Source organism: Parafrankia sp. EUN1f (assembly GCF_000177675.1).
Taxonomy (GTDB): domain Bacteria; phylum Actinomycetota; class Actinomycetes; order Frankiales; family Frankiaceae; genus Parafrankia.
Map to the genome: position 1 here is coordinate 1 of NZ_ADGX01000028.1, position 57,671 is coordinate 57,671.

Consider the following 57,671-nt stretch of genomic DNA (forward strand, 5'->3'; position numbering starts at 1 on the left):
CGTCCGGGAGAGCTACCGGCTCTCCCCCCCAGGTCGTGCTCTTCGACGGCGTCCGTGACCTGCTCACCGGCCTGCTCGACCGCGGGACACGCCTCGCCGTCGCGACGGGTAAAAGCGGCCCACGGGCCCGTGACCTGCTGACCCAGCTCGGTATCGGTGACTGCTTCGTACGGGTCATCGGTTCCGACGAGGTCACCCACCCCAAACCGGCACCCGACATCGTCCACCGCGCCCTCGACGCACTCGACGCCGCACCGGACCAGGCCGTGATGGTCGGCGACGCGGTCACCGACATCCGCAGCGCCCGATCAGCCGGGGTCCGTGCCATCGCCGCGATGTGGGGAGAGACCGACCAGGACGAGCTCCTGGCAGCGGCCCCGGACTGGGTGACCCACACCCCGGCACAGCTACTCGGCCTACTCACAACACGCCCCTACCAGCCCGCCTGAAGCCCACGATCCCCGCCCGCAATCCGCGGCGTGGCCGTTGCTTCCGGGACCGAGCTTCGGGCTGCCGCTGCGGCTGCCGCTGCGGCTGCGGCTGCGGCTGCGGCTGCGGCCAATGCTGCCCAGCAAGAAGTGAGGATTTTGGCTGCTCAAGCAACCGGGATCCTCATTTCTTGCGGACTGTCAGGTGCCGTTTGCCTTATTGGGGGGTGAAGTGCTGGCGCTGCGTGGCAGGGCGGGATCCCGCGATGGGGCCGCCGCACGGCAGGTGTGCACGGACCGCCAGTCCACTGTCGGTGGCCCCGGATCCGTCCGCCGGGTCGGGGCTTTCACACCCGGGCGGGACATCGTCCGGCGTGGCCGACCTGTCAGCCGGACGTCGGGTCCAGGGTGCGGGCCAGCAGCAGCGCGCCCGCCAGCGACGACAGGCCGCCGAGCTGGGCGGCCTGGACCGGTACCGGGGGATGACCGGGCCGGGACAAGGCCCGGGTCCGCGCGGCGACCTCGTCGGCGAATCCCGCCAGCCCGTCGGCGAAGCCGCCGCCGATGACCGCGAGGTCGGGCCGCACCAGCTCGGTCAGACTGGCCACCGCGGCTGCCAGCGCCGCCGCGGTCATCCCGACCGCGGTACGGGCCCAGTCCGAACCCGCTTCCCAGGCCTCCCGCAGCTCCGGATAGTCCACATCGGAGGCTGCGGTGTCGGCGTCTGTGGTGCCCGAGGCTGCGGTGCCGGTGCCGGTGCCGGTGTCGGTGTCGGTGTCGTCGGTCGGGTGCCGGTTGTCCGCGCGCAGGTCACCGGCACGGCGCAGCGTGGCGGGTCCGGAGGCGAGGGCCTGCAGGCAGCCGCGGCGTCCGCATCGGCACAGCGGTCCGTCCAGGGCGATGATCAGATGCCCGATCTCGCAGGAACCGCGGGCCGGCCCGGGGCACAGGCGCCCGTCCAGCACGAGACCGCCGCCGATGCCCGTGCCGACCCCGAGGTAGACCAGGTTCGCTGCGCCCGCGTGCTCCGCCTCGGCCAGCGCGGCGAGATCGCCGTCGTCGGCGAGGGCCACCGCCGCGCCGGGAACGAGGTTCCGCAGAGCCGGCCCGAGGTCCAGGCCGGTCCAGGACGGCCGGCTCGGCCAGGCCGTGACCCGTCCCTCGTGATCGACTGTTGCCGGCATCGCCACGCCGATCGCGCCGACTGGCTCGCCCCGTCCGGAGCACAGCCCGGTGACCGCCTCGCCCAGGGCACGCAGGTCCGCTTCGGCGGTGGCCCCGGCCGCCCAGCGCAACACCGTCTCGCGCGGTGGCTGCCCGGCGACCTCGAGCCGCAGGGCCACCTTGGTGCCACCGACGTCGATGCCAAGCCGGCCGGTCACCGGGCACCGGGCAGGTCGAAGAAGGTCCGGTAGAGGTCGACCTGCTCCGCCAGCATGTGGATGCCCGGATGGGTCGGCAGGCCGCGTTCGTCCGCCGCCTGCAGCAGTCGGGTCCGGGCCGGCTTCATGATGATGTCCGCCACGACACAGCCCGCTGGCAGCGTCGCCGGGTCGAACGGGAGCGGGTCCTGCGGGCGCAGGCCCAGCGGTGTGGCGTTCACGATCAGATCGATCGTGCTCGCGGCGCCAGGCGCGCCCGGCCCTTCGGGTCGTGCCGCGGTGACCTGACCGGGCCAGTGCGGCTCGAGCCGGCCCAGCAGCTCGGCGACCCGGGCCTGGTCGGGGTCGACGACGGCCAGGCCGGCGCAGCCGGCTCCGAGCAGCGCGACGGCGATGGCGCTTCCGGCCCCGCCCGCACCGATCAGGCGCACGTTCGCGCCCGCGACGCGGTGCCCCGCCCGCCGCAGGCCCCGGACGAATCCGGAGCCGTCGAAGTTGTCGGCGAGCCACCGCCCGTCGGGCTCGCGCCGCAGCACGTTGGCGCTGCCGCTGATCTCGGCCGCGGGGGAGCGCAGGTCCGCCAGTGCCGCCGCGGCCACCTTGTGCGGAATCGTGATCAGGATGCCGTCCAGGTTGGCCATCGCACGCAGCCCGGCCAGCACGACGGGAAACTCCTCCGGTCGGGCGTGCACCGGGACGAGGACGGCGTCCAGACCCACCTCGGCGAAGACGGGGTTCATCAGCATCGGCGCCTGGACCTGGGCGACCGGGTGACCGACGACGACGAACAGCCGGGTCGCCCCGGTGATCGTCCGCGGGAGCCGGTCGACCGCAGGTGTGTGGGCGGGCTGGGCCACCTGGGCGGGCTGGGCCACGTGGGTGGGCTGGGTCGTCACGCCGTGCATCGTTCGCTCTCCCCGTCGCGGTCCCCGCCCCTGTCCTCGTGCCTGTCTCTGTCCTCGTGCCTGTCTCTGTCCCCGTCGCGGTCCATCGCCTCCAGGGTGCTGACCACCACGTCCGGCGGGACGTCGGGAACCAGCCGGGGCCCGTCCGGCGAGTCCAGGACGAAGGTCAGGCCCGTGTTGGTCGACTTCTTGTCGCGCCGCATGACCGTGACGAGATCGGCGATGTCGACATCCGCTGGCAGCGTGGTCGGGAGCCCGTAGTGCGCGACCACGTCCAGGTGCTCGGCGGCGCGCGCCTCGTCGATCAGGCCGAGTGCGGCGGCCAGCCGGCCGGCGAAGACCGTCCCGACGGCGACGCCCTCGCCGTGCCGCATCTCGAAGCCGGTGACGATCTCCAGCGCGTGTCCGAGCGTGTGCCCGTAGTTGAGGATGTGGCGCAGCCCGCCGTCGCGTTCGTCGCGGGCGACGATCGAGGCCTTGAGCGCCACGCTGCGGGCGATCTGCTCCGCGACCGGGAGTCCGCGCAGGTCGCCCGCGCCGATGAAGTGGGCCCGCGCGATCTCGCCGTAGCCGTTGGTCCATTCCCGGGCGGGCAGCGTGCGCAGGTGGTCGGTGTCGCACAGCACCGCGCTGGGCTGCCAGTAGGCACCCACCAGGTTCTTGCCGGCGGGCAGGTTCACCGCCGTCTTGCCGCCGACACTCGCGTCGACCTGCGCCAGCAACGACGTCGGCAGGTGGATCACCGCGATCCCGCGGTGGTAAAGGGCAGCCGCGAGGCCCACGACATCAGTGGTCGTGCCGCCGCCGCAGGAGACCACGGCATCTGAGCGGGTAAGGCCGAAGGAGGCGAATCCTTCGCAGAGCTCCTGGACATTGGCGAGAGTCTTTCCGTGTTCGCCGTCCCGTGCGGTGATCCGCAATGTCGGTACCCCGGGATCGGGAACCGCGTCCTGGTCGGGGCGGGCCGACACGACCGCGACCCGAGCCGCTCCGATCCGACTCACGGCGTCCGGCAGGAGCCGCCGGACGCCGGGGCCGATCTCGACCGGATATCCGCGCTCACCCAGGTCGACCCAGACCCGATGGGTCATGGGCGGTTCCGTCATGGTCGTCCTCCCGATGCTCGATCGTCCAGGCGCGGACTGTCCTGGATCTGACAGGTCCCGGCCGGCCACCGCGAAGATTCACGAATGGGCCGCGCAGGTGCGTCGATGGTGGCACCAGTGGGTGAACGCGGATGTATCCGGGCCGTACGATCGGCGATGCTTCGAATAGCCGTGAACAGAGCAGATGGGCGGGGAAGCTGAGAAATGGTGGGCACCCAGCCCTTGGTCATCCCGGCAGCCGGTCTCGAGGCGCCCTACCCGTCGATTGTGGCCCGATTCTCGCGAATCGTCGCGGCCCGTGCGGATGTGCTCGCGATATGTGATGACGAGACTGCGTTGACCTATGCCGACCTGGACTGGCGCTCGTCCGCGTTGGCCCGGCTGCTGGTCGGCCCCGGTGGTGTCGCGGCTGGCGCGGCTGGCGTGGATGGCGTCGCGAGCCCGGTCGGCATCCTGCTGGAACAGGGTGTTCCCGCGACGGTCGCGATGCTCGGTGTGCTGAAGGCCGGCCGGCCGTTCGTCCCGCTGGACCCGGTGCTGCCGCCGGCGCGGCTCGGGCAGATCCTCGAGCTCGCCGGCGTCACCACCTGTCTGACGGACACCCGGCACCAGGGTCTTCTCGCCGCGGCCGGACCGGTCCAGGCCGTGCTCCTCGACGCCGCCGGAGCCGTCTGCGAGTGGGGAGCGGCGTCCGGCCCGGAGCCCGCCGCGGGCGACTCGGCGGCGGATTCGGTGGCGGATCCCGAGGCGAATTCGGGGGCGGTGTCGGAGGATCCGCTGCCGGGGTGGTTCGCACTGCCCGCGGATCCGGCCTTCGTCGTTTTCAGCTCCGGGTCCACCGGTGTCCCCAAAGGGGTCGTCTGGCGGAACCAGACTGTGCTGCACGAGCTGCGCGCCGGGATCGACGTGGTCGGCATGAACGCCACGGACCAGATCGCCCTGGTCCTGCCGGTCGCGTTCGCGGCCGGCATCACCGTCATGTTCTGGGGGCTGCTGGTCGGCGCCACCCTGCACGCGCTCGACCCGCGCACCCGTGGGATCGCGGCGGTGCCCGGATGGCTGCTCGACCGCGGAATCACCACACTGCATCTCACCCCGTCACTCATCCGGGCCCTGACCGGCGCCGCGGAGCCCCGGTGCGTCCTGGGCAGCCTGCGCGCGGTGACCAGCTCCGGCGAGGCCGTCTACGGCCGCGAGGTGGCCGCGCTGCGCGCGCATCTGCCCGCAACGTGCACGTTCTACAACTGGTCCGGCTCGACGGAGACCGCGTCCCTGGCATTCTTTCCGGTGCGGTCCGTTGACGAGATTCCCACCGGGCCGCTGCCGGCGGGATGGGCCGTCGACGGCAAGGACATCGACATCGTCGACGAGGCCGGTGAATCGCTGCCGGACGGCGCCGCCGGGCAGATGTCGGTCACCTCCCGCTACCTTTCCGGCGGGTACTGGAACGCGGCCGGGATGACCGCCGACCGTTTCCGTCCCGCCCGTGGCGACCTCGATTCCGGCGCGGCCGGGCCGATGGTCACCTACCGGGCCGGCGATCTCGCGCGGCGACGTTCCGACGGGTGCATCGAGCTGCTGGGCCGCGCCGACACCGCGGTGAAGATCCGCGGCTACCTGGTCGAGCCGGCCGAGATCGAAGCCGCGCTGCTGACCTCGCCGGACATCGTGGAGGCCGTGGTCGTGGCCCAGCGCCCGGCGGACCAGCCCCCGCGGCTGGTCGCCTACGTGGTGTGCGCCGGCACGGTCAAGGCGGCCGCGGTCATGGTCCGCGGCCTGCTGCGGGAGAAGCTGCCCGCATACATGGTGCCCGCCTCGGTGGTGCTGCTCAACGAGCTGCCCCGCAACGAGCGAGGCAAGATCGACCGGACGTCGCTGCCTGAGCCGCCGCCGCGGGCGCCGGGCCGCGCGCCGAACGACCGCAGCCATTGGGAGACCGCCGTGCGCGACCTGTTCGCGCAGACCCTCAAGGTTGACGATGTCGGCCTCGACGACGATTTCGTCGAGCTCGGTGGTGACTCGCTGCTGGCCCAGCAGCTGCTGAGCGAGATCTCGGCCCGGCTGGGAGTGCGCCTGCCGACCTCCGCCCTGGCGCAGGCACCCACCGTCGAGGCCCTGGCCGCGCGGGTCGCGGCGGCCCACCGGGCGCTGCCCACCCATCCGACCTGCGTCCCACTGAGCACCGAGGGGTCCGGGCCGCCGTTGTTCTGTGTCGCTGGTGCCGGGGGCCTCGCCATCAACTTCGTCACGCTCGCCCGCCGTCTCGGCACCGGCCGGCGCGTCTACGGCTTTCAGGCCCAGGGCCTGGAGAACCGGGCGTTCCCGGACTGGAGCGTCGAGCGTCATGCCCGCCGCCACATCGAGGTGCTCCGGCTGGTCCAGCCCGAGGGGCCCTACCACATCGTCGGATTCTCCTTCGGTGGCCTCGTCGCGCTGGAGATGGCCCACCTGCTCACGGACGCCGGGGCCGAGGTCGCCCTGCTGGCGCTGCTCGACAGCCGGCTGCCCCCGGCAGCACGCGGGGCCGGCGCCGATGCTGCCGCCACAGCCGACGCGAACGCGCTCGCGGCCGGTGCCCGCTCCCTGGCCGGCGCCGCGGTCGGCACCGTGGCCGGCACCGGCAGTCCCGAGGGCTCCCCGGCGCCGTGGAAGCGGCTGGTGCCCAGCGTGTCGAAGGTGCGCAAGGCAGCCCGCCTGCCGCTCACCGGTCTCGTCCGCTTCCCCGGCCTCTCCCAGTTCGACGCGTTCTTCGACCATGCCCGGGTCGTCAGTCGCTCCTACCAGGTGCGCCCCTACGCCGGGCGCACCCTGCTCTACCTCGCCGAGGACAACAACGACACGGCACGGGACGGATGGAGCCGCCACCTGACCGGTGACACCACCGTCGTCACGGTCCCCGGTGAGCACCACACGATGCTCAACGAGCCACACGCGGCGGCCCTCGCCGCGGACCTGCGCGCCCGCCTCGCGCCGATGCCGACCTGACCTGATCGCCACCTCCGCCCGGGCTGAGTCGGGGAGCCCGTGGACCGGGCCCGGGGGAGGCGGCGATGGGACGGCGTGGGCGGCATAGTGTCTGGCGTCGTGCTTCCTTCGCAACGGTCCGTTCTGCCCACCCGGGTGACCAGGCTGCACGCCCAGGTGGTCGCGCGGCTGACCGGCGCCGGGGAAGCCGCGCGGAGCCTGGCGTTCTTCGCCGACCAGGGCCGTGTCGTCACCGCCCTGGTCGGTCTGTCGGTCATCGGCTCGGTGGCGGTCGCGGCGGGCCCGTTCCTGCTGCGTCATCTGATCGACCGGTCCCTGCCCACCGGCCGGATCGAGGACCTGGTCGCCCCGGTGCTGCTGCTGTGCCTGCTACTGGTGTTCGAATCGGCGGTACTGGCGACCCGGATGGCGCTGATCGCCAGGCTCGGCGCGGTGATCACGGTGCGGATGCGGCAGGCTGTCAACGCACGCCTGCAGCACCTTCCGTTCGGCTTCTTCCCGCGCAGCCAGCAGGGCGAGGTCATGACGGTGATGTCCACCGATGTGGTCTCCGCGCAGTACGCGATCTCGGCGATCGTGCAGGCGGTCGTCTGCCGGGTGGCGGACATCGCCGTCGGCCTGACCGTCGTGTTCGTGCTCGACTGGCGTCTCAGCCTCGCGGTGATGGTGTTCGCCCCGGCCACGCTGCTGATCATGAAGGCGGGCCGGCGGCGTCTCGCGGTGCTGTCCCAGCGCCAGCGTGAGCTCGACGGCCAGCTGATGGCCCAGGTGGCGGACACCTCGTCCGTCTCGGGTGCCCTGCACGTCCGGCTGTTCGACCGGGCCGACTACGAGTGCGCCCGGTTCGAGGAGGCTGGCGAGGCCCTGCTGGCGGCGGCACGGGAACAGGCCCGGCTGACCTCCCGGGTACGGCTCGTGGTCAACCTCGGCATCGTCGCGACGATGATCGTCGTCGTCGCCCTGGGTGCCTGGCTGGTGTCGACCGGACGCACCACGCTCGGCACCGTCGCGGCGCTCGGTGGTGCCCTGCTGGTCTCCTTCGGGCCGCTGGCGTCGGCGGTCGAGCTGAAGTCGGAGCTGTCGTCGGCCGGAGCCTCCTTCCGGCGGATCTTCGCCCTGCTCGACCTCCCCACCGACGGCGAGCCCGCCGGCATCGATCACAACGGCAGCAATCACAACAGCAGCAAACACAACGGCAGCCTTCACCCTGGCAGTCTTCCCGCCGGCAGCCTTCCCGCGGGCGGAGCGCCCACCGCCCGTGCGGTGCCGCGGGCGGGAACGGTGGCCCGGGTCGTCGCCCGTGGGCCTGAGCCGGCGCGGCCGCAGACGAGGGCCCAGGCCCTTGACCTCAGCCTGGACGACGTCTGGTTCTCCTACGACCGGGCGACGCCGGACCCCGACGGCGCTGCCTCCGGCCGCGCTGTGCCCGGTCAGGCGTCCGAGTATGAAGAGTGGAACCTGCGGGGTGTCACGTTGCGGGCGGCGGCCGGCACGACCACGGCCGTCGTCGGCGCGAGCGGTGCCGGCAAGACGACCATCACCTATCTCGCGAGCGGCATCCACCGGTCCCAGCGCGGAAACGTCCGGCTCGGCGGGCGGGATCTGGCCGAGATGCCCGCCGCCGAGCTGCACGCGCTGGTCGGCGTCGTCCCGCAGGACCCGCACCTGTTCCATGACACCATCGCCGCCAACCTGCGCTACGGCAGGCTCGACGCCACCGATGACGAGCTGCGCGAGGCACTGGACGCGGCGCATCTCTCGGCACTGCTCGACCGCCTTCCCGACGGCCTGGCGACCCGGGTCGGTGCCCGCGGCTACCGGCTTTCCGGAGGGGAGCGGCAACGGCTCGCCATCGCCCGGGTGCTGCTTCAGGCACCGCGGGTGCTGGTGCTCGACGAGGCCACCTCCGCGCTGGACACGGTCTCCGAGGCGGCCGTGCGGGCCGCGCTCGACCGGCTTGCCATCGGCCGGACCTGCCTGGTGATCGCGCACCGCCTCTCCACGGTCCGCGACGCCGACCGCATCTACGTCATGGACCACGGCCGGGTCGTCGAGGAAGGCACCCACGGTGGGCTGCTCGCCGACGGCGGCGCCTACTCGCGGCTATACGGAGCGGTCGGCGCCGGCTGACTCGCCATGTGCTGGCCTGTCTGACCTGTCCGGGTCTGGCGCACCGTGGGCCGGCGCACCGTGGGCCGGCTCGCCGCGGGCTGGCTCGCCGTGGGCCGAGGACGCCCTCGCCGGCCGGGCCCGGACGTGCAGGCGCTCGCCCTGCGGCCCGAAGATGCTGATCGCCTCCACCGGGCCGGGCCCCGGATTGCTGAAAGCGTGCGGGAGGTGGGTGTCGAACTCCGCCACCTCACCGGCCGTCAGCACGACGGTCTGGCTGCCCAGAGTCAGCCGCAGCCGCCCGGCGAGCACGTAGACCCACTCGTATCCCTCGTGGCTCTGCGGCTCCTCCGCGCAGACGGGCCACCCCGCCGGAATGATCATTTTGAATGCCTGCAGCCCGCCGGGGCGCCTGGTCAGCGGGACGAAGGCGAGCCCGGCCCGCTCGACCGGCCGGGGCAGCACCCGGGGGTCCGCGCCGGGACGAAATCCGATCAGTTCGTCCAGAGGGGTCTGGTAGGCACGGGCAAGCGGAAGCAGCAGTTCCAGTGTGAGCCGGCGCTGGCCGGACTCCAGACGGGACAGCGTGCTGACCGAGATGCCGGTGCTGCGCGACACCTCGGGGAGTGTCCGGCCGCGCTGCCTGCGCAGCGCGCGCAGGCGTGGCCCCACGGCGGCGAGGACCAGGTTCACATCCTGTTCCTGTTCCGGTTCCGGGCTCTCGGGGGGCACACCCCATTCTGACCGCGGACGAGGTGCGTGAAGCGGCCGCGATCCCGGCGCGGTCGGCCCGGTGTTCCTCGGCCGCCGCCGTGGCGCGGATCACGATGCCTGGTGGCGCCCAGGTGCCCCGGCCGGCGCGGCGCGGGCCGGTGGGAGCCAAGGGTGTGCGACAGGTAGCGGATAGTGTTCTCCGGTGGCGCCGGTGGTGGCCCTGCGGCGGCTGGGGGAATGGTTCCGCCCCCGGTTGGATGCGGCGGTCCCGGCGGTCAAGTGGGGCCGCCGAACACGGCGCCGCGCTGCGTCGTTCTTCCTTGCGGCGGCGTGTTCGGCCGGCGCCGCAATGGGTGCGTCCAGGCTTGTTTCGAATACGGAGCGGAGAATTTCCAGGGAAGCCCTCCGGACCTTCTACAAGCGAGTAGATGTACCCGTCCCTAACGTCAGGGTATTGACGTGGGATTGGTGGTGGGTGCCGATCGATAGCCCAGGCATCGGTACTACCATGAGCCTCCCGGAGATACATGGCCTGACGGTCGCCTGGAGTTGTGCATGCGGATTGCTTTTTTGTGCGAGCAGTACCCACCAGTCATCTGGGATGGTGCCGGTGTGTATACGCACGACATCGCGCACGCGTTGGCGCGGCGGGGGCACGAGGTTCATGTGCTGTGCACGCAGGGGCGCGCTGTTCGTGATGATGTCTTCGACGGCGTGCACGTTCATCGCCGTCCGTTGCTGCGGGCGCCGGTAACGCGCTACCTCGGGCCCGCCGCAAAACTGATCACCGGTCGGGACCACCCGCGGGATTCGTTGTCGCTGCGGGCCTCACTGGCCGTGTCGTACGGGTTCTGGCTGCGCCAGAGCGGGATCAGGCCCGACGTCATCGAGACCCAGGACGGCGAGACACGCGGTCTGTTCACCGCGCTGGGCCGGCGTACCCCGCTGGTGATCCACCTCCACACGCCCACGATGATGGACGTCCGGATGCGTGATCCGGAGCTGACCCGCAAGGGTGAGATCGCGGACAGGGTCGACCGGTTCTCGGCGCTGCGCGCCGACGCGCGGACCTCGCCGTCGCAGCTTCTCGTCGACACACTGCGCGACCTCGACTGGCTGCGGCCGGACACCGACGTCGACGTGATTCCGTACCCGTTCGAGAACGCGTCGTTCGCCGAGGTTCCGACGGCGGAGCACACCGGGCCCAACCTCGTGGTCGTGGGGCGCCTGGAATGGCGCAAGGGCCTCGACGTGCTGCTCGACGCGGCGTCCCGCCTGCAGAAGCGGGGAATCGACGCCAAGGTCATCTTCGTCGGGAAGTCGTCCGGCCGGGTCGACGGCGTCGAGACCGGGACCTGGCTGGAGCGCAGGGCTGCTGAGCTGGGCGTTCCGGTCCGCTTCGACGGCCACGTGGCGCGCACCGATCTCCCCGGCCTCTACGGGGAGGCGCGCGTGGTCGTGGTGCCGAGCCGGTTCGAGAGCTTCTCCATCGCGGGGCTGGAGGGTATGGCCTCCGCGCGCCCGGTGGTCGCCACCGCGACGACCGGCGTCTCGACCTGGGTGGCCCGCTGGAACGGCGGCGCCGTCGTGCCGCCGGAGAATCCGGACGCGATGGCCGATGCGTTGGAGCCGTTCCTGACAGACGCAGCTCACGCGGCCACGGTCGGTCTGCGCGGGCGGGCGGGCACCGCCGAACTCAACCCCGACGTCATCGCGGCACGCCGCGAGGAGGTATACCTCAAGGCAATCGCTCGTCACCAGGTTCACGGTCCGACCCGAGGCCGCGGCTAGAGCGTCTCGTGGTTCGGGCCCACCGGACGCCCCGCTGCTGTGGCTGACTGGTGACTGGCAGTAGGTGCCAGGCAGTCCGTCGGAATTTGTTTGAGTAGACAGTACTGGGGGTTTTCGGTTATGCGTGTCGTCGTCGCGGGAGGCGCGGGCTTTCTTGGAAGTCATCTGTGTGATCGGCTGCTTGACGACGGTGAGGAAGTCGTCTGCGTCGACAACTACCTGACCGGCAGGAAGAACAACATCGAGCACCTGCTCGGCCGGCCCGGCTTCGAGCTGCTTGAGCAGGATGTCTCCGAGCAGATGACCGTGCCGGGTACGGTCGACGCAATCCTGGAGTTCGCGTCGCCGGCGTCGCCGCTCGACTACGCGAGATATCCCATCGAGACGCTGAAGGCGGGTTCGCACGGCACCCTCCACGCCCTGGACCTCGCTCGCAGCAAGGGCGCGCGTTTCCTGCTCGCCTCCACCTCGGAGGTCTACGGCGACCCGTTGGTGCACCCGCAGGAGGAGTCCTACTGGGGGCACGTCAACCCGATCGGGCCGCGCAGCATGTACGACGAGGCGAAGCGTTTCGCCGAGGCCCTGACCACCGCGTACCGCAATCGGCACGGGATCGACACGGCGATCATCCGGATTTTCAACACCTACGGCCCGCGGATGCGGACCGATGACGGCCGGGCCATTCCCGCGTTCGTCTCGCAGGCCCTGCGCGGTGAGCCCGTCACGGTGGCCGGGGACGGTATGCAGACTCGTTCGGTCTGTTACGTCGACGACCTCGTCGAAGGCATCGTGCGGATGCTGCGCAGCGGTCTGCCCGGTCCCGTGAACCTCGGTAACCCGCATGAGATGTCCATCATCGACACCGCTCGGCTCGTGGTCGAGCTCATCGGCGCCGACGTGCCCATCAAGTTCATTCCCCGGCCCGGTGACGACCCCATGGTGCGTCGGCCGGACATCACCCTCGCGCGGCGGCAGCTCGACTGGGAGCCGGTGATCGACGTGCGTGACGGTCTGCTGCGGACCATCGAATGGTTCGCGAGCGAGCTCGGCGCCGGCCCCGTGCCGGGGGCCGCTGCCGGTGCCGCTGTGGCGCCCGTGGCCTGAGACGAGGCCTTCGAACGGCGGGCTTGGCGGGGTCGCCGGGGTCGGGCGGGCCGGGGTCGGGCCCGCCGGTGGCGGTTGCCAGCCAGTGACCGTTGCCACCCGGTCCTGGCGCTGGGGTCGCCTGACCGTGGGGCGGCTGAACGGGTAGGCAGCCGGCCGGTGTCGTCAGCGCGGGCCTGCTGCCTACCCGGACCCATCACCCGGCCACCCACCGGGCATCCCGCACCGCCGCGAAGCGCCAGCAATCGTTGCAAGCGGCGCAAAAGGGATGCAGAGCCGCTTGGCAATCCGCAAGAGTGAAGGATTCTGGTTGTCGGAACGACCAAGATCCTTCACTCTTCGGCTCGCCCATTCGGGCCGCCGCGTTCGTGGGCCGAGCCGCGTTCGTGGAGTGCGAGCCGTGTGAACCTCACCCGCACGAACGGCTAACGATCTTTATCGGTGCTGTTCTGCGCTGTTCTGCGACTGTGAGACCGGCCGCTTCGGCCACGCGCGGCGACGGAGAAAATCGTGGTTGGCCGGTCGGACGAACGTCGGACCCAGCCTCCGGCCCCAGCACGGAAGCAGTCTGACCCACCCCACGTAGCCCCGCGGGTCACCATGCCGCCAGGTGACAAGCTCCACGCCGTCGGCCGCCACCGCCGCTCCGAGAGCGCCTCGCCCACGTTACCGCCACCGCCCGCGCTCAGTCTCCAGGGCCCGCGCGACAGCCCCGCCACGCGGCCCAGCCGGCCGGCCGGCCATCCAGACCAATCCGACGACCTCCGGGCAAAACGCGATCATGTAAGGGCCCTGGGCACTCCAGGTGGCGGGTTTTCCACGGTTCTCTTTGCCAAATGTTTTCTACGTCTTCAGCTTCCGGACCCACCGGGTCGATTGTTGTTTCCGAAAGCCACTCGTTCGAGGCCCTCGAGGTCCAGGACGATGACCCGTCGGTAGCCGACGTCCACGACCTGCATGTTCCGTAGCTCGGCGAGCGCACGGTTGACCGATCGCTCGTCGGCGGCGACCAGTGCCGCGAGCTCGGGCTGGCTCAGACCGACGGCGAGCTGTACCCCGCGGGCGGCGGGCCGACCCCAGAGGGTGGCCAGCTCGATGAGCACCCGGGCGAGGCGGCCACGGACGGAGCCGTCGACATGCTCCACCCTGCGCCGGATCGAGTTGCGCAGCTTGTTCGCGACCAGCTCGGCGACCGCGAAAGCGGCGGGCGGATTCTGTTCGAGGAACGATCGAAAGGCTGCGGCGCTCATCGCCCGACCCACCACGGGGCCGGCTGCCGTGGCGGTTCCGGTGTGAGTGTCCTGCTCCATCGCGCTGATCTCGCCCAGGATGTCACCCCGTGACCTGATGACCAGGAAGGCGAGCCTGTTCTCCTCGCCGTTGGCGGTGATCTTCACGAAGCCGTCCAGAATCAGGATGACCTCGCCGTATGGCTCGGCCTCCCGCATCAGCATCTCACCGTGTGGGTAGTGGCGTATCCCACCGAGGGCGAGAAGCTGCTGGCGCAGCGCCGGGTTCAGCCGGGCGGGCAGGGTGCCCGGCGGAAAGGGTCGAGAATCCTCAGGCAAAGGAATGCCCTCCTTTGACCCCGGGCCTCCGTGCCCGGAACGTCGGAGGTTCCTATTGTCGTTCGCCGGGGGCCCGGGCGTCCTGTGTTAGTACCGAGCGGGACAGTGCGTTGTCCTTTCCCTGCCGGCCGGAACCTGCCGCGATGCCGCTTCCGGCGCAGCCCGGCCGCCCGGCGGGCACGGCGGCCGGAGCGCCCGAGGCGCCGTCCGAAGGTGTGAGAGTGCCGCCACCGATCCGCGCGTATCGTTGACCTATACCCCCTGGGGGTATGTACCGTACGGACGAGTAGTTCGCTAACCCGCGCGAAGGGACGCACGATGAACGCTATGACCCGGATCGGCGGGTTCGGCCTCGCGTTGGCTGTGCTCTTCGGTGTCTCCTATGTGGTCGGGACGACGATCGGACCGTCGCAGGACTCGGCGGGGCCAGCCGGCGGCGCCGGTCAGGGGATCTCCGCCGGGGCGGGGGGCGCCGCGGGCGGCACCGGCGACGGTGCGGCCGCCGCGGATGGCCTGGCCATCTCCGCCGGCGGCTACACGCTCGATCCCGATGAGCTCACCTGGCCCGCCGGGCGCTCGAGTGCCTACAAGTTCCGCATCCTCGGTGCCGACGGCCGACCCGTGACGGCCTTCACCCGCGCCCACGACGCCGACCTCCACCTGATCGTCGTCCGGCGGGATCTCACCGGCTACCAGCACCTGCACCCGACCCGTGACGCCGCCGGAACGTGGAGCGTCCCGCTCCGGCTGGCCGCGGCGGGCGTCTACCGGGTGTTCGTGGACTTCGTCCCGGCGTCGACGGGAACCGGGAGCCACACCGGAGCGACGAACGGGATCACGCTGGGTGCCGACCTCACTGTGGCCGGCGACCTTCGTCCCGCTGTACTCCCCGAGCTGACACGTAATGTGACGCTGGCGGGCGGTTACAGCGTGACGATGCAGGGGCGGGTGGAGTCGGGTGAATCGAGCACCCTCGCCTTCACGGTCGCGCACAACGGGCGGCCGGTCACCGATCTTGAAACGTACCTCGGCGCGCTCGGTCATCTGGTGGTGATCCGCCAGGGTGATCTCGCCTACCTGCACGTACATCCGGGCGACGGAGGCAGCGAAAACGACGGCGACGGCCATGTCCACGCCGACGGTGCGACGGCCGCGGCGGACGAAAGCCCGGAGCTGTCCTTCGCGACGCGGTTTCCGTCGGCCGGCTCCTACCGGCTCTACCTCGACTTCAAGCATGGCGGGCAGGTACGTACCGCCGAGATCACGATGGACGTCGCGGCGGGCCGGACCACCAGCCCGACCCGGCCCGCGGGAACAGCCACGCCAGCGCACGTGCACTGACCCTGACCCTGCCCCCCACTCCATGTCCCTTTGGGAGATCCGATGAGCCCACTGGCCACCGAACGACGTGAGGTCGACCTGGTGATCGGCGGGATGACCTGTGCATCCTGCGCGGCCCGTGTCGAGCGGAGGCTGAACAAGATCGAGGGCGTCACGGCGACGGTCAACTACGCGACGGAGATCGCGAAGGTCAGCTTCCCGGCCGAGTTGCCCGCCGAGCGTCTGGTCGCCCAGGTCGAGGCGGCCGGGTACGCGGCCGCGTTGCCGCCGGCGCCCGTCCAGCCCCCACCCCCACCCCCGGTGCCACCGCAGGCTGACACCGGATCCACGCCCGGATCGGTCCCGTCGGGGCTCGGAGCAGGATCGGGCCCGGCCGAAGGCGCGGCGGACGCCGGCGCCGCGCCGGACGCGGGCGGCACGGCGGACACCGGCGGTACTCCTGTCGTCGGTGGGAACGGTGCCCCGCCGGCTCCGAGCGCCGTCCAGCTGCGGGACAGTGCCGCCGAGGCGCGGGTGCGTGCGCTGCGCGAGCGGCTGATCGTCGTCGCCGCGCTGACCGTGCCGGTGGTGGCGCTCGCCATGATCCCGGCCCTGCAGTTCGACTACTGGCAGTGGCTGTCGCTGACGCTGGCCGCGCCTGTCGTGGTGTGGGGCGCGTGGCCCTTCCACCGCGCCGCCTGGACCAACCTGCGCCATGGCACGACGACGATGGACACGCTCGTGTCGATGGGCACGCTGGCCGCGTTCGGATGGTCGTTGTACGCGCTGTTCGTCGGAGACGCCGGCGAGCCCGGAATGACCCACGGATTCAGTGTCACCGTGACCCACGGGGGCGGTGGGAGCAACATCTACCTGGAGGTGGCGTCCGGCGTCACCGCCTTCATCCTCACCGGCCGGTACCTGGAGGCCAGGGCGAAGCGTGCCGCCGGTTCGGCCCTGCGCGCCCTGCTCACGCTCGGGGCCCGTGACGTGGCCGTTCTCCGCGACGGCCGGGAGTCACGGGTGGGTATCGACCAGCTCCGGGTGGGTGATCTGTTCGTTGTCCGTCCCGGCGAGAAGATCGCGACCGACGGGAATGTGGTCGAAGGCACGTCCGCGGTGGACGCGTCGATGCTCACCGGGGAGTCGGTGCCGGTGGAGGTCGGCCCCGGGGACGCCGTGACCGGCGCCACGGTGAACGCAGGCGGTCGGCTCGTCGTGCGGGCCACCAGGGTCGGAGCCGACACGCAGCTCGCGCGGATCGGTCGGCTCGTGGAGCAGGCGCAGAACGGCAAGGCACCGGTCCAGCGCCTCGCCGACCGGGTCGCGGGTGTGTTCGTCCCCGTGGTGATCGCCCTGGCCATCGCGACCTTCGGCTACTGGGCCGGCCGGGACAGCGGGCTCACCTACGCCTTCACCGCCGCCGTGGCGGTGCTCATCATCGCCTGCCCCTGCGCGCTGGGGCTCGCGACGCCGACCGCTCTCATGGTCGGAACGGGCCGCGGCGCGCAGCTCGGCATCCTCATCCGCGGGCCGGAGGTGCTGGAGTCGACCCTGCGGGCCGACACGATCGTCCTGGACAAGACGGGCACGGTCACCACCGGCGAGATGACTCTGCAGGATGTCGTGACCGTCCCGGGGGAGGACCGCGACGAGGTGCTCCGGCTCGCAGGTGCGCTGGAACAGGCCTCCGAGCATCCGGTGGCACGTGCGATCGCCAGGGCCGCGGCGGGTGCGGCCGCCCGGCGTGACGAGGAGCTGCCCGCCGTCGACCAGTTCGCCAACCGGGCGGGCCTCGGGGTCCGGGGCATGGTGGACGGACATGCCGTGCTGGTCGGCCGGCCCAGGCTGCTCAACGGGTGCTCACAGCCGTTGCCGGCCGAGCTGCTCCAGGTCGCCCGGGACGCCGAGGCCGCCGGGCGTACCGCTGTCGCGGTGTCCTGGGACGGGCGGGCCCGCGGCGTGCTCACGGTCGCCGACGCGGTTCGACCGACGTCCGCCGCTGCCGTCCGCGAGCTGCGTGGCCTGGGGCTGCGTCCGATCCTGCTGACGGGTGACAACGCCACGGTGGCGGCGACCGTCGCGGCCCAGGTCGGGATCGCGCCCGATGACGTGATCGCCGAGGTCCTGCCCGAGGACAAGATCGAGGTCGTGCGACGCCTGCAGGAGAGCAAGCGGGTTGTCGCCATGGTGGGGGACGGCGTCAACGACGCCGCCGCGCTCGCGCAGGCGGATCTGGGGCTCGCGATGGGCACCGGCACCGATGTCGCCATCGAGGCGAGCGACCTGACGCTGGTCAGCGGGGACCTGCTGGCCGCGGCCGACGCGATCCGGCTCGCGCGGCGGACGCTCGCCACCATCCAGGGCAACCTGTTCTGGGCCTTCGCCTACAACGTCGCAGCACTTCCGCTGGCGGCGGCGGGCCTGCTGAACCCGATGCTGGCCGGTGCGGCGATGGCGGCGAGCTCCCTGTTCGTCGTCGGCAACAGCCTGCGCCTGCGGCGGTTCACCGTCGACCGGGAGATCTGACCGGGCGCTCAGGAGCGGACGAGCTCCTGGGCGGTCTGGCTGGTGTGGTCGCCCTGGCCGGTGTGGTCGATGCCGCCCGGGTGGCCGGCTGCCTCCGGGACGTCCGAACCTTCGTCGAAGGCGTGGTTCCCTTCGGTCTCCCCGGCTGGCGTCGCCGCCGGAACCGCCGGAACCGCCGGAACCGCCGAAACTGCTCGCGGAGAATCCGAGGAAGCCGGAGAACCCGGCAGGCCGGGCAGGCGCGGATGCCACCAGGCGCTGCGCTCGAGCAGGGCAAGCGCGGCCGGAACGGTCACCAGGCGCACCACCAGCGCGTTGACCAGGAGCCCGAAGGCCAGGACGAGACCGGTCGTCCGGATGATCGGATCGGCCGACCGGGCGAGCCCGGCGAAGACGACGACGGCGACCGCGGCGACGACCAGGGCGGCCCGGCCTTCCTCCCGGTACCCGGCGGCGACCGCGTCGTGGGGACGTCCCGACCGTGGGTGCCCTGATCGTGGGTGTCCCGATCGTGGGTGCTCCGCCCGGAGGCGGCACAGCCCGAGCAGCAGGTGGCCGGTCGCGAGGCCGCTCAGCGGCCCGGCCACGAGGAGCGGCAGGACCGCGGTGAGGGATCCGGCTGGCCTCAGCCCGAGTGGCTCGGCGAGCGGACCCCACCGGAGCACCGCGACCACGGCACCGTAGGCCGCGGCCGCGGTCGCCAGCGAACCCGCCGCCACCAGCAGCGCCACCGCGACACCGCGCAGCGCCAGCATCAGCAGGGCGACCGTCAGCCCACCGAGCAGCGCGAGGCACAGCGGGACAGCGGCGGTGAGCCGCTGGGAGACGTCAAGGTCGATCGCGGTCGGGCCGGTGACGGTGATCGCCGCCCCGGTCGTGACGGCGAGGGCCGCCGCGTGTTCGCGAACGGCGCGCAGCAGGTCCGCGGTGGCCGGGGCGTCCGGGCCGGTCACCGGGATCACGGTCATCGTCGCGAGGTCGGTTCCGGGCAGCTCCTGCGGCTCGTCGACCAGGGCGACCGCCGTCAGCGCGGCGATCGTCGGGCGGATCCGGCCGGCCGCCGCGACGGGGTCGGCCCCGCCCGTCGCCTCGATCACCATGAGCAGCGGGCCGTTGAACCCGGGCCCGAAGGCCGTGCTGATCCGGTCGTGGGCGCGGCGCTGCGTGCTCGCCGGCCCGGCGGAACCGTCATCGGCCGGGCCCAGCCGCAGTCCGGGCACCGCGAGCGCGAGGGCGGCGAGCACGACCAGGCTGCCCAGAAGCGCTGGTAGCGGCCGGTGAACGATCACCCGAGCCCTGGCCCGGCCGTGATCGCGGTGGGTGTCGTGGGCCGCCTGGGCGCTCCCGGCGCGGCCTGCCCTGCCGGCTCCGTGCAGGGCCGTCGGCAGGGTGAGCGCGATGCAGACGGACAGGGCCACCGCGCCGGCCGTCGACAGTGCCAGGGCTGTCAGGACCGGTACCCGGGGCAGGATGAGCGTGCTCGAGGTGAGCATCGCGAACAGGCCCACGAGGATCACGTCCGACCCGGCGGTCCGTAGGGTCCGTCCGGCCGCCTCGGCGCCCGGGTGCCCGGCGGCGAGCTCCTGCCGGAGCCTGGTGTGGACGTACGACGAGCAGCCGACCGAGGTGGCCAGACCGACTGCCAACGCCGGCATGGCGGCCGTCGGGCCGAGGCCGGCCAGGTCGACTGCCAGCCCGATCCCGCCGAGGCTGACGACGAGGCCGAGCAGGCCCGCGGCCAGCGGAAGCCCGGTGGCCAGCGCCGCGCCGGTCCGGGCGAATGCGAGGAGAACGCCGGTGAGGAGCAGGAGCACGACCGCCGCTCCGATCAGCCCGGAGGGCCTGGTGTCCAGCAGCGGATGGTGCCCTGCCACGGCGGTGCCCGCGACATCGACCGTGATGCCGGCCGCCCGCGCGGGTTCGGCCGCGGCCTGCAGCGCGTCGCGTGCCTGCGCCGTCAGCTCCGGGCTGGTGACGCGGTAGGTGACGAGGGCGTAGGCGGTCCGGTCATCACCGGAGAGGCCGGCCTGCGCGGCCTCGGCGCTGGTGGCGGCGAACGGGTCGCCGACGTGTGCCACCAGCGGAGCCCGGTCCAGCGCGGCGACGACCCTGCTGATCGCCGCTCGATAGGGGGAGTCGGTCAGCGCGGCGGCTGCGCCAGCCTCCGCGCCTGCGCCTGCCCCAGCGGCTGCGTCTGCGTCGGCTCGCTCGTCCAGGCTGAAGACGATCCGGGCGGTCGCGGCGTCGGCCCGGGTCGGGGCCCGGCGTTGCAGCAGCAGGTCCGCCCCGCGCCGGGAGTCTGTCCCGGGCAGCGCCGCCGCCCCGGTCAGCGCGGCCTGTGTCGCCTGCTCCGTACGCAGTGGAAAGGACTGGTCGAGCGAGCCGCCGGACACCGCGGTGCCAGCGCCGGCCAGCGCGAGCAGTGCGAGCCACAGCCCCAGAGCGGTCCGGCCATGCCGGTGGCAGGACCGGCCGAGGCGGTAGAGAACGGTGCCCACAATTCATCTCCTCGCGGCGGATCGCCCGCGTTCGTCGCGGATTTCACGCGGTCGGCCGGCCGGACCCTCGGATAGGCACCCGCTGATGACCCTCTGGCGGTGCCTGATGGTGGCTTCGGGTGTCCCCGTAATCGGTTCAGGCGCTCGCCAGAACGGGCCGGAACCGACCTGAAGCGCGTTGAACCAGCCGACCGGTCGGTCAGGTCGATCGGACTGGCCGGCGGGCGCCGCGCATTGTCGATCGATCGGCCCGGATCACGGCCGGCCGTCCCACGCGGTGCCTGGTCCGGCAATGGGCTCTATCTGCGGGTGTGGCCCCAGAAAGGCAGGTGGTACGCCACAATGGGCCCCGCCGATCTCGCCCGGACAGGTCCGTGAACTGCGGGATCGGTCTCGGTGCCGGCGGGAGTGGGCCGGGCCGGGCACATTTCCGGATCGGTGGGGAGAGGAAGATCATGGCGGTCGAGCTGGTGGATCACAGGGACGGAGTGAGCGCCGGTCGGGAGAAGCTGCGCGCCACCGCGTTGGATCTGTTTGCCGACAGAGGCGTCAGCGGAACCTCGCTCCAGATGATCGCGGACGCGATGGGTGTTACCAAAGCCGCCGTCTACCACCATTTCAGAAGCAAGGACGAGATCGTGCTCGCGGTGGTCCGGCCGGCGCTCGATCAGCTGGCGGAGGTGGCCGCCGTCGCGGAGAGCAAGCGGTCACGATCCGCACAGGTCGAGGCGGTGATCCTCGGCCTCGCCGATCTGGTCATCGAAAACCGGCCGTTGTACGGCCTGATACAGGGTGATCCGACCTGCGCGGCAATTCTGCGTGACCGCTCCGATTATCCCGCACTGGCGGAGCGCCTCATGACATTACTGACCGGCCCGCGTCCGGACGTCGGCGCGTTGATGGCGGCGGGGATGCTGCTGGCCGGCTTACGCGGCGCGGGGCTCGACCCACGAGTCACCGCGCTGGACGACGAACAGTTTCATCGCCATCTGGTGGACTGCTCCCACCGCCTCCTCCGGCCTCGGCGCCGGCCCGCGGGCGCCGCACCCTCGCCCGCACAGCCCGCACAGCCCGCACAGCCCGCACAGCCCGTCTAGACCGTCCGGCCGTCCCCGCCGACTCGGCGCGTGCTGTCCCGTTGGACGAGTGAGACGGGCAGCATGAGCTCGCGGGCGTGGGCGTCCTCGCCGACCATCTCGATCAGCAACCGCGCGGCCTCGGCTCCCAGCTGGTGCGGGTGGCGGCTCACCGAGGTGATGGACGGCTCGGTGAGCTCGGCCCAGGAGATCCCGTCGATGCCGATCACCAGCACGTCCTCGGGTACCCCGCGGCCCGCGTGGCGCATCGCCTGCGCGGCGCCGACGGCCTGGAGGTCGTTGGCGCAGAAGATCGCGTCGACCCGCGGATCCGAGGCGAGGATCTGGTCGGCGGCCCAGCGCCCCCCATCGATCGTGTAGTCGCTCGCGAGGGATCTCCAGGGGGGCAGGGAACGCCCCGCGACCTCCAGCTCGGCCCGGAAGCCGGACCGGCGTGCGCGGGCGGTCTCGAGGTGCTCCGGGCCGCGGATCATCGCGATGCGGCGCGCTCCCCGGTCGAGGATGTGCCTGGCCGCCGTCCGGCCGGCCTCCTCGTCGTCGGAGAAGACCCCGCCAGCGCCCGTCACCGCCAGGCGCTCGTCGCACACCACCACCGCGACACCGCTGTCCACCAGGTGCTGGACCTGATCGGTCTGGCCGGATGTCGAACAGACCAGGACACCGTCGGCGGCGCCCGCCAGGCGGTCGAGGTAGTCGGCCTCCCGCGCGGAGTCGAGATCGGCGCTGGCGAGGAACACCGCCCAGCCGAAGGTCTGCGCGACCGTCTCGACTCCGTGCGCGACCTGTGCGAAGAAGGGGTTCCGGGCGTCGGGGACGATGAGGCCGATCGCCTGTCGGGTCTGGGTCCGGGCCGCGCCGGTGGCTGTGCCCGGCCGATAGCCGAGCCGATGTGCGGCCGCCCGGATCCGTGCGCTGGATTCGCCGCTCACCGACCGGCGGCCCGCCAGGGCGTTGCTGACCGTGGCGACGCTGACGCCGGCCAGCGCCGCGACCTCCCGGATCGTGGCGGGCCGCTTCACCGTCGCCTCCCGGGACGTAACGCGCTCGATGTAGCGGTCGGTAGACATCGACTCCATTAAAGGTCGATGTCGCCCACGCGGAGGGTCGCGTCGGTCACGCTGCTCATCGGCAAGGCCAACAGTGCGTGATGTCCCGCTCGGTCCAAGGCTCTTTTGACTTGCTCTTAAGGCTCGCTTAGGGCGGCGGTGATGTCCTCGGGGAGTCGGTCCGAGCGGCATCCCCGGCCCACCCGGCGGAGGTATCCCCCCACCCTCCGGCGGGTTCCCGGCCCGGGTCGTGGTCCGTCCCAACCACGACCCGGGCCACGACCGAGCCACAACCGGGCCACGACCGGTGGCGGTGACCAGGCGGCTTCTCCAGCCCGTACGTGGTCGCGGAAAGCACCGATCTCCTGCGCTCTCGGTGACCGATGGCATCGAGACCACAGGAGATCCGGACCAAGGGCACGGAACGCCCCGGAGGGCTCGTAAAATTTGATGACGTGACAGCGCCTACGCGGCTTGCTGGTCGCGACCGCGATCCGGGTCGTGGCCGGCGCTCCGCTGTCCGAGGGCCCCATCTTCAGCTGGCGAGCGAGAGTCTGGTGCACGTACCACCGGCCGAGCTCGTCGATCTGCCCCGCGTGCAGGCCGGAGCGCAGCCGCAGCATCTGCTGACAACCCTGCTCGGGGACTACTGGGTCGACCGTCTCGAGCACATCCCGTCCGTCGTGCTCGTCAGCCTGCTCGCGGATTTCGAGGTCAGCACGGTCGGGGCGAGAGCCGCGCTGAGCCGGCTGTCCCGGCGCGGTCTCCTCGAATCCTCCAGGATCGGGCGGAACACCTACTACGGTCTGGCTCCGGACGCCTGCGCGGCCATCCGGGTGTCGATGAACCGGATCCTCACGTTCGGCCTTCGCCACGATCCGTGGGATGGGCGTTGGACGGTGGCGTCCTTCTCGATCCCCGAGGGGCAGCGGGACGTCCGGCACGCGGTGCGAGCGAGGCTGCGCTGGCTCGGCTTCGCCCCGCTCTATGACGGCATGTGGGTGACACCGCGTCTTGTCGGCGAGGCGGCGCGCCGGGTGTTCGCGGAGCTGGGCGTCACAGCCTCGACCGTTCTGATCACAACATCGGAGGCCCGCCGCACGGACCCGCGCCCACCCATGGCCGCCTGGGACCTCAGTGAGCTGGCCCGCGCCTACGAGGATTTCATCAGCGCCTACGAGCCGCTGCTGGAACGAGTCCGCAGTGGGGACGTCCACGGTGCCGAGGCGTTGGCCGCCCGTACCGCGGTGATGGAGTCCTGGGCTCGTTTCCCCACCCTCGATCCGGACCTGCCGATCGAGCTCCTTCCCGGCGGCTGGCCGCGGCGCGAGGCTCGGACTGTCTTCGCCGAGGTCTACGACGGCCTGGCGGCCCCGGCCGCGAGCCGCGTCCGCGAGCTGCTCGCCGCCGTCTCGCCGGACCTCGCTGATCTGGTGCGCGTGCACCGGGCCGTCGGCTGACCGCCTGGCGCATACGCACTGATCACACCACGGCCGGAACTCGAAGGGCTGAGGCCTTTCGTCGTTCTGCCCCGTCCCGACCCGCGGTTTGCCGTCGGGCAGGACCTGGGGATTCTGGTCGCTGGAACGACCAGAATCCTCGGCTCTTCGGACTCATGGTCCCGCCCCGTCCCGACCCACGGTTTGCCGTCGGGCAGGACCTGGGGATTCTGGTCGCTGGAACGACCGAAATCCTCGGCTCTTCGGACTCGTAGCCGCGCCGCCCCGCCCCGCCCCGCCTTGCGATGGCAACCCTGACCATGGGCCCGTGAGATGGAAAAGGCGCACTGCTCGTGAATGCACCGTGGATGCCCGGCAGCCGGTACCGCCGCCGGGTGACACTGCTGGTCGGAAGAAATAGTCGTCCGAAGGTGTGGCTGTTCGCCGCGACGGCCGCTTCACCGCGGCCAGCACGCCGCCCGGCCACCGATGTCGTCGGTGATTGCGACATCGGTGGCGCGTCACGACACACGTGACGCCGAACCAGCCTCCGTGGCGTGAACTACTCGTCGCGGGCCGGGGCTTCGTTGCGCACCATGGCCGGCTGTGCCACCCGTCGTGGTCTGCATTGCCGGCCACGACGGGTGGCACGCCTCAGTGCCATCGGAAGACAACTGCTTTCGGCGTCCGCAAAAACGCCTGTCCGGGAGCGGACCGGTGGCGTGGCCACCGGAACCTGACATCGATGTCAGTGCCTATGGGCTGTTGCTTCTTCGACATGTCGCCGGATGCACGATCGGGCGAGGTGCTCGGCGAGAGCGCCCTCCCCGCGGGTGATCGCGTCGACGATCTCGGCGTGAAGCGGGTGCTGCCACCACTGCCCGAGCCGCTCGGTCTCGTCATGCGGGTGTGCGAGGTCGGCAAGCACCCGGATGAACAACTCCGCTGCCGGATTGCCGGCGAGCCGGGCGATTTCCAGGTGCAGCAGTACGGACGCCTCGCCGGGCGTTCCCGCGGTGACCGGACCGGAACGCGCGCCGACCGATCGGGAGCGGGCCCGTGGGCTGGCGGCCCTGGCGCCGGGTGCCGTGGGCTCCAGCGCGCCACGCAGCCGGGTGAGGCCCGCGGTGTCGATCTGCTCGGAGAGCCGGCGGACGGCGACCGCCTCGAGGGCCGACCAGGTCTCACAGAGGTGCTCAGGCCGGGCCCGGGCGAAGTCCAGGTAGACCCGGGCGACGTCACGGACACCGTCATGGTCGGGCGCGGTCACGACGAGACCACCACCCGGGCCCGGACGGGGCCGCGCGACCCAGCGGCTTTCCAGTAGCCGCACCGCTTCCCGCAGCACGGACCGGCCCACCTGGTAGCGCTCCATGAGCTGGGCCTCCGAGCCGAGGCCCTCCCCGACCGGCCAGCCGCGTCGGATGATCTCCAGCTCGATGGTGCGGGCCAGCCTGGACGCGAGCGTGCGCTGGCCCAGTCTGGAGGTGAACTCCCCGGGCCCGCCGACCGCGAGACTGACGGCACTGTCATCGAGGTGGTGGCCGTTGTCCAGGTGCCCGCCGTTGTGATGGCCGCCGGGGCGATGCCCGGGCATGGGACGACGGTTCGTGGTGGGCCGACCACCGGTGGCGTGCCCACCGATGCCCGTCGCGGATACTGGTGCCCCCCCGCGTGGAGCGCTTCGTACCGGACCGTGGGGGGCGCCGGGCACAGCATTCCGGCTGATCGGCGATAGACCGTCAGACACTGCTCTTCCTCCGGATGTACTCGTTAGCCCGCGTGGACATTCCGACGCGGCCATGACTGCTCCGACGGCGGGCTGTCATCCTCGCCGCTGACGCGCTGTCGCGGTCGGGGCCAGGTGACACCCACAGTGTGATGAGTTTCCTTTCCGGCTGTGTTCCACGCCGCCCCCGGAGAGTTCCCGGTTCCCGGCGCTGGCCTTTGCCCCCCGGCCTCGGCAGCGTGTTCCAGATAAGGGCCTCCAGTCAACCGATTGCAGCTACCCGTGTGGGCGCAGCAGGCGACTCATTGGCATCTGCGCAGGTCCTGCGGTCGGTGCCATGGTGGCCCAGAAGCGTCATCGGACGATGCACGCGCAGCAGGGAATGCATCTACCTCTGCGGTTTCCACTGGCGATGCTGGCTTCTACCAGCACCCGGTGGCCGGCTTGGGGAGCCGAGGCAGGTCGGCCGGTTCGGTGCGACGTCCTTCTGGACGTGTGTCCCATCCCATCGGCGAACGCGGACGCGGCTGGCACCTCTGGGCCAGGCGCATCCCCCATGTCGCTTCATGTCGCAAATCCCGACGGCTCCGCGACGGCCAATACGCGCGACCGGGGGCGCACCCCCACCGCCTGTCGCAGCCAGTCGCGGCGCATTTCACGCCCGGATTCGGTGGTTGTCGACGGAACGTCGCCCACGGCGCCTCGGGCGGCGCTGAACAATCCTGCTACGAATACCCTGCCCGCGTGCATGTGAATAACATTCGACGGCCCCTGGCGGCAGGCGGAATTCAGACCGCATGATGGTCGCGAAGAGTAGTTGATAACTACTTAGGGTGATTGAATTTCCGGGATCTTGCCACGGACGATCTCTCCGCAAGGGCCGTCTGGGGTGTCACCGGCAGGACTGAAGTCCCTAATTTGATCATCAGTGTCACGGAAAGTAGTCAGGTGCACCACTTAGGCATAATCAGATGACTCATTGCCGCTATCTGAGAACTTGTGTTAGGAATGGGCGTCTTTTCGCTTGCCCTATGGGGGGAACAATTGATCACGGCGCAGGTCGCCCATCAACACGCGAGCCAGGACCCGCTCTTTGTGGCGGTCTCCGTGCTGCTCGCCGCGATCGGCTCGTTCGCCGCGCTGGTCTGCTCGATGCGTGTGCCCTATGCGGTCGGCCGAGCCCGGCTTACCTGGACCGCGCTGGCGGCGGTGTCGCTCGGCGGCGGCGCGGTGTGGTCCATGCACTTCATCGGGATGATCGGTTACCAGGTCGCGGACCGCGACCCACGCTACGACATGCCGCTCACAGGCCTGTCGCTGTTGATCGCGATAGTTTTCTCCGCGGTGGGCCTTTCCGTGGTCGCCCGGCATCCGGACAGCGTGCTGCGCCTGGTGGCCGGGGGAGTGATCGCGGGTCTCGGCGTTGCCGCCATGCACTACACCGGTATGGCGGCCATGCACGTCGGCAGCGAGGTCACCTATCGACCCACGCTGGTGGCACTGTCCATCGCCATCGCGATCGTTGCCGCGCTCGCGGCGCTGTGGATCGCGTTCCAGGTGGTGACCGCCTGGCATGTGGTGGTCGCTTCAGCGATCATGGCCGTGGCGGTGTGCGGAATGCACTACACGGCCATGGCTGCGACGCGGGTTTCGGCGACAGCCCTTCCCGAACCGGTATCGGGTGCGGACCCGATCACGCTCGCCCTTCTGGTCTGTGTGATCGCTTTTTCGGTGCTCGCGGTCGTAATCTTCGCGGCGCTCGGCGGGGTGACGTATGCCGACCCCTTCACGCGGGCGCGGGCGGGCCGGGAGAGCCAGCCGTACCGGGAGAGCCAGCATCGCCGTGGTCGGACCGCTGCCCCGGCGGCACCCGACGCGGCGCCGTCCTGGGCGGGTACCGGCGCACCGCGGTCCGGTCCGGCGGCGTGGTCCGGCTCGGCTGGGCAGCCTGATCGAGCGGGGCAGCCTGGTCGAACCGAGCCAGCTGGTCGAACCGAGCCAGCTGGTCGAACCGAGCCAGCTGGTCGAACCGAGACGGCTGCCTGGGCTGAGCGGCCCGGCCCGCCGCAGGTCGCGGTGCCGCCGAGTGCGCCGGTGCCGCCGAGTGCACCGGTACAGCCAAGTGCACCGGTACAGCCGAGTGCACAGGGGCAGCCGGCCTGGCCGGATTGGCCCGACTGGTCGCAAGGAGTCGATCCGGCCGGTGTGAGGCCGTCGACCGAATGGACCGGCACGGCCGGCGCCTACCCCTCCGGTTCCTGATCGCCGAACCGGCGGCGGGCTGGCGGGCCGTACGGTACGTGAGTGAGCCTCTTCGACGCCGACGTGACGGACACGCTGGCCGCGTCGGGCCCGCTCGCCGCCCGGCTGCGTCCGCGCAGTCTCGACGAGGTCGTCGGGCAGCGCCACCTGCTCGCCGAGGGCAGCCCGCTGCGTCGTCTGGTCGAGGGTGGTGGCACGACCTCGGTCGTGCTGTGGGGGCCGCCTGGGACGGGCAAGACCACGTTGGCGCACATCGTCTCCCGGGCCACCCGCCGCCGGTTCCGGGAGCTGTCCGCCGTCACCGCGGGCGTCAAGGATGTCCGGGCCGTGATCGACGAGGCCCGGGACACGTTGTTCATGTCGGGTGTGCGGACCGTCCTGTTCATCGACGAGGTGCACCGCTTCACCCGGACCCAGCAGGACGCCCTCCTCCCGTCGGTGGAGAAGGGCTGGGTGACCCTGGTCGCCGCGACAACGGAGAATCCGTTCTTCAGCGTCGTCGCGCCGCTGCTTTCCCGGTCGCTGCTGCTCACGCTCGAACCGTTGTCCGACGCGGACATCGCGGATCTGGTCGAGCGTGCCGTCGCTGATCCGCGCGGGTACGGCGGCCGCCTCACGCTCACCGAGGAAGCCCGTGACCACCTGGTGCGGCTGTCGGGCGGTGACGGCCGGCGCGCGCTCACCGCGCTGGAGGCGGGAGCGGAGGCTGCTCTGGCCGCGGCCCGCGGCGTCGACACCGGCGGTCCTGACGCCGACGCCGACGCGGGCATCGACACAGCCGATGGTGGTGACAGCGTTGGTGAAGCGGTCCCGCTCCGGTTGGAGCTGTTGGAGCGGGCGGTCGACCGGTCGGCGGTCCGGTACGACCGGGAGGGCGATCAGCACTACGACGTGGTGAGTGCGTTCATCAAGTCGATGCGCGGCGGCGACGTCGACGCGGCACTGCACTATCTGGCCAGGATGCTCGAAGCGGGTGAGGATCCGCGGTTCGTGGCCCGCCGTATGATCATCCTGGCCAGCGAGGACGTCGGTATGGCCGACCCGGGTGCCCTGGGTGTCGCGGTCTCGGCCGCCCAGGCCCTGGAGCTGGTCGGGCTGCCGGAGGCCCGTCTCGCGCTGGCCCAGGCGGTGATCCACCTGACGCTCGCGCCGAAGTCGAACACGGTCATCACCGCGATCGACGCCGCCACGGCTGACGTGCGGGCGGGTCGGCTCGGTCCCGTCCCGTCGCATCTGCGTGACGCCCACTACCGCGGTGCCGCCCGGCTGGGCCACGGCGCGGGCTACCGGTATCCGCACGATTACCCGGACGGGGTGGTCCGTCAGCAGTACGCACCGGACGTCCTCGCCGGGTCGGACTACTACCGCCCGACCGGGCACGGTTTCGAGCGGCGGGCCACCGAGCGGGTCGAGTTCCTGCGCGGCGTCCTGCGCGGACGCCCTCCCGAGCCTCCGGCGGACCCGGCGGGCTGAATCGGGGCGTGGCCCCCGCCCGGACCCCGCACGGTCCGGGACGGACACGGACGGCCCGGGGGTTACCGGAGGTCTGCGCGTCCTGGTCGGTAAGGTCACTGACGAGCAGCATCGGCACGCCGGTCGGACCCGTTCGGCCGCAGGCGCGCCTGAGGGCGGGTGGGCGGTCACCTCGACGTCACCCGCGAGCGGTGTGATTCGGCGGGGCACGGCCAGGCGTCATCCAGATGGCGGGTGTCGTCTGGGCAAGGCGTTACCGAAAACAATGGAGGCGAAGCACATGTCCGGTGGTGCGGTCGCGGGCCTGATCGCCTCGGGGGCGTTCGCGGTGCTCGTGCTCTTCGCCTGTTATGTCCTGTTCAAGCTCGGCAAGATCTTCGACGAGGCCGCTGCCCGGGTGCGGCAGACCGGTGTCGTCATCGACGAGGGCACCGCTCGGGTGCGGCAGGCGGGTGCGACCGTTGACGAGGTGAACGTCGCGCTCGCGCACGTGAACAAGGAACTGGAGCGGATCGACGCGATCACGGCGAACGTGCAGACGGTGACCACCAACGTCTCGTCCCTGACGTCGATCTTCGCCGCGACGCTGGGCGGCCCCGTCGTGCGGGTGGCCGCGTTCAGCTACGGCGTGCGCCAGGCGGTCGCCAAGCGGACGAAGGCGGACGTCACGGCTCGGGTCTCCGCTCAGATGAAGGCGGAGAAGGCACAGCGGCGGTCCGCCCGGCGCGCGCCCGAGACCACCGCGGTCGGCGCTGACGGCCGAGGCGGTGGCCGCTGATGGTCACCCGGGTCTTCTACGTCGCGCTGGGCGCGGCCACCGGTGTGCTCGTGGTGCGCCAGGTGGCACGTGCCGTGTCGGCGCTCACGCCGACGAGCCTGGCGGGCTCTCTCGTAGAGTCGATGCGGGAGTTCGCCGCCGACGTGGCCCAGGCCATGGCCGAACGGGAGGAGGAGATCCGCTCCGCGTTGGGTCTCGACGAGCTTGAGGAGCCCGGGCAGCCGGGTGACCTGGCTGGTGGCGAGCCGTCCGGAAGCGGTCAGCACCTCGCCGCCCCGGCGCCCGTCGGCTTTGATCCGGAGCAGACGATGCGCCTGGTGCCGGGGGCACGCAGGCCCTGATCTCCCATCCGGCGGCGGCCGATCCCGGCTGCGGAGCCGGCGCCGGCCGCCCGGCTGGCCGACACATCCCGACAACCCTGGACGACGTGAACCGATGGACACGGCCGAGATCCGCCGCCGCTTTCTGAACCACTTCTCCGAGCGGGGTCACACCGTGGTCCCGAGCGCGTCCCTGGTGGCGCAGGACCCGACGCTGCTGCTGGTCAACGCCGGCATGGTGCCGTTCAAGCCCTATTTCGTCGGCGACCTCACCGCGCCGTGGAGCCGCGCGACCAGCGTGCAGAAGTGCGTGCGGACCGTGGACATCGAGAACGTCGGGCGCACCGCCCGGCACGCCTCGTTCTTCCAGATGTGCGGGAACTTCTCCTTCGGTGACTACTTCAAGGCCGAGGCGATCCCGTTCGCCTTCGAGCTCGTCACCGAGGGGTACGGCTTCAACCCCGACGACCTGTGGGCCACCGTCTACCTCGACGACGACGAGGCCGAGTCGATCTGGCGCACCCTGCTGCCCGCCGAGCGGATCCAGCGCCGGGGCAAGAAGGACAACTTCTGGTCGATGGGTGTGCCGGGCCCGTGCGGCCCGTGCAGCGAGATCTACTTCGACCGCGGGCCCGAATACGGGCGCGACGGCGGCCCGGAGGCGGACGAGGACCGCTACCTGGAGATCTGGAACCTCGTTTTCATGCAGTACGCGCGAGGCGAGGGCAGCGAGTACGGCTACGAGATCGTCGGGGACCTGCCGGCCCGCAACATCGACACCGGCATGGGTCTCGAGCGGATGGCGACGATCCTGCAGGGCGTCGAGAACCTCTACGAGATCGACATCTCCCGCCCGGTGCTGGACGCCGCCGGCCGGCTCACCGGCGCCCGCTACGGCGCGGACCCGGCCGCGGACGTCCGCCTGAGGGTCGTCGCCGACCACACGCGCACCGCCGCGATGCTCATCTCGGACGGGGTCTCCCCGTCCAACGAGGGCCGCGGCTACGTGCTGCGCCGGATGCTGCGCCGGGCGGTTCGTGACGCCCGCCTGCTGGGGGCCCGCGAGCCGGTGATGGCGGAGCTGCTCGCCGAGGTCCGCCAGGCGATGGGGCCGATCTACCCGGAGCTGGTCGACCAGGCCGAGGCGATCACCGCAGTCGCGGTCGCGGAGGAGACCGCCTTCCTGGAGACGCTGCGGACCGGGACCACCTTGTTCGACACCGCGGTGACCCAGGCCCGCTCCAGCGGGTCGGCGCAGCTCAGCGGCGAGTCCGCGTTCCGGCTGCATGACACCTACGGGTTCCCCATCGACCTGACCATCGACATGGCCGCCGACGCGGGGCTCACCGTCGACGAGGCCGGCTTCCGTCGGCTCATGGAACGCCAGCGCCAGGCGGCGAAGGCGGACCGGGCCTCCCGGCGTATCGGGAACCTGGACCTGTCGGCCTTCCGCCCGATTCTGGCCGCCTCCGGGCCCACCACCTTCACCGGCTACACCGAGCTGACGCGGGAGTCCGGCGTCGTCGGCATCGTCGGCATCGGCGACGGCAGCAGCCGTGTCGCGGTCGGCGAGGGCGAGGAGGTCGGCATCGTCCTGGACACGACGCCCTTCTACGCCGAGGGCGGTGGCCAGGAGGCGGACCTCGGTGTGATCCGCTTCGACGGCGGTGAGTGCGAGGTCCTCGACGTCCAGCGGCCGGTGGCCGACCTGGTCATGCACCGGGTGAAGGTGCTGCGCGGGGAGCTGCGGGTCGGTGCGGACGTCGCCGTCGAGGTCGACGTGGAGCGGCGGCGTGCCGTTTCCCGCTCGCACACCGCCACGCACCTCGTCCACACCGCGTTCCGCCGCGCGCTGGGCGAGTCGGCGACCCAGGCGGGCTCGCTGAACTCGCCGGGCCGGCTGCGCTTCGACTTCCACGCGCTCGGCGCGGTGCCCGACTCGGTCCTCGCCGACGTCGAGGACGAGGTCAACGAGGTCGCGCTGCGCGACCTGGAGGTTCGCTGGTACGTCACCACCCAGGCGGAGGCCCGCCGGTTGGGGGCGATGGCGCTGTTCGGCGAGAAGTACGGCGACCAGGTCCGGGTGGTGGACGTCGGCGACTACGCCCGCGAACTGTGCGGTGGTACGCACGTGTCCAGCTCCGCCCAGCTGGGCGCGATCAAGCTCCTGTCCGAGTCGTCCATCTCCGCCGGGACACGCCGGGTGGAGGCGCTGGTCGGCATCGACGCCTTCCGGTTCCTGGCCCGTGAGCACGTGCTCGTCTCGCAGCTGTCGACCGCGCTGAAGGCCCGCCCGGACGAGCTCACCGACCGGGTCGCCGACATCGTGGGCCGGCTGCGTGACGCGGAGCGGGAGCTGGAGCGGCTGCGGGCGCAGGCCGTGCTGGCCGGGGCCGCGGCGCTCGCCGCCGGCGCGGAGGCCGTCGGTGAGGTCGCGCTCGTGACGGCCCAGGTGCCGGCCGGCACACCCGCGGACGACGTCCGGTTGCTGGCGCTGGATATCCGGGGCCGGCTGGCCGGGCGCCCGGCGGTGGTCGTGGTGACCGAGGCCGAGGGGGCCGCCATCGTGGTCGCGACCGATGACGCCGCCCGTGGGCGCGGGCTGCGCGCCGGCGACCTGATCCGCCAGTCCTGGGCCGCGCTCGGGGGCAAGGGCGGCGGCAAGCCCGACGTCGCGCAGGGCGGCCGGGGCGACGCTTCCATGATCCCGAAGGTCTTCGCCCGGATCCGCGAGCTGGTCGCCGACCAGGGCGCGTGAGCGACACCCCGGTGCCCGGGCCGGCCCCCGCTGCCGCGCCCGACCCCGGTGCCGGTGCCGGCGCCGGGGTGGAGGCCGGCGCGGCGAGGGAGGCGGACCAGGTGCCGCCCCGCGCCGAGGAGCCCGGCCGAGGCGTCCGGATCGGCGTCGATGTCGGTTCCGTGCGGGTAGGGGTCGCGGCGAGTGATCCGGACGGTCTGCTGGCCGTGCCGGTCACCACGCTGCGTCGGGATGCGTCAGGTCGTCGTCACAAGGACGTCGACGAGCTTGCCGACATCGTTCGGGACAGGCACGCTGTCGAGGTTGTCGTCGGTCTGCCGCGTCAGCTCTCTGGTGAGGAGGGTGAGGCGGTCCGCCGCGCACGGCAGTACGCCGAGGTGCTGTCGACGCGTGTCGCGCCCGTACCGGTCCGTCTCGTTGACGAGCGGCTCACCACGGTCGTGGCTCATCGCCGCATGGCTGAGCGCGGACTGCGATCGCGGGCCCGTCGTGAGCTTGTGGATCAGGAGGCAGCGGTGCAGATCCTCCAGCACCACCTGGACATCCGCCGGGCCCGGGAAGCGGCCAGCCGGGCCGCGTCGGACGGTGCCGCGCGGCCGCAGGATTCGGTGTGAGCCGCGGCGCGGACGGATTCGACGGCCTGTTCGGCGGCGCCGCTGGCGACGAGTACGACGACTTCGAGGAGCGCCGGCGCCGTGAGGGGCGCCGACGCGCCGGTGCGGCGTCCGGGCCCGGCCGGCGTCGGCCGGCGTCGGGAACCGGCCCGCAGGCCGCGTCAGCCGCCGCCGGTGGCCGGGGCGTCCGCGGCGACGGTTCCTACGACGACGCCGACGGCTATGACGACGGGCCCTACGACGCCTACGACGGCGCTGAGGGCTACGACGGCGACGACTACGACGACGACGGGTCCTACGACGACGGTGAGGACGGCTACGACGACGACCCGTCCGGTGGCGGTGACGGTCGCGGCGCCGGCCGCCGCGGTCGCGGTGGGCCGGACGGCGCCCGGGAGCGCCGGTCGGGCAGCGCGCTGCCGCGGCTCATCGGTGTCCTGGTCGTGGTCGCCGTGCTTCTCGGCGCGGGGATCATCGGTGTCGGCAAGGTCATCGGCCGGATCGGTGGCGAGGCCGCCGCGGACTATGCCGGCGGGGGTGAGGGCATCGTCGTCATCCAGATCCCCGCGGGTGCCACCTCGTCCGAAATCGCCGCCACGCTCGTCAAGGCCGATGTCGTGGCGAGCCGGCAGGCCTTCGTGAACGTGGCGACCCGGGACAGCCGAGCCCTGTCGATCCAGCCGGGCACCTACCGGCTGCGCGAGAAGATGAGCGCGGCCTCGGCGCTGGACGCGCTGCTGGACGACGCGTCCTCGGCGCTGTTCCGCTACACCATCAACCCGGGGGACACGGTCCGGAAGGTCCTCCAGGAGCTCTCCGCGCGGACCGGCCGGCCGATGGCCGAGCTGGAGGCGCTGGCCAAGGATCCCAGCTCGCTGGGGCTGCCCGACTACGCGAGCAACACGTTGGAGGGCTACATCTTTCCGTCCACGTACGACGTGGCCCCGGGCACCGACCCGACCGACGTGCTCAAGGACGCCGTCGCGCGGTTCAACGCCTACGCGCAGAAGGTCGACCTCGTCGCCCAGGCCAGGGCGCTGGGCCAGACACCGCACGACATCGTCGTCATCGCCTCCATCATCGAGAAGGAGGTCGCGAACAAGGACGAGGGTCCCAAGGTGGCCCGGGTCATCTACAACCGGCTGGCGGACGACTCCGGCGGCTTCCGGCGGCTCGACATGGACTCGACCACGCGGTACGCGATGAACGAGTACGAGGGCAGGCTGACCCAGGAGCAGCTGCGCAGCAACAACCCGTACAACACCCGGGCCGTCGCGGGGCTCCCGCCCGGAGCGATCGCCAGCCCCAGCACGTGGGCGGTGGAGTCGGCGCTCAAGCCGGCGGACGGGCCCTGGTTCTACTTCGTCTCCATGCCCCAGACCCACGAGACCAGGTTCGCCGCCACCCAGGCGGAGTTCGACGAGGCGATGGCGGAGTACCACCGCCAGGGAGGATCGGAGTAGGCCGTGGCGATCAGCTCAGGCGACCGCACGGAGCCCACCGGGGTGGGCCCGGTCGCTCGCCGTGCGGCGGTGCTCGGCGCGCCGGTGGGGCACTCCCTCTCGCCGACGCTGCACATGGCCGCCTACACCCGCCTCGGTCTCGATCTGACCTATACCGCGATCGAATGTGACGAGGCCGGCCTGCCGGCCATGCTCGGCCGCCTGCGCGACGAGCCCGGCTGGGCCGGTGTCTCACTGACCATGCCGTTGAAGACCGCGGCGGTCGAGCTGATCGACGAGGTCGATCCCACCGCCGCGCTTCTGGGCGCGGTCAACACCGTGGTCGTGCGGTCGAACGGTCACCTGGCCGGGTTCAACACCGATGTCGACGGGGTCGGGTACGCGTTGCGTCGGCTTCTCGGCCGGGCGGTTCCGGTCCAGCCGCTCGTGCTCGGGGCGGGCGGGACCGCCCGTGCGGTCGTCGCCGCGCTCGCGCGGGCGGGAACACCCCGGGTCGCCATCGTGGCCCGCCGCCCGGGTGCGGTCGCGGAGCTCGTCGGGATCGGTGCCCGGCTCGGAGTCGCGGTGACGCCGCTGCCCTGGGGAATCCTCTCGGGCGGCGTGCCGCCCGGCCCGGATCTGGTGATCTCGACGACTCCGGCGGGTGTGACCGACACCCTGGCCCGCCAGGCGTGGCCGGTGACGTGCCCGCTGCTGGAACTGCTCTACCACCCCTGGCCGACAGCGCTGGCCGCGTCGGCGTACCGCTCCGGGGCCCGGGTCATCGGCGGCCTGGAGGTTCTGGCCGGTCAGGCGGTCGGCCAGGTGCGCCATTTCACCGGCCGCGCGGTGGATGAGGGTGTCCTGCTCGCCGCCGGCCTCGCTGCCCTGTCCGCGCGCAACGCCGGCCCGGCGGCGCGGCCGGACCCGGCTGTGGGAACGGACCTGGCTGCGGGAACGGACCCGGACCGTGCGGCGGCTGGTCCGGCGGGTGATCCGGTGGCCGCCGGTCCGGGTTCTGGCGGATGAGTGCGATGACGGCCGCGGTGACCGCCGCGGCCGTCGTCTGCGCGGCACTACCGGTGCCCGTGCTGCCGTCGGTCGTCGGTGCCTTCGGGCCGATGGACGGTGTGCCGCCGCGGCGAGCGGTGCCCAACCGGCTCGTGCTCGGGGCGGTCACCGTCGCGGTGCTCGCGGCGGTCGCGGCGGCCGTCTATCCGCACACGGGCCGGCTGCCCGCCTATCTGTTCCTGGCGGTCGTCGGCGTCGTGCTGGCCGCGGTCGACCTGCGGGTCCATCGCCTGCCCGACCGGATCGTCCTGCCGTCGTACGCGGTGCTGGCGGCGCTGCTCGTCGTTCCCACGGTGGGGGAGGGCACCCCGGACCGCCTGTTACGGGCGCTGCTCGCGGGCTTCGCGGCCTGGCTGGCGTACGGGGTGCTGTACCTGCTGCCGGGAAGCGGGCTCGGTCGCGGGGATGTGAAGACGGCCGGTCTGCTCGGGCTCGCGCTGGGCTGGCTGGGCTGGCCGGCGGTCGCGCTCTGGCTGGTCGCGGCCACGATGACCGCGGGGATCACCGCGCTGACCCTGCTGATCCTGCGGCGGGTGTCCAGGCGTGATCCGATTGCCTATGGGCCGTTTCTGCTGATCGGGGCGCTGGTCGCGGTGCTCGGCACCGGCTGGGGCCCGGCAGGCTGACGGGCTCCCCGGAGGATTTATCTGTGTGATTTACCTGGTCAGTCCGGCTGGGTGCGGTATCGGGCGGTCGTCCCTCGGCTGAGCGCCGTGAAAGACTGGTCCCATGGTGCGCTGGTTGACGGCGGGGGAGTCCCACGGCCCCGCTCTGGTCGCGACAGTGGAGGGGCTGCCCGCGGGGATCCGCGTGTCCAGCGCGGAGATCGGAGACGAGCTCGCCCGCCGCCGGCTCGGCCACGGCCGTGGCGCGCGGATGAAGTTCGAGCGTGACGTGGTCGAGATGCTCGGTGGCATTCGCCACGGGGTCAGCCTCGGTGGGCCGGTCAGCATTGTCGTTCGCAACACCGAGTGGCCGAAGTGGCAGCAGGTGATGTCGCCCGACCCGATCGACCCGGCGGAGCTTGCGGGTCTGGGCCGCAACGCGCCGCTGACCCGCCCGCGGCCGGGTCACGCCGACCTCGCCGGCATGCAGAAGTACGGTTTCGACGACGCGCGGCCGGTCCTGGAGCGCGCCAGCGCCCGCGAGACCGCGGCGCGGGTGGCGCTGGGCACGGTCGCCAGGGCGCTGCTGCGCCAGGCGTATGGCATCGAGATCGTCTCGCACGTCGTGGCGATCGGCGCGGTGGAGGTCCCGCCGGGCACGCCACCGCCGGTCTCGCTCGGCGTGGTCGACGCCGACCCGGTGCGCTGCGCGGACCCGGCCACCAGCGAGCGCATGGTCGCCGAGATCGACGCCGCGCACCGTGACGCGGACACACTCGGCGGCATCGTCGAGGTGCTCGCCTACGGCTGCCCGCCGGGGCTGGGGAGCTATGTCCACGGTGACCGCCGGCTGGACGCGCGGCTCGCGGCCGAGCTCATGGGCATTCAGGCCATCAAGGGCGTCGAGTTCGGTGACGGGTTCCGCACCGCCCGGCGGCGTGGGTCGGTCGCGCACGACGAGATCGAGCCGGTCGACGGGCCCGGCATGCGGGTGCGGCGGGCCAGCGACCGGGCCGGCGGGGTTGAGGGGGGGATGACGACCGGCGATCCACTGCGGGTCCGCGCGGCGATGAAGCCGATCTCGACGCTGTCGCGGCCACTCGCCACGATCGACGTGGCCACCGGCGAACCCGCGGTGGCCATCGCCCAGCGGTCCGACGTCTGCGCCGTGCCCGCGGCCGCCGTGGTCGCGGAGGCGATGGTCGCGCTCGTGCTGGCCGACGCGGCCCTGGAGAAGTTCGGGGGGGACTCCGTGGAGGAGACCCGGCGCAACTGCGAGGGCTACCTGAAGTCGTTGGCGGTGCACTGACGATGCGAACCGGGCACGAGGCCCCGGCGGCCACGGACAGCGTGGTGGCCGACAGCGGGGCGGTCGGCAGCGGGGCGGTGGCGGGTGTGGCCGTGGGCTCCGGGGAGCAGGTTCGTCCGGGTCCGCTCGCGGTCCTGGTCGGCGCGCCGGGTGCGGGGAAGAGCACGGTCGGGGTGGCGCTCGCGCGGCGGATCGGCGTGGAGTTCCGTGACACCGACCTGGACGTCGAGTCCAACCTCGGGATGAGTGTCTCCGACGTGTTCGTCGAGCACGGCGAGGAGTATTTCCGCGCGGCCGAGCGGTCCGCGGTACTGGCGGCCCTGGCGGAGCACACCGGCGTGCTGGCGCTCGGCGGCGGGGCGGTGCTCGACGCCGACGTCCGTGCCGAGCTGGCCGGGCACTGGGTCGTCTACCTCGATGTCAGCGCCTCCGCCGCGGCCAGGCGGGTGGGGCTCGCCCGTGACCGGCCTCTTCTCGTCGAGGGTCCGCGCACCCGGCTGGCCGCGTTGCTGAAGGCCCGGCGCCCGCTCTACGAGGAGGTGGCCTCCCTCACGGTCGACACCGGTGCCCTCGAGGTCGAGGACGTCGTCGCGGCGATCCTGGTCGAACTCGCGGGGAGGATGAGCCGCTGATGCCGGCGACAAAGGTCTCTGATGTGGTCCGGATCGAGGTCGCCCCGGCCGGCGACCGCTCCTACGAGGTGGTGCTCGGCGAAGGGGTGCTCGGCGAGCTGGATGCGGTCGCCGCGGGGCGGACCAGGGTCGCGGTCATCCACCCACGTGCGTTGCGGGCCACCGCCGCGACCGTTGTCGCCGCGCTGCGCGCGCAGGCGGGCGCGGAGGCGCACGCGGTGGAGGTGCCCGACGGCGAGGAGGCCAAGCAGCTCCGGATCGCCGGTGAGTGCTGGGACACACTCGGGCGCCTCGGGTTCACCCGGGACGACCTCGTCGTCGGCCTCGGCGGTGGGGCGACCACGGACCTGGCCGGGTTCGTGGCCGCGGGCTGGCTGCGCGGTGTCGACGTGGTCCAGGTGCCGACGACGGTGCTCGGGATGGTCGACGCGGCGGTGGGCGGCAAGACCGGCATCGACATCGATGCGGGCAAGAACCTGGTCGGCGCGTTCCACCAGCCGCTGCGTGTCCTCTGCGATCTCACGACGCTGACGACCCTGCCCGCGGTGGAGGTCCAGGCCGGCCTGGCCGAGGTCGTCAAGTCGGGTTTCATCGCGGACCCGCGCATCCTCGAGCTGCTGGAGGCTGATCCGACCGGGGCGGCGCATCTGCCCGAGCTGGTGGAGCGTTCGATCCGGGTCAAGGCGGCGGTGGTGTCCGGTGACCCCCGGGAGGCCGGGGGCAGGGAGATCCTCAACTACGGTCACACCCTCGCGCACGCCATCGAGAAGATCGAGAACTTCACCTGGCGTCATGGCGCCGCGGTCTCGGTCGGGATGGTGTTCGCCGCGGAGCTCTCCCGGCGGGTCGCGGGCCTTGATGACACCACCGCCGCGCGTCACCGTGAGCTGCTGCGGGCGATCGGGTTGCCGGTGGAGTACCGCGGGGACCGCTGGCCGAGCCTGCTCGACGCGATGCGGGTCGACAAGAAGGCACGCGGGCGCCGCCTGCGTTTCGTCGTGCTGGAGGCCCTTGGCCGGGCGCGGTCGTTCGACGATCCGGAGCCGGAGCACCTGATCGCCGCGTATCGGGCCGTCGCCACGGGAGGCGGGCCCGTGGTGGAGGGCTGACGGCGAGCGGACTGGGTGCGAGCGGACTGGCGGACAGCCGGCGGGCGAACCGGCCGCCAGCTCTCGGAGCGCCGCCAGTTGGCCTGTGCGGCAGTGGCGATCCGGATCTGTAGACTTTGCCGCGGCCAGAAACGGTGACGAGCGACAGGCTGGCGATCGAGTACGGATCGATCGACCGGGCGGCGACCGGAACGGAGAGACACGCGCAGTGGCGACAACGAACGACCTGAAGAACGGCATGACGCTCGACATCGACGGGGTGTTGTGGAACGTCGTCGGATTCCAGCACGTCAAGCCGGGCAAGGGCGGGGCGTTCGTCCGGACGACGCTGAAGAACGTGCTTTCCGGCAAAGTCGTCGACCGGACCTTCAACGCCGGCGTCAAGGTCGAGGTAGCGACGGTGGATCGTCGCGAGATGACCTATCTGTACCGGGATGGCACCGATTTCGTGTTCATGGACAGTGAGTCCTACGAGCAGATTCCGGTCCCGCCGGACGTGGTGGGCACCGTCGCGGACTACATGCTCGAGAACATGACGGCGACGGTGGCGCTGCACGACGACGCACCGCTGTATGTGGAGCTGCCGGCCAGCGTCGAGCTGACCATCTCGGCGACCGACCCGGGTGTCCAGGGTGACCGGTCGACCGGCGGGACCAAGCCCGCGAAGCTCGAGACGGGTGCGAACATCCAGGTCCCGCTGTTCATCACCACGGGTGAGAAGGTCAAGGTCGACACCCGCGATGGTCGGTACCTCGGTCGGGTGACGAACTGAGCGCCAGGTCCAAGGCGCGAAAGCGCGCGCTCGACATTCTCTACGAGGCGGACATGCGGTCGTTGCGGCCGATGGAGACCCTGGCCGCCCGCCGTGCGCAGTCCGACCCCCCGGTGCCTGACTATGCCTCCGACCTGGTCGAGGGCGTAGTCGCGCATCTTGGCGACATCGACCGCCATATCGCCAGCCATGCGCAGGGGTGGGCGATCGACCGGATGCCTCCGGTCGATCGCAACATCCTGCGGATCGCGGTGCTCGAACTGTTCTGGCGGACCGACGTGCCGGACGGCGTCGTGATCGACGAGGCGGTGCGGCTGGCGAAGACCATCTCCACCGAGCGGTCGCCCGCGTTCGTGAACGGTCTGCTGGCCAGCCTGCTGCAGGAGAAGCCCCAGCTGCTGCGGGAGGGCCCTGAACCGGCCGAGCTGGCGGGGGCTGGCGAGGATGCGGCGCGGGCCGAAGGCGCGGCGCGCACGGAGCCGGCCGAGAGCTGATCAGCCGACCGTGAGCTGATCGGAGCGGGAGTCCGCTCGCGGGTGATGGTTTCGAGCCGGGTGACGGTTCGATCGGGCTGTCGGGCCCGGGAAGCCATGGTGTCCCGGTACGTCACCGCTGTGACGTACCGGGTCTTCCCCCAGAGAAGATCACTACATGGTGCTGGCGTGCGTGATGCTGGATTGCCCGCTGTTTCGGTGCTGAGCGGCCGGTACCCCCCGGAACCAGCTGCCCCTCGTGCGATGTTCTGGCGGTGCGATGTTCTGGTGCGCCCGGTCAGGCGTCGGACCTAGGCGTCGGACCTAGGCGTCGGACGCGGCCGGCTCGCTGCCCTGCTCGGGTGAAAGCACGCCCCACGACACGAGCTGCTCGGTGAGCTTGCTCGGCGAGGTGTCGTAGATCACCGCGAGGGAGCGCAGGTCCTCGTAACGGATAGAGAGCACACGCCCGTTGTAGTCGCCGCGCTGGCTCTGGATCGTGGCCGCGTACCGGGCCAGCGGACCGCCCTGCTCCTTGGGAACCTGCGCGAGACGCTCCAGGTCGAGGACGATGCGCGGCGACTGCTCCAGCGGCGCCACGGTCGAGCCCTCGGGGAGAAGCTCGCCGACCGGAACGCCGTAGAACTCGGCCAGCTCAGAGAGCCGCTGGACGGTTACCGCGCGGTCCCCCCGCTCGTAGGAGCCCACCACGACGGCCTTCCACCGACCGTGCGACTTCTCCTCGACGCCATGGAGCGAGAGCCCCTGCTGGGTGCGTATCGCGCGCAGCCGAGCACCGAGCGCCTTCGCATAGTCGGACATCGAAGTGCCCACTCCTGTCGTGGTCGATCAGTTGGAACCGAGGGCTCTTGCCGCCGGCGGTTACCGATAGTAGTGCCCGCCGGGTTGAGACTCGACACCCGGGGGGTCGTGTCGCCTCTTTCTTTGTACCACTTTCTGTAGCCTTCCGGTTGCGGCCGGCATTAGCGCTGTCGGCACTTCCCGGCTACGGTGGGGATCTGTGCTCGTCGTCTGCCTACGGTGACGTGTAGTGACGATTGAAGTCGTCGGTATACGGAGCATCGTGATTCACGTCACTCTCGGCAACGGCTCGCCAAGGTTTGTGAAGCCGTGTGCCAGACCCGTCCGTGTGAGGACGACGTGTTCCTCGCCGTCGCCCCCCATGCCGCACTGACCGGCTTCGCTGCTCCTGACCTGGCTGGTACGGTCGCGGGGACCGCTCCTTTAAGGACCGTCCAGTGAGGCGGGGAAGGAGGGACACCTCGTGGCTGCGGCCGCGCAAGGCGATCCTGCCCGTAACACACCCGGAAACATGCCGGGGGCCACCTCGCGCCCACATGCCGAGGACCCCGACGGCCCGGTGGACGTGGTGGGCCGGACCAGCGACGATGACTCCGTGGCCGGGCCGCGCGGGCGTGCCGACAGGCCTGGCCTGAGCCGTACTGTGCTCTCCGCCGCCGATATGAACCGGGTTGTGAGCCGGATGGCGCACCAGGTGCTGGAGAAGACCTCGGGCGGTGACGGTGTACTCCTGCTCGGCATCCCGACTCGTGGTGTTCCGCTCGCGCAGCGGCTGGCGCGCAGAGTGGCCGCGGTCGAAGGCGTGAATCTGCCGGTCGGTTCGCTCGACCCGACGATGTACCGGGACGACCTGCGACTGCGCGGAGTTCGCCCACTCGAGGTGACCGAGATCCCGGAATGCGGCGTGGACGGAATGGTCGTCATTCTCGTGGATGACGTCCTGTACTCGGGCCGCACCGTCCGGGCCGCGCTCGACGCGCTCTCGGCCTACGGCCGGCCGCGTGCGGTCCAGCTCGCCGTGCTGGTCGATCGAGGCCACCGCGAGCTCCCCATCCGAGCTGACTACGTGGGGAAGAACATGCCCACCTCGCGACGCGAATCGGTCGCCGTTCGGCTGCGTGAGGTCGACGGCGCGGACGCCGTTCTCATCGTCTCCGCGGACGCGCTGTGACCGCGCCCGCGAGCAGGCGCCGCACCGGACCTCGGCGGTGGGTGTGAAACGCCACCTGCTCTCCACCGCTGACCTGCTGCTGGACGACGCGCTGCTCGTGCTGGACACAGCGGACCGGATGGCGCGGGTCGCCGACGCGCCGGTCCGCAAGCTGCCGACACTTCGCGGCCGGACCGTCGTCAACCTCTTCTTCGAGGATTCCACCCGCACCCGCACCTCCTTCGAGGTCGCCGCCAAGAGACTGTCGGCCGATGTGATCAATTTTTCGGCGCGAGGGTCAAGCGTGTCGAAGGGCGAGAGCCTGAAGGACACGGCGCAGACCCTGGAGGCCATGGGGGCGGATGCGGTGGTCTGTCGCCATTCGGCCAGTGGCGCGCCGCACCGGCTCGCCTCCTGGGTGCGCGGCAGCGTGGTGAACGCGGGGGATGGGACGCATGAGCATCCGACCCAGGCCCTGCTCGACGCTTTCACGATCCGCCGCCGGCTCGGCCGGGTGGACGGGCTCGCCGTCACGATCGTCGGGGACGTCCTGCACTCCCGGGTCGCGCGGTCGAACATCTGGCTGCTGACGACGCTGGGTGCGCAGGTCACCGTGGTCGCGCCGCCGACCCTGCTCCCGCTGGGCATCGACGGGTGGCCGGTCGGGGTCTCCTACGACCTCGACGCGGTGCTGCCCAAGAGCGACGTCGTGATGATGTTGCGCGTGCAACGGGAACGGATGTCCGCGGCGTTCTTCCCCAGCGAGCGGGAGTACAGCCGCCGTTACGGCCTCGACGCGGACCGTGCCGCGCTCATGCCGGAGCACGCGCTGGTGATGCATCCCGGGCCCATGGTCCGGGGCATGGAGATCGCCTCCTCCGTGGCGGACTCACCGCGGTCGACGGTGGTCGACCAGGTCGCCAACGGGGTGAGTGTCCGGATGGCAGTCCTCTATCTGCTGCTGGGTGGCGGCACCGACCGGGAGACCACATGACATCGGTGATCGTGCTGCGTGGCGTCAGCCCCCTGGGGGGCGACCCCCGAGACCTGGTGATCGCGGGCGGGCGGATCGCCGCGGTCACCCCGCCCGGCGGCGGTGAGCACACCAGCGTCGTCGCGGAGGCCGCCGACGGTGCGGCCGGCGGAACCCGGCGCGGCCCACTGATCGTCGACGGTGCGGGCCTCATCGCACTGCCCGGGTTCGTCGACCTGCACACACATCTGCGCGAGCCCGGGCGCGAGGATGCCGAGACCGTCGAGTCGGGCACGCGGGCCGCGGCGCTTGGTGGCTACACGGCGGTGTTCGCGATGGCGAACACCGACCCGGTCGCGGACACCGCCGGAGTGGTGGAGCAGGTGTGGCGGCTCGGCCAGGACGCCGGGCACTGCGAGGTGCGTCCGGTCGGTGCCGTGACCAAGGGGCTCGCCGGCTCGCAGCTCGCCGAGCTGGGAGCCATGGCGACGTCCGCGGCCGCCGTGCGGATGTTCTCCGACGACGGGCACTGCGTGTCCGACGCACTGCTTATGCGTCGCGCGCTGGAGTACGTCAAGGCGTTCGACGGCGTGGTCGCGCAGCACGCGGAGGAGCCCCGGCTCACCGCCGGCGCGCAGATGAACGAGGGCGCGATGGCCGCCTGCCTCGGCCTGCCCGGCTGGCCCGCGGTCGCCGAGGAGGCGATCATCGCGCGTGACGCGCTGCTCGCCGGCCATGTCGACTCGCGCCTGCACGTCTGTCACGTCTCCACGGCCGGCTCGGTCGAGATCATCCGGTGGGCGAAGGCGAAGGGGTGGCGGGTCACCGCCGAGGTGACCCCGCACCACCTGCTGCTGACCGAAGATCTGGTGGCCTCGTATGACCCGGTGTACAAGGTCAATCCGCCTTTGCGTACCAAAGCCGACACAGAGGCACTGCGAGCCGGGCTGGCGGACGGCACGATCGACTGTGTGGCAACTGATCACGCCCCGCATGCACCAGAGGACAAGGAAACCGAGTGGGCCGCCGCTCGGCCGGGGATGCTCGGGCTTGAGACGGCGCTGTCGGTGGTGATCGAGACGATGGTCACGACCGGGCATCTCGACTGGGCCGGTGTGGCCGACCGCCTGGCAGCCGCGCCCGCGCGGATCGGCGGGGTGGCCGACACCGTGCTGGACGTCGCGCAGTTCGCGCAGGTGGGTACGCCCGCGACGCTGACACTGCTCGATACTCAGGCGCAGCGGGTGATCGACCCGGCAGCCTTCGCCAGCCGGAGCACGAACACCCCGTACCGTGGCCGAACCCTCCCCGGGGTGATCCGCGCGACCTTCCTGCGGGGCCGTCCCACCGTGCTCGACGGGAAGATCGTATGAGTTCGACGTCCCGCGGAGCCCCCACTTTGGGGATGGCGCCATTCGCCCTGGCCGGGCCGGTCGTCGCGGTCGGCAGACCGAGTGGCGCGGCCCTGCACCTCCTGCTCGCCTTCGGGTTGTTGTTGCTCGCGGTGGCCTTCGTCGGCGCGATGCGACGGGCCTGGAGCAGCCGGACGCAGGAGCAGGAGGAGGACCTGCCGGACCTGCCCGAACCACCGGAGCAGACCGGGAACGTGCTGGCCGCGCCGCTGCGCGGAAGGTATCTCGGCACCGTCGACGCGGGGCACTGGCGGGAGTGGATCGCGGCCCGCGGGCTCGCCGGGCACGACGGCGACTACATCGCCGTCTACGAGCAGGGGGTCCGGGTCGACCGGGACGGCCATGCCTTCTGGATTCCCCGCGAGGCCGTGCGTGGCGCCCGGCTCGAGCGTGGGCATGCGGGGAAGGTCGCCGCGCCGAGCCGGCTCGTGGTCGTCGCCTGGTCCTTTGACGGCCGGGAGCTGGAGACCGGGTTCCGTGGCGAGGACAGGGCGCGCCAGCCCCGGGTCGTGCGATCCGTCCACGACCTGATCGGGCCGATGCCGACGGCGCCACTGCCCGGCGACATCACCTCGCCGCATGCGGTGCCGCGGGTTCGCGCCAGGTTGAGACCGCGCGTCACGACGCCGCGTCCTACGCCCCCTCCCGGGGCGGTGAGTCCCTCGGCCGCCGGTGGCGCCGTTCCCGGTCCCGCCACGATGCCGATTCCGGTGATCGGTCGCCAGCCCCGCCGGCGGAGTGGGAATCCGCTGCCGGGGAACCAGCCGGGGCTGGCCGCGAACGGCACGGCCGGCCATCCGGTGGGGACACCCCACCTGGGCGGGCCGACGAGCACGTCGCCCGTGCCGACCGGTCCCGTCCCGACTCGTCCGGTCCCGACGGGCCCTGTCCCGACCCGTCCGGTCCCGACGGGCCCTGTCCCGACCGGCGCGGCTCACCCGGGATCGCACGAGGTGGAGGCCCACACCACCGGCATCCGGCGTACGGGGGCCCACGGTGTGGTCTCCTACGGCGGTTCGCTCGCCGGCGGCGGCACCCAGGAGACGGCGGAGTCCGGCACGGGTGGATACCCCACAGGTGGCTATCCGACCACCGCGGGCTATCCGACCGGGGGCTACCCCGCGGGTACGCAGACCGGGGGCGTCCCGGTGGCAGGCGGGCATGCGACGGGCGCGCACGGGTTTGCGGCGGGCGCGCACAGCACGGGCGCGTATGAGACGCAGGGGTACGACACGGGCGGTTACCGCACGGCCGGTTACGACACCGCCGGGTTCGACCAGGGCGGGTTTGACACGGGTGCCTATGGAACGGCCGGCCACAGCGCCGTGCCGCCCGGTACCCGCAGCTACGACACCGGTGCCTACGACGTGGGGCACCTTCCCGAGCGGGAGCGGCCGGGGCAGTATTCCGGGCCGGGTGCGACCGGCTATCACGGCGGTCAGCCCGCCGACGCCGCGCGCCAGCCGTGGGCCGGCGCTCCGGCCGCGGGCTGGTCCCCTGACCCGGATCGCGACGCGTTCGCTGTACCCCCGCCGCCGTCGTCGCCGACGGGCGAGCGGGTGCCGGGATGGGAGTAACGACGATGACCACCAGACGGGTGACAAGCGACATCACCGGCACGAGTGGCAGGAACAGGGCAGAGGTGAGCCGGTGAGCGGCTTCGACAGGGAGCCCGCCCCGCTGGACGGCGGGCGGCCGGGAACGGGCCGGCAGGCGGTGCTCATGCTGGAGGATGGCCGGAGCTTCGCCGGGGAGGCCTTCGGGTCGGTCGGCGAGGCGTTCGGTGAGGCGGTCTTCTCCACCGGAATGACCGGATACCAGGAGACGCTTACCGATCCGTCATACCACCGGCAGATCGTCATCATGACGGCGCCGCACATCGGCAACACCGGTGTGAACGACCTGGACTACGAGTCCGAGCGTATCCAGGTCGCGGGCTTCGTGGTGCGGGACCCGAGCCGGCTCGCGTCGAACTGGCGGGCGCAGCGCACCCTCGACGAGGAGCTCGAGAACGCCGGCGTGGTCGGGATCAGCGGGATCGACACCCGGGCGCTCACCCGCCACCTGCGCGAGCGGGGCGCGATGCGTTGCGGGATCAGCAGCACCGACACGGATCTCGACTCGCTGCTGGAGCGGGTTCAGGCCTCGCCCGAGATGGTGGGTGCCGACCTCGCACCGGAGGTCAGCACCACCACTCCGTATGTCGTCGAGGCGCGGTCGGGCCTGCCGGTCTTCCGGATCGCGGCCCTCGACCTGGGCATCAAGCGCAACACGCCCGTCTCCATGGCCGCGCTGGGCTGCGAGGTGCACGTCCTGCCGGCCCGCAGCACCGCCCAGGAGCTGCTGGCGCTCTCGCCCGACGGCGTCTTCCTCTCGAACGGGCCCGGTGACCCGGCCAGCGCCGACTACGCGGTCGAGACGCTCACCGGCGTGCTCGACGCGGGCGTCCCGGTCTTCGGGATCTGCTTCGGCAACCAGGTGCTCGCCCGGGCGCTGGGGTTCGAGACGTACAAGCTGACCTACGGCCACCGGGGCGTCAACCAGCCGGTCGCCGACACCCGGACCGGTCGGATCGCCGTGACCAGCCACAACCACGGCTTCGCGGTGCGCGCACCGCTCACGGAGACCACCGACACGCGCTACGGGCGCGTAGCGGTGAGTCATGTGGCCCTCAACGATGACGTGGTCGAGGGCCTGACCTGCCTGGACGTACCGGCATTCAGCGTCCAGTTCCATCCGGAGGCGGCGCCTGGCCCGCACGACGCCCACGGACTGTTCGACCGGTTCTGCGGCCTCATGGCGGCCGGCAGGCGGAAGCGGGGAGAAGCCTGATGCCCAGGCGCGAGGACCTGAGGTCCGTGCTGGTGATCGGCTCCGGGCCGATCGTGATCGGCCAGGCGTGCGAGTTCGACTATTCCGGCACCCAGGCCTGTCGGGTGCTGCGGGCCGAGGGCCTGCGGGTGATCCTGGTCAACAGCAACCCGGCGACGATCATGACCGATCCGGAGATCGCCGACGCGACCTACATCGAGCCGATCACCACCGAGATCGTCACGAAGATCATCGAGCGGGAGCGCCCGGACGCGATCCTGGCGACGATGGGCGGCCAGACCGCGCTCAACACCGCGGTCGCCCTGCACGACGCCGGGGTGCTGGAGCAGTACGGGGTGCTCCTGATCGGCGCCAACATCGACGCCATCCGCTCCGGGGAGGACCGGCAGGCGTTCAAGGACATCGTCGCGTCGGTGGACGGTGAGACCGCCCGCAGCGCGATCTGCACCACGGTCGAGGAGTGCCTCGCCGCCGCGGACGAGTTCTCCTACCCCGTCGTGATCCGTCCGAGCTACACCCTCGGCGGCGCCGGCAGCGGCTTCGCGCACGATGTCGAGGAGCTGCGCCGGATGGCCGCCTTCGGCCTGGCGGCGAGCCCGTCCACCGAGGTGCTCGTCGAGGAGTCCGTGCTCGGCTGGAAGGAGTTCGAGCTCGAGCTCATGCGCGACCGCGCCGACAACGTGGTCGTCGTCTGCTCGATCGAGAACATCGACCCGATGGGCGTCCACACCGGCGACTCGGTGACGGTGGCGCCCGCACTGACCCTGACCGACCGTGAGTACCAGCGCATGCGCGACATGTCGATCGCGGTCATGCGTGCGGTCGGGGTGGACGCGGGCGGGTGCAACATCCAGTTCGCGGTCGACCCGGCCACCGGCCGCCAGGTCGTGATCGAGATGAACCCCCGAGTGTCCCGCTCCTCCGCGCTGGCGTCGAAGGCGACGGGCTTCCCGATCGCCAAGATCTCGGCGAAGCTGGCGCTCGGTTACACCCTCGACGAGATCCCCAACGACATCACGCGCACGACCCCGGCCGCCTTCGAGCCGACTCTCGACTACGTGGTCGTGAAGGTGCCGCGGTTCGCCTTCGAGAAGTTCCCCGGTGCGGACACGACGCTGACCACGACGATGAAGTCCGTCGGCGAGGCGATGGGGGTCGGCCGCAGCTTCGCCGAGGCGCTGCAGAAGGCGCTGCGGTCGATGGAGCAGCCCGGCCTCGCGTTCAGCTTCACCACACCGACCGAGTCCGTCGAGGACCTGCTCGCCGAGGCACGTGTCCCGCACGACGGGCGGCTGCGCTGCGTGCAGCAGGCGCTGCTCGCCGGCGCCGAGCCCGCCGAGGTGACCGCGCAGACCGGCATCGACCCCTGGTTCGTCGACCAGATCGTCTACCTCAACGAGATCGCCGCGTCGCTGACCCGTGACCCGGAGGGGATCCGCCGGGCGAAGCGGGCCGGCTTCTCCGACGCCCAGCTCGCGGCCCTGCTGGGCACCAAGGAGGACGTGGTCCGGTCGTTCCGGCATCGGGCCGGGATCCGTCCCGTCTACAAGACGGTCGACACCTGTGCCGCCGAGTTCGCGTCCGAGACGCCGTATCACTACTCGTCGTACGACGAGGAGACCGAGGTCGCGCCCAGCGACCGCCCGCGGGTGATCGTGCTCGGCAGCGGGCCCAACCGCATCGGCCAGGGCATCGAGTTCGACTACGCCTGCTGCCACGCGGTGATGGCGCTGTCCGAGGCCGGATACGAGGCGGTGATGGTCAACTGCAACCCGGAGACGGTCTCCACCGACTACGACACCGCCGACCGCCTCTACGTCGAGCCGCTGACCGTCGAGGACGTGCTGGAGGTCATCCACGCCGAGTCGCAGGCGGGCCCGCTGGCCGGAGTGATCGTTTCGCTGGGCGGCCAGACGCCGCTCGGCATCGCCGCCGCGCTGGCCGACGCGGGCGTGCCGATCGCCGGCACCCCGCCGAAGGCGATCCACCTCGCCGAGGACCGCGGCCAGTTCGGCCAGGTGCTCGACAAGGCGAACCTGCCCTCGCCGCCGCACGGCGTGGCCACCTCGTATGCCGAGGCGCGCACTGTCGCTGACCGGATCGGCTACCCGGTGCTGGTACGGCCGTCCTACGTGCTCGGCGGCCGCGGGATGGAGATCGTCTACGACGACGCCATGCTGCGCGACTACATCGAGCGGGCGACGCAGATCTCGCCCGAGCACCCCGTGCTTGTCGACCGCTTCCTCGACGACGCGATCGAGATCGACGTCGACGCGCTCTACGACGGCTCCGAGCTGTACCTCGCCGGAGTGATGGAGCACATCGAGGAGGCCGGGGTGCACTCCGGTGACTCCGCCTGCGCGCTGCCCCCGATCACCCTCGGGCGTTCGGAGCTCGACCGGATCCGCGAGTCGACCCGGCTGATCGCCGAGGGCGTCGGCGTGCGCGGGCTGCTCAACGTGCAGTACGCCCTGCAGTCCGACGTCCTGTACGTCCTGGAGGCCAACCCGCGGGCCTCGCGGACCGTGCCGTTCGTCTCCAAGGCGACGGCGGTCCCGCTGGCCAAGGCCGCGGCCCGGGTGATGCTCGGCGCGACGGTGCCCGAGCTGCGGGCCGAGGGCCTGCTGCCGGCGCATGGTGACGGCGCGACGCTGCCGCTGGACTCGCACATCTCCGTCAAGGAGGCCGTGCTGCCCTTCGGTCGCTTCCGCGACGCGGGAGGCCACGGAGTGGACACCGTGCTCGGCCCGGAGATGCGTTCCACCGGCGAGGTGATGGGCATCGATGACGGCTTCGGGACGGCCTACGCCAAGTCGCAGGCCGCCGCGTACGCGTCGCTGCCGACCTTCGGACGGGTGTTCGTCTCGGTGGCGAACCGCGACAAGCGGGCGATGATCTTCCCGATCAAGCGGCTGGCGGATCTCGGTTTCGTCGTCTACGCGACAGCCGGGACGGCGGACGTGCTGCGGCGCAACGGGGTCAAGGCCGTGGTCCTGGGCAAGCATCGGGCTCCCAGCGAGGACCTCATCGACTGCGTTGAAATGATCACCTCTGGCCAGATCGATCTGGTCATCAACACACCCTGGGGTGTCGGACCGCGGCTGGACGGCTACGAGATCCGCACCGCCTGCGTCAGCGCCGGGGTTCCCTGCATCACGACCATCCAGGCGGCTGCCGCGTGCGTGCAGGGTATCGAGTCCCTCGTTCGGGGTGAGCTCGGGGTGCGACCGCTGCAGGACTACCACGCCGCGTTGCGGGCGGCCTGGGAGAAGTGACGGCGGCGCCCGCACGGGTGTCGCCCGTGCGGGCGCCGGCTCCGATGGGCGCCGGTTCCGAACGGGCGGCGCTCGAATGGGTGGTGGATGGATGACAGGGGGCCGACCGGTGACGTCACAGAACCGTTCGTGGGTGCCGCCGGCCGGCCGGCCGCCGATCGCGGTCGCGCTGGACGCCCCGGACGGGGCCACCGCGCTGGACTGGGCTCGCGCGGTCGCTCCGCACTGCGCCGTCCTGAAGATCGGCATGGAGCTCTTCCTTCGGGAGGGTGGCGTGGTGGTGAATGCGCTGCGTGACGAAGGCCTGCTGGTTCAGGCGGGTTCGGTCGGGTCTGCCGGGGCGTGCAACGCCCTCGGATCCCTGACGGAGGGTGACCACTCCGCACTGCCGAGCTCGGTCGATCCGGCCGGACCGGTCGGATCGGCACCGGAGCTCTTCCTCGATCTGAAGCTGCACGACATCCCGGCGACGGTCGCCGGCGGGATGCGTTCGCTGGCCGTCCTGGCGCCTCGGTTCGTGACGGTGCACGCGGCCGGAGGGGCCGCGATGATTCGGGCCGCGGTCGAGGCGGCGCCCGAGGTTCACGTGACCGCGGTCACGGTTCTCACCTCTCTGGATGCCGCCGCGCTCGCCTCCATCGGCCTGTCGGGACCGCCCCCGGACGCCGTTCGCAGACTCGCCGTGCTCGCCGTGGAGGCCGGCGCGAGGGCTCTCGTCTGCAGCCCGAAAGAGGTCTCCTTGGTCCGCGGAGAGCTCGGCGAAACTGTGACTCTCATCACACCTGGGGTCCGTCCGGAGGGCTCGGAGCAGGCCGACCAGGCACGTGTCGCAACCCCGGAACGGGCGCTCGCGGACGGTTCGGACCTTCTGGTGATCGGTCGTCCGATCACCTCCGCGAGCGATCGGGCCGTGGCCGCCGCCACTCTCGCCGCCAGGGTTACTCCACTCCGGTAGGTCGTTGACCTGCGGAAACGCCACTCGGTGCAGGTCGGGGCGCTCCTGGTGTCCGTCGGCCGGTACGGTGGGGCCGCCAAGGTCCGAAAGCGTCCTGCGCATGCGACACAGGGCATTCATCCGATCAAAGGCTGTGTCTTGTGGGGACAATGCCCGGCGATCGGCGTGATGCAGCTCGGCTGGACCGAGGAGCCTCTTCCTCGCTAGTTTGCGCGGCGCGATCACCACATTGAGGAGGCGTACCCGTGACCCTGCCGCCCCTGACGCCCGAGCAGAGGGCCGCCGCCCTCGAGAAAGCTGCGCTGGCTCGTAAGCAGCGTGCCGAACTCAAGGAGCGGTTGAAGAAGGGGGAGATCAGTCTTGCCGCGGTTCTCGAGCTCGCGGATGGCGATGAGGTCGTCGGCAAGATGAAGGTTTCCGCGGTCTTGGAGTCGCTTCCCGGGGTGGGCCGAGTTCGGGCCCAGAAGATCCGGGAGCGACTTGGAATCAGCCCCACCCGCCGCCTGCGCGGGCTCGGGGCCAAGCAGCGTGCCGCGCTCCTGGAGGAGTTCGGCGCCGGCGCATGAGTGACCGTGGCGCGGCGTGATGGACCTGCGTTCCCGGGAACACCGGTAACGGCCCGTGACGGTCTTCACCTGTTGGTGTTGATGCCGCGAGGCGTCGACACGTTCCGGTGTCACGGCAGTTCATTGCGTTGCGTCAATCGCTTCGGTTGCTCAATCGCCGGCGGGACGCCGATGCGTTCTCATCGAATGCCGGGGCCCAAAGCCCCCGGCATGCTGATGGCGCTCGCATCCGTTAGGCGCGCCGGTCGGGTGCCATCCGTTGGGCTACCCGACCGGGAACCCTTTGGGCTCGCATACACCTGAGGTGAGTGCGGGAACCCATACTTTGATGGCATCTAGATGACGATCCTCCGTCTGCTGACGGCAGGGCGGCGGTGGATGTTCGGGGCGCCGCGTCCCGGCCACGGCCGGGGCGTCGACGTGCCCACCACCGAACCTGCGCCGCCCCCCGGGCGGGCTCTAAGGTGTCGGAATGGGACTCACCGTGTTGTCGGGGCCGTCGGGAGTGGGCAAGGGCACGATCGTTGCCGCCGTCCGCCGGCTGCACCCGGAGGTCTGGGTGTCCGTCAGCGTGACGACGCGCGCGCCGCGCCCGGGTGAGACCGACGGCGTCGAGTACCACTTCGTCGACGCCGAGGAGTTCGCCCACATGGTCAAGGTGGGCGAGTTCGTCGAGCACGCGATGTTCGCCGGGCACGCCTACGGCACCCCCCGCGGGCCACTGGAGGAGCGGATCGCGGCCGGTGCGCCCTGCCTGCTGGAGATCGAGCTGCAGGGCGCACGGCAGGTCCGGTCCGCCATGCCGCAGGCCCGTTTCGTCTTCCTCGCCCCGCCCACGTGGGACGAGCTCGTCCGTCGCCTCACGGGGCGGGGCACCGAGGGGGCCGACGTCATCAGGCGGCGTCTCGACCGAGCCCGCATCGAGCTCGCCGCCGAGACGGAGTTCGACGAGGTCATCGTGAACGACGAGGTCACAGCCGCCGCGGAGCGGTTGGTAGGCTTGATGACCAGCTCGTCACACTAGTGTGACGAGCGACGCTGTGTACGTACGGCACCGCGTGCACGCGCGGCACCGCTGTACCCACGGCATCGCTGTACCCAAGGGCCCGGCCCGCGCCCGCCGTGGCGCGGCCTCCCATCGCCCCACCCGGAAGGACACCGTGTCCGGTACCGTCGCCCAGCCTGAGGGCATCACCAACCCGCCGATCGACGAGCTGCTCGAGGCCACCGACTCCAAGTACAGCCTCGTGATCTACGCCGCCAAGCGGGCTCGTCAGATCAACGCCTACTACTCCCAGCTCGGTGAGGGCCTCCTGGAGTATGTCGGCCCCCTCGTCGAGACGACGAGTGCGCAGGAGAAGCCGCTGTCGATCGCGCTTCGCGAGATCAACTCCGGCCTCCTCACCCACGAGACGATCACCGACCCGCTGCCTCCGGTCTCCTGACCAGGCGGGCTCGCCGGTGTTCGCCGTGACGATCGAGGCCGTGCGCCGGCCCGCGGCACCCGGTGGGTGACACGCCCGTGTCACCCACACCGCCCTCGTCGCCGCCACCGCCCCCCGGGGAGGTGCCCTCGGGCGACGCCGGCCGGCGGCCCAGGGTGGTCCTCGGTGTGTCTGGTGGGATCGCCTCCTACAAGGCCGTCGAGGTCCTGCGCCAGCTGACCGAGACCGGGCACCAGGTGCGCGTCGTCCCGACGGCGGCGGCCCTGCGGTTCGTGGGCGAGGTCACCTGGGCGGCGCTGTCCGGGCAGCCGGTCAGCACCGACCTGTTCACCGATGCCGAGGACGTCGCGCATGTCCGGGTCGGCCGGGAGGCCGACCTCGTGCTGGTCGTGCCGGCCACCGCCGACCTGATGGCACGTGCCGCGGCCGGCCGCGCCGACGATCTGCTCACCGGCACCCTCCTGACCGCGACCTGCCCGGTGATCTTCGCCCCGGCCATGCACACCGAGATGTGGCAGCACCCGGCGACCCGGGCGAACGTGGCGCTCCTGCGGGAGCGGGGCGTCCTGGTGCTGGAGCCGGCGGTCGGTCGGCTGACCGGAGCCGACTCCGGCCCGGGCCGGCTGCCGGACCCGGTGGAGATCGCCGCGGTCGCCCGGGCGGTCCTCGCCCGTGGTGCCGGCGGGGCCCGGCTCGATCTCGCCGGCCGGCGCGTTCTCATCAGCGCCGGCGGCACCCGTGAGTACCTCGACCCCGTGCGTTTCCTCGGGAACGCCTCCAGCGGCCGGCAGGGGTACGCGCTTGCCCGGGCGGCGGTGGCCCGCGGGGCCGAGGTCACCGTCGTCGCGGCGAACGTGGCGCTGTCCGACGTCGCGGGTGCGTCCATCCTGCGGGTCGGTTCGGCGGAGCAGCTGCGGACCGCGGTGCATGAGCACGCGCCGGGCGCCGACGTGGTGATCATGGCGGCCGCGGTCGCCGACTTCCGGCCCGCGGCGGAGCATCAGTACAAGATCAAAAAGGATGCCCGGGCGCCGGAGAGCATCGAGCTGACCCGGAATCCCGACGTCCTCGCGGAGCTCGTCCGCGACCGGCGGCCAGGTCAGGTCCTGGTGGGGTTCGCGGCGGAGACAGGCGGCCCCGACGGCGGGGTGCTGGAGCTCGCCCGGGCCAAGCTCGCCCGCAAACCGGTGGACCTCCTGGTGGTCAACCAGGTGGGCGCCGGGCTCGGCTTCGAGGTCGAGCACAACAGCGCAGTGCTGCTGGACCGGGCCGGCACAGCGACGGACGTCCCGCTGATGAGTAAGGACCTCCTCGCGCACCGCATTTTCGATCATGTTGTCGGTATGCTCGGATGAGCCCGCCGTGGGCGGTGCGCCTACTACTGATTCAACCTCGGTAAACTGCGTCGGTATCAGTCCTGATCTCCCAGGGGGTAATTCCAGTGGCGACGCGCCTTTTCACGTCCGAGTCCGTCACGGAGGGGCACCCGGACAAGATCGCTGACCAGATCAGCGACTCGATTCTCGATGCCATGCTCAAGGACGACCCGAAGAGCCGGGTCGCCGTGGAGACCCTGATCACCACCGGCCAGGTGCATGTCGCCGGTGAGGTGACCACCAAGACCTACGTCGACATCGCCTCGGTGGTTCGTGAGCGGATCCTGGAGATCGGCTACGACTCCTCCAAGAAGGGCTTCGACGGCGCGTCCTGCGGCGTGAGCGTCTCCATCGGCGCCCAGTCGCCCGACATCGCCCAGGGCGTCGACACGGCGCACGAGGCGCGGGTCGGTGGCTCGACCGAGGACGACCTCGACCGCCAGGGTGCCGGCGACCAGGGCCTGATGTTCGGCTTCGCCTGCGACGAGACGCCCGAGCTGATGCCGCTGCCGATCGCGCTGGCGCACCGCCTGGCCCGTCGGCTGTCGGCGGTCCGCAAGGACGGTCAGGTCGGCTACCTGCGTCCGGACGGCAAGACCCAGGTGACCATCGAGTACGAGGACGGCAAGCCGGTCCGGCTCGACACGGTCGTCGTCTCCTCGCAGCACGCCGCGGACATCGACCTCGACACGCTGCTCGCGCCCGACGTCGCCGAGTACGTCGTCGAGCCCGAGCTGGCGCTGCTGGAGATCGCCACCGAGGGCCGCCGGCTGCTGGTGAACCCGACCGGGCGTTTCGAGATCGGTGGCCCGATGGGCGACGCCGGCCTCACCGGGCGCAAGATCATCGTCGACACGTATGGCGGCTACGCCCGCCACGGCGGCGGCGCGTTCTCCGGCAAGGACCCGTCCAAGGTCGACCGGTCGGCCGCCTACGCCATGCGCTGGGTCGCCAAGAACGTGGTGGCCGCGGGCCTCGCGAGCCGCTGCGAGGTACAGGTCGCCTACGCGATCGGAAAGGCCCACCCGGTCGGTCTGTTCGTGGAGACCTTCGGGACGGGCAAGGTGCCGGACGCCCAGATCCAGGACGCCGTCACCTCGGTCTTCGACCTCCGTCCGGCCGCCATCGTCCGTGACCTCGACCTGCTCCGCCCGATCTACGCGCAGACGGCGGCCTACGGCCACTTCGGTCGTCCCGAGCTCGACTTCACCTGGGAGTCGACCTCGCGTGCCGACTCCCTGGCCGCGGCCGTCAAGGGCTGACCGGCACGCCTTCGTAAGTCCCCGGGGCGGGGCCTGGGCCAGCCGGCCAGTCCCGCCCCGGGTGTACGTGACCTTTGGTCCGCGGCTACCGGGATGCGGACCGGCGCTCCGGCGTAGCACGGTGGCCTGGGCTGCCCACTGCTACCGCCGCTGCTGAGCAGGACTTGAGGAATTTGGCTGCGAGAACGACCAAATCCTCAGGTCTTGCGGATTATCAGGTGACTCTGTGCACCTT

The 57,671-nt window shown here is 71.5% G+C and carries 43 protein-coding genes and 1 pseudogene; 35 read left to right on the forward strand and 9 right to left on the reverse strand.

The annotated features are described in order from the left end of the window. Window positions 1-449 (forward strand): annotated as a pseudogene (locus tag FREUN1FDRAFT_RS10865) (HAD-IA family hydrolase); the annotation flags it as partial. 365 nt (window positions 450-814) lie between these two features. Here FREUN1FDRAFT_RS10865 and FREUN1FDRAFT_RS10870 read toward each other — a convergent pair. From FREUN1FDRAFT_RS10870 to FREUN1FDRAFT_RS10880, 3 genes are read right to left on the reverse strand one after another with little or no spacing between them, the layout of a single operon-like run. Continuing rightward, entirely contained in the window at window positions 815-1,810 is a 996-nt protein-coding gene (locus FREUN1FDRAFT_RS10870) for an ROK family protein (protein WP_006540077.1), read from the reverse strand. Next, entirely contained in the window at window positions 1,807-2,715 is a 909-nt protein-coding gene (locus FREUN1FDRAFT_RS10875) for a shikimate dehydrogenase (protein WP_006540078.1), read from the reverse strand. The genes FREUN1FDRAFT_RS10870 and FREUN1FDRAFT_RS10875 overlap by 4 nt, the downstream gene beginning before the upstream one ends. Beyond that, on the reverse strand, window positions 2,703-3,821 hold the full coding sequence (locus FREUN1FDRAFT_RS10880) for a 3-dehydroquinate synthase (RefSeq protein ID WP_006540079.1): 1,119 nt from the start codon (window positions 3,819-3,821) through the stop codon (window positions 2,703-2,705). The genes FREUN1FDRAFT_RS10875 and FREUN1FDRAFT_RS10880 overlap by 13 nt, the downstream gene beginning before the upstream one ends. A 204-nt stretch (window positions 3,822-4,025) precedes the next feature. Here FREUN1FDRAFT_RS10880 and FREUN1FDRAFT_RS10885 point away from each other — a divergent pair, with 204 nt between their 5' ends. Both FREUN1FDRAFT_RS10885 and FREUN1FDRAFT_RS10890 read left to right on the forward strand, forming a co-directional pair. Next, on the forward strand, window positions 4,026-6,806 hold the full coding sequence (locus FREUN1FDRAFT_RS10885) for a non-ribosomal peptide synthetase (protein ID WP_006540080.1): 2,781 nt from the start codon (window positions 4,026-4,028) through the stop codon (window positions 6,804-6,806). 99 nt (window positions 6,807-6,905) lie between these two features. Then, entirely contained in the window at window positions 6,906-8,936 is a 2,031-nt protein-coding gene (locus FREUN1FDRAFT_RS10890; RefSeq protein ID WP_035951270.1) for an ABC transporter ATP-binding protein, read from the forward strand. Here FREUN1FDRAFT_RS10890 and FREUN1FDRAFT_RS10895 read toward each other — a convergent pair. Further along, a complete protein-coding gene (locus tag FREUN1FDRAFT_RS10895) occupies window positions 8,910-9,647 on the reverse strand; it encodes an XRE family transcriptional regulator (protein WP_157474626.1) in 738 nt (245 codons plus the stop codon). The two genes, FREUN1FDRAFT_RS10890 and FREUN1FDRAFT_RS10895, sit on opposite strands and share 27 nt — an antisense overlap. A gap of 537 nt (window positions 9,648-10,184) precedes the next feature. On the opposite strand from FREUN1FDRAFT_RS10895, the gene FREUN1FDRAFT_RS10900 reads away from it, so the two are divergent. Together FREUN1FDRAFT_RS10900 and FREUN1FDRAFT_RS10905 are read left to right on the forward strand one after the other, a co-directional pair. Continuing rightward, entirely contained in the window at window positions 10,185-11,420 is a 1,236-nt protein-coding gene (locus tag FREUN1FDRAFT_RS10900; RefSeq protein WP_006540083.1) for a glycosyltransferase family 4 protein, read from the forward strand. A 120-nt stretch (window positions 11,421-11,540) separates the two neighbouring features. Next, window positions 11,541-12,524 carry a UDP-glucuronic acid decarboxylase family protein gene (locus FREUN1FDRAFT_RS10905; protein ID WP_006540084.1) on the forward strand — a complete coding sequence of 328 codons (984 nt, stop codon included), beginning with the start codon at window positions 11,541-11,543 and terminating at the stop codon, window positions 12,522-12,524. Window positions 12,525-13,375: 851 nt separating this feature from the next. Here FREUN1FDRAFT_RS10905 and FREUN1FDRAFT_RS10910 read toward each other — a convergent pair. Continuing rightward, window positions 13,376-14,092 carry a Crp/Fnr family transcriptional regulator gene (locus FREUN1FDRAFT_RS10910; protein WP_006540086.1) on the reverse strand — a complete coding sequence of 239 codons (717 nt, stop codon included), beginning with the start codon at window positions 14,090-14,092 and terminating at the stop codon, window positions 13,376-13,378. Between the two features lie 318 nt (window positions 14,093-14,410). On the opposite strand from FREUN1FDRAFT_RS10910, the gene FREUN1FDRAFT_RS10915 reads away from it, so the two are divergent. Together FREUN1FDRAFT_RS10915 and FREUN1FDRAFT_RS10920 are read left to right on the forward strand one after the other, a co-directional pair. Next, entirely contained in the window at window positions 14,411-15,433 is a 1,023-nt protein-coding gene (locus FREUN1FDRAFT_RS10915) for a hypothetical protein (RefSeq protein ID WP_006540087.1), read from the forward strand. A gap of 42 nt (window positions 15,434-15,475) precedes the next feature. Beyond that, the gene (locus FREUN1FDRAFT_RS10920; RefSeq protein WP_006540088.1) at window positions 15,476-17,941 is read left to right on the forward strand and encodes a cation-translocating P-type ATPase; all 2,466 of its coding nucleotides are present in this window, start codon (window positions 15,476-15,478) and stop codon (window positions 17,939-17,941) included. A gap of 8 nt (window positions 17,942-17,949) precedes the next feature. Here the strand turns inward: FREUN1FDRAFT_RS10920 and FREUN1FDRAFT_RS10925 are convergent, their stop codons facing one another. Further along, window positions 17,950-20,439, reverse strand: coding sequence for an MMPL family transporter (locus FREUN1FDRAFT_RS10925; protein ID WP_006540089.1), 2,490 nt, complete (start codon window positions 20,437-20,439; stop codon window positions 17,950-17,952). A gap of 455 nt (window positions 20,440-20,894) precedes the next feature. Here FREUN1FDRAFT_RS10925 and FREUN1FDRAFT_RS10930 point away from each other — a divergent pair, with 455 nt between their 5' ends. Continuing rightward, window positions 20,895-21,536, forward strand: a complete 642-nt coding sequence (locus FREUN1FDRAFT_RS10930; protein ID WP_006540090.1) for a TetR/AcrR family transcriptional regulator — start codon at window positions 20,895-20,897, stop codon at window positions 21,534-21,536. On the opposite strand, the gene FREUN1FDRAFT_RS10935 is transcribed toward FREUN1FDRAFT_RS10930, so the two are convergent. Further along, the gene (locus FREUN1FDRAFT_RS10935; RefSeq protein WP_006540091.1) at window positions 21,533-22,603 is read right to left on the reverse strand and encodes a LacI family DNA-binding transcriptional regulator; all 1,071 of its coding nucleotides are present in this window, start codon (window positions 22,601-22,603) and stop codon (window positions 21,533-21,535) included. The two genes, FREUN1FDRAFT_RS10930 and FREUN1FDRAFT_RS10935, sit on opposite strands and share 4 nt — an antisense overlap. A gap of 536 nt (window positions 22,604-23,139) precedes the next feature. On the opposite strand from FREUN1FDRAFT_RS10935, the gene FREUN1FDRAFT_RS10940 reads away from it, so the two are divergent. Continuing rightward, window positions 23,140-24,042, forward strand: coding sequence for a PaaX family transcriptional regulator C-terminal domain-containing protein (locus FREUN1FDRAFT_RS10940; protein ID WP_006540092.1), 903 nt, complete (start codon window positions 23,140-23,142; stop codon window positions 24,040-24,042). 727 nt (window positions 24,043-24,769) lie between these two features. On the opposite strand, the gene FREUN1FDRAFT_RS10945 is transcribed toward FREUN1FDRAFT_RS10940, so the two are convergent. Beyond that, the gene (locus tag FREUN1FDRAFT_RS10945) at window positions 24,770-25,618 is read right to left on the reverse strand and encodes a FadR/GntR family transcriptional regulator (protein WP_006540093.1); all 849 of its coding nucleotides are present in this window, start codon (window positions 25,616-25,618) and stop codon (window positions 24,770-24,772) included. A gap of 1,227 nt (window positions 25,619-26,845) precedes the next feature. Here FREUN1FDRAFT_RS10945 and FREUN1FDRAFT_RS39670 point away from each other — a divergent pair. The 14 genes from FREUN1FDRAFT_RS39670 (at window position 26,846) to nusB (ending at window position 41,389) form a co-directional block, all read left to right on the forward strand. Beyond that, entirely contained in the window at window positions 26,846-28,012 is a 1,167-nt protein-coding gene (locus FREUN1FDRAFT_RS39670; RefSeq protein ID WP_232295144.1) for an MHYT domain-containing protein, read from the forward strand. Between the two features lie 42 nt (window positions 28,013-28,054). After that, window positions 28,055-29,485 carry a replication-associated recombination protein A gene (locus FREUN1FDRAFT_RS10955; protein WP_006540095.1) on the forward strand — a complete coding sequence of 477 codons (1,431 nt, stop codon included), beginning with the start codon at window positions 28,055-28,057 and terminating at the stop codon, window positions 29,483-29,485. Between the two features lie 280 nt (window positions 29,486-29,765). Continuing rightward, window positions 29,766-30,263 carry a DUF948 domain-containing protein gene (locus FREUN1FDRAFT_RS10960; RefSeq protein ID WP_006540096.1) on the forward strand — a complete coding sequence of 166 codons (498 nt, stop codon included), beginning with the start codon at window positions 29,766-29,768 and terminating at the stop codon, window positions 30,261-30,263. Beyond that, window positions 30,263-30,604 (forward strand): DUF6167 family protein, encoded by a 342-nt coding sequence (locus FREUN1FDRAFT_RS10965; RefSeq protein ID WP_006540097.1) that lies wholly within the window; start codon window positions 30,263-30,265, stop codon window positions 30,602-30,604. The genes FREUN1FDRAFT_RS10960 and FREUN1FDRAFT_RS10965 overlap by 1 nt, the downstream gene beginning before the upstream one ends. Window positions 30,605-30,698: 94 nt before the next feature. Beyond that, a complete protein-coding gene (gene alaS / locus FREUN1FDRAFT_RS10970; RefSeq protein WP_006540098.1) occupies window positions 30,699-33,341 on the forward strand; it encodes an alanine--tRNA ligase in 2,643 nt (880 codons plus the stop codon). Then, complete coding sequence (gene ruvX / locus FREUN1FDRAFT_RS10975; RefSeq protein ID WP_369809786.1) at window positions 33,338-33,955, forward strand: Holliday junction resolvase RuvX; 618 nt, start codon at window positions 33,338-33,340, stop codon at window positions 33,953-33,955. The genes alaS and ruvX overlap by 4 nt, the downstream gene beginning before the upstream one ends. Further along, complete coding sequence (mltG, locus tag FREUN1FDRAFT_RS10980) at window positions 33,952-35,418, forward strand: endolytic transglycosylase MltG (protein ID WP_006540100.1); 1,467 nt, start codon at window positions 33,952-33,954, stop codon at window positions 35,416-35,418. The genes ruvX and mltG overlap by 4 nt, the downstream gene beginning before the upstream one ends. 3 nt (window positions 35,419-35,421) lie before the next feature. Next, on the forward strand, window positions 35,422-36,426 hold the full coding sequence (locus tag FREUN1FDRAFT_RS10985; RefSeq protein WP_006540101.1) for a shikimate dehydrogenase: 1,005 nt from the start codon (window positions 35,422-35,424) through the stop codon (window positions 36,424-36,426). A 5-nt stretch (window positions 36,427-36,431) separates the two neighbouring features. Then, window positions 36,432-37,094 (forward strand): A24 family peptidase, encoded by a 663-nt coding sequence (locus FREUN1FDRAFT_RS10990; RefSeq protein WP_006540102.1) that lies wholly within the window; start codon window positions 36,432-36,434, stop codon window positions 37,092-37,094. A 103-nt stretch (window positions 37,095-37,197) separates the two neighbouring features. Further along, window positions 37,198-38,382 carry a chorismate synthase gene (aroC, locus tag FREUN1FDRAFT_RS10995; RefSeq protein WP_006540103.1) on the forward strand — a complete coding sequence of 395 codons (1,185 nt, stop codon included), beginning with the start codon at window positions 37,198-37,200 and terminating at the stop codon, window positions 38,380-38,382. 2 nt (window positions 38,383-38,384) lie between these two features. Continuing rightward, window positions 38,385-39,014 carry a shikimate kinase gene (locus FREUN1FDRAFT_RS11000; protein WP_006540104.1) on the forward strand — a complete coding sequence of 210 codons (630 nt, stop codon included), beginning with the start codon at window positions 38,385-38,387 and terminating at the stop codon, window positions 39,012-39,014. Next, on the forward strand, window positions 39,014-40,123 hold the full coding sequence (aroB, locus tag FREUN1FDRAFT_RS11005; protein ID WP_006540105.1) for a 3-dehydroquinate synthase: 1,110 nt from the start codon (window positions 39,014-39,016) through the stop codon (window positions 40,121-40,123). Before FREUN1FDRAFT_RS11000 ends, aroB begins: the two co-directional genes overlap by 1 nt. Window positions 40,124-40,331: 208 nt before the next feature. Further along, window positions 40,332-40,895, forward strand: a complete 564-nt coding sequence (gene efp / locus FREUN1FDRAFT_RS11010) for an elongation factor P (RefSeq protein ID WP_006540106.1) — start codon at window positions 40,332-40,334, stop codon at window positions 40,893-40,895. Then, window positions 40,892-41,389, forward strand: coding sequence for a transcription antitermination factor NusB (gene nusB, locus FREUN1FDRAFT_RS11015; RefSeq protein ID WP_083828653.1), 498 nt, complete (start codon window positions 40,892-40,894; stop codon window positions 41,387-41,389). Before efp ends, nusB begins: the two co-directional genes overlap by 4 nt. A gap of 303 nt (window positions 41,390-41,692) precedes the next feature. Here nusB and FREUN1FDRAFT_RS11020 read toward each other — a convergent pair whose 3' ends face one another. Continuing rightward, on the reverse strand, window positions 41,693-42,190 hold the full coding sequence (locus tag FREUN1FDRAFT_RS11020; RefSeq protein WP_006540108.1) for a transcriptional regulator: 498 nt from the start codon (window positions 42,188-42,190) through the stop codon (window positions 41,693-41,695). Window positions 42,191-42,653: 463 nt separating this feature from the next. Here FREUN1FDRAFT_RS11020 and pyrR point away from each other — a divergent pair, with 463 nt between their 5' ends. The 12 genes from pyrR (at window position 42,654) to metK (ending at window position 57,436) form a co-directional block, all read left to right on the forward strand. After that, window positions 42,654-43,361 carry a bifunctional pyr operon transcriptional regulator/uracil phosphoribosyltransferase PyrR gene (gene pyrR / locus FREUN1FDRAFT_RS11025; protein ID WP_006540109.1) on the forward strand — a complete coding sequence of 236 codons (708 nt, stop codon included), beginning with the start codon at window positions 42,654-42,656 and terminating at the stop codon, window positions 43,359-43,361. Between the two features lie 43 nt (window positions 43,362-43,404). Then, window positions 43,405-44,334, forward strand: coding sequence for an aspartate carbamoyltransferase catalytic subunit (locus tag FREUN1FDRAFT_RS11030; RefSeq protein WP_006540110.1), 930 nt, complete (start codon window positions 43,405-43,407; stop codon window positions 44,332-44,334). Then, window positions 44,331-45,686, forward strand: coding sequence for a dihydroorotase (locus tag FREUN1FDRAFT_RS11035; protein ID WP_006540111.1), 1,356 nt, complete (start codon window positions 44,331-44,333; stop codon window positions 45,684-45,686). The genes FREUN1FDRAFT_RS11030 and FREUN1FDRAFT_RS11035 overlap by 4 nt, the downstream gene beginning before the upstream one ends. Further along, window positions 45,683-47,302: a hypothetical protein gene (locus tag FREUN1FDRAFT_RS46130; protein ID WP_006540112.1), complete on the forward strand. Its 1,620-nt coding sequence runs from the start codon at window positions 45,683-45,685 to the stop codon at window positions 47,300-47,302. Before FREUN1FDRAFT_RS11035 ends, FREUN1FDRAFT_RS46130 begins: the two co-directional genes overlap by 4 nt. Before the next feature lie 73 nt (window positions 47,303-47,375). Beyond that, complete coding sequence (carA, locus tag FREUN1FDRAFT_RS11045; protein ID WP_006540113.1) at window positions 47,376-48,557, forward strand: glutamine-hydrolyzing carbamoyl-phosphate synthase small subunit; 1,182 nt, start codon at window positions 47,376-47,378, stop codon at window positions 48,555-48,557. Further along, on the forward strand, window positions 48,557-51,832 hold the full coding sequence (carB, locus tag FREUN1FDRAFT_RS11050; RefSeq protein ID WP_006540114.1) for a carbamoyl-phosphate synthase large subunit: 3,276 nt from the start codon (window positions 48,557-48,559) through the stop codon (window positions 51,830-51,832). The genes carA and carB overlap by 1 nt, the downstream gene beginning before the upstream one ends. Window positions 51,833-51,923: 91 nt before the next feature. Beyond that, window positions 51,924-52,787: an orotidine-5'-phosphate decarboxylase gene (gene pyrF, locus FREUN1FDRAFT_RS11055; protein WP_085948868.1), complete on the forward strand. Its 864-nt coding sequence runs from the start codon at window positions 51,924-51,926 to the stop codon at window positions 52,785-52,787. Window positions 52,788-53,032: 245 nt separating this feature from the next. Beyond that, window positions 53,033-53,353 carry an integration host factor, actinobacterial type gene (gene mihF / locus FREUN1FDRAFT_RS11060; protein WP_006540116.1) on the forward strand — a complete coding sequence of 107 codons (321 nt, stop codon included), beginning with the start codon at window positions 53,033-53,035 and terminating at the stop codon, window positions 53,351-53,353. Between the two features lie 472 nt (window positions 53,354-53,825). Continuing rightward, window positions 53,826-54,377 (forward strand): guanylate kinase, encoded by a 552-nt coding sequence (gene gmk / locus FREUN1FDRAFT_RS11065; RefSeq protein WP_006540117.1) that lies wholly within the window; start codon window positions 53,826-53,828, stop codon window positions 54,375-54,377. 136 nt (window positions 54,378-54,513) lie between these two features. After that, window positions 54,514-54,798: a DNA-directed RNA polymerase subunit omega gene (gene rpoZ / locus FREUN1FDRAFT_RS11070; protein WP_018503033.1), complete on the forward strand. Its 285-nt coding sequence runs from the start codon at window positions 54,514-54,516 to the stop codon at window positions 54,796-54,798. 122 nt (window positions 54,799-54,920) lie between these two features. After that, window positions 54,921-56,153, forward strand: coding sequence for a bifunctional phosphopantothenoylcysteine decarboxylase/phosphopantothenate--cysteine ligase CoaBC (coaBC, locus tag FREUN1FDRAFT_RS11075; RefSeq protein WP_035951287.1), 1,233 nt, complete (start codon window positions 54,921-54,923; stop codon window positions 56,151-56,153). Between the two features lie 86 nt (window positions 56,154-56,239). Further along, on the forward strand, window positions 56,240-57,436 hold the full coding sequence (gene metK, locus FREUN1FDRAFT_RS11080; protein ID WP_006540120.1) for a methionine adenosyltransferase: 1,197 nt from the start codon (window positions 56,240-56,242) through the stop codon (window positions 57,434-57,436). The last annotated feature ends 235 nt before the right edge of the window (window positions 57,437-57,671 follow it).

Bases quoted from the DNA above. Each gene is read 5' to 3' on its own strand.
- FREUN1FDRAFT_RS10875 (WP_006540078.1), bottom strand. From the start codon at position 2,715: ATGCACGGCGTGACGACCCAGCCCACCCACGTGGCCCAGCCCGCCCAG.
- FREUN1FDRAFT_RS10880 (WP_006540079.1), bottom strand. From the start codon at position 3,821: ATGACGGAACCGCCCATGACCCATCGGGTCTGGGTCGACCTGGGTGAG.
- FREUN1FDRAFT_RS10885 (WP_006540080.1), top strand. From the start codon at position 4,026: ATGGTGGGCACCCAGCCCTTGGTCATCCCGGCAGCCGGTCTCGAGGCG.
- FREUN1FDRAFT_RS10900 (WP_006540083.1), top strand. From the start codon at position 10,185: ATGCGGATTGCTTTTTTGTGCGAGCAGTACCCACCAGTCATCTGGGAT.
- FREUN1FDRAFT_RS10905 (WP_006540084.1), top strand. From the start codon at position 11,541: ATGCGTGTCGTCGTCGCGGGAGGCGCGGGCTTTCTTGGAAGTCATCTG.
- FREUN1FDRAFT_RS10915 (WP_006540087.1), top strand. From the start codon at position 14,411: ATGAACGCTATGACCCGGATCGGCGGGTTCGGCCTCGCGTTGGCTGTG.
- FREUN1FDRAFT_RS10920 (WP_006540088.1), top strand. From the start codon at position 15,476: ATGAGCCCACTGGCCACCGAACGACGTGAGGTCGACCTGGTGATCGGC.
- FREUN1FDRAFT_RS10930 (WP_006540090.1), top strand. From the start codon at position 20,895: ATGGCGGTCGAGCTGGTGGATCACAGGGACGGAGTGAGCGCCGGTCGG.
- FREUN1FDRAFT_RS10935 (WP_006540091.1), bottom strand. From the start codon at position 22,603: ATGTCTACCGACCGCTACATCGAGCGCGTTACGTCCCGGGAGGCGACG.
- FREUN1FDRAFT_RS10945 (WP_006540093.1), bottom strand. From the start codon at position 25,618: ATGCCCGGGCATCGCCCCGGCGGCCATCACAACGGCGGGCACCTGGAC.
- FREUN1FDRAFT_RS10960 (WP_006540096.1), top strand. From the start codon at position 29,766: ATGTCCGGTGGTGCGGTCGCGGGCCTGATCGCCTCGGGGGCGTTCGCG.
- FREUN1FDRAFT_RS10965 (WP_006540097.1), top strand. From the start codon at position 30,263: ATGGTCACCCGGGTCTTCTACGTCGCGCTGGGCGCGGCCACCGGTGTG.
- alaS (WP_006540098.1), top strand. From the start codon at position 30,699: ATGGACACGGCCGAGATCCGCCGCCGCTTTCTGAACCACTTCTCCGAG.
- FREUN1FDRAFT_RS10990 (WP_006540102.1), top strand. From the start codon at position 36,432: ATGACGGCCGCGGTGACCGCCGCGGCCGTCGTCTGCGCGGCACTACCG.
- aroC (WP_006540103.1), top strand. From the start codon at position 37,198: ATGGTGCGCTGGTTGACGGCGGGGGAGTCCCACGGCCCCGCTCTGGTC.
- FREUN1FDRAFT_RS11000 (WP_006540104.1), top strand. From the start codon at position 38,385: ATGCGAACCGGGCACGAGGCCCCGGCGGCCACGGACAGCGTGGTGGCC.
- aroB (WP_006540105.1), top strand. From the start codon at position 39,014: ATGCCGGCGACAAAGGTCTCTGATGTGGTCCGGATCGAGGTCGCCCCG.
- FREUN1FDRAFT_RS11020 (WP_006540108.1), bottom strand. From the start codon at position 42,190: ATGTCCGACTATGCGAAGGCGCTCGGTGCTCGGCTGCGCGCGATACGC.
- FREUN1FDRAFT_RS11035 (WP_006540111.1), top strand. From the start codon at position 44,331: ATGACATCGGTGATCGTGCTGCGTGGCGTCAGCCCCCTGGGGGGCGAC.
- FREUN1FDRAFT_RS46130 (WP_006540112.1), top strand. From the start codon at position 45,683: ATGAGTTCGACGTCCCGCGGAGCCCCCACTTTGGGGATGGCGCCATTC.
- carB (WP_006540114.1), top strand. From the start codon at position 48,557: ATGCCCAGGCGCGAGGACCTGAGGTCCGTGCTGGTGATCGGCTCCGGG.
- pyrF (WP_085948868.1), top strand. From the start codon at position 51,924: ATGACAGGGGGCCGACCGGTGACGTCACAGAACCGTTCGTGGGTGCCG.
- gmk (WP_006540117.1), top strand. From the start codon at position 53,826: ATGGGACTCACCGTGTTGTCGGGGCCGTCGGGAGTGGGCAAGGGCACG.